Genomic DNA, 57,671 nt, shown 5'->3' with positions numbered 1-57,671 from the left:
ACCACTATTTCCTGGGTTTACAGCCGCATCGGTTTGAATAAAAGCTTCTATATTTTTATTTCCGTCTAAATCACGCCCTTTGGCGCTAATAATTCCTGCGGTAACTGTTGATGTTAAATTATACGGATTTCCAACGGCTAAAACCCACTCGCCCACTTTGGCATTGTCAGAATTTCCGAAAGCTAAATTAGGTAATGCTTCATCCGTTTCAACTTTTAATAAGGCGATGTCATTGCTTTTATCGGCACCAATTAAAACTGCTTTTAATTTTTTTCGATTATTTAGGGTAATTTCAATATCTGTAGCACCTGCTATTACATGATTATTGGTAATAATATAGCCATCTGGCGAAATAATAACCCCGCTACCCGTTCCTACTTGCTGATATTTTTGTGTTTCATTTCTTCCAAAAAGTTGCGCATACGGATTGCGTTGTGTTCTTACCGCCGTATTTTTAACATGCACCACAGCATGCACCGTTTTTGATGCTGCCTGAGTAAAATCGGTTGGAGCGGCTATTGAATTAACCACTGTTGGCATATAATTTACAGGCGTTGTTTGCAAAGTATCTCCCTGATTTTCAATTTTATTTTCGGCGGAATTTATTAGCTGCTGTTCAAGTACTATTTTATAGCCTGCAAGTGTTATTACACCGCCTATTACTGCTATCCCTAAGGTTTTAAGTGTTTTTATCATCTTTTTTATGCGTATAATGTTTATACCAAAGATAAGATTTAAACAACTGCAACAAATCTGTTTAACGTCATTTTAACGGAGTTTAACCTGTATTTAACACTTCTATTTAGTTGATAAAATATGTATATTTGCTTTCTATGAATTTACAATTTTACAAATACCAAGGAACAGGAAACGATTTTGTTATTATCGATAATCGAAACGAAAATTTCCCTAAAAACGATGCAAAATTAATTAGCAAACTATGTCATCGACATTTTGGTGTTGGTGCCGATGGTGTTATTCTTCTAGAAAATGATGCTGTCACCGATTTTAAAATGTTTTATTTTAATGCCGATGCAAGCCAAACCATGTGTGGAAATGGCGGACGCTGTGCAGTGGCTTTTGCCAAAGAATTAGGTATTATTGATACAGAAACAACTTTTACCGCTTTTGATGGCGAACATTATGCCCAAATAAATAACGGTATCGTTTCTTTACAGATGATAAATGTAAATGAAATTATTATCAAACAACATGCTGTTTTTGCCAATACGGGAACGCAACATCATGTTGAATTAGTCGATAATTTAGACAATTACCCTGTTTTTGAAAATGGTAAAAAAATCAGATATAACGACTACGGAGCTCAAGGAACTAACGTAAATTTTGTACAGCAAATAAACAAGAATACTTTTAGAGTTCGAACCTACGAAAAAGGTGTAGAAGATGAAACCTTAGCTTGCGGAACAGGTGTTACGGCTGTTGCCATTGCTATGCACGCTACCAAAAAAACTACAGATAATATAATTAGCTTACCTGTTCAAGGTGGTTTATTAGAGGTTCGTTTTAATGAAAAAGACGGAAATTATACCGATATTTTCTTAAAAGGAAAAGCCGAATTGGTTTTTAAAGGAGCAATTAAAATTTAATTTAAAATGACAACTTTAAAAGGCGATGTTCTAAATTTAAGAGCCATCGAACCCGAAGATTTAGCCTTTCTTTTTGCTATAGAAAACAACGAGTCTTTTTGGGAAGTTAGCCACACACAAGCGCCATTTTCACGATTTATTTTAAAACAATATCTCGAAAATGCACATTTAGATATTTATCAAGCAAAGCAATTGCGGTTGGTTATTGAAATAAGTACTAAAAGTGAAGACAAAAAAGAAGCGATCGGAATGATTGATCTTTTTGATTTTAATCCGCAGCATAAAAGAGCGGGTGTCGGTATTTTAATTCATCCGAAGTATCAACAAAAAGGACTTGCCTTTGAGGCGCTAAAATTACTAATAAACTATTGTTTTACGCATTTGCAATTGCATCAATTATATGCAAATATTACTGCGGATAACAAAAATAGTATTCGGCTATTTACAAAACATAATTTTAAACAAATCGGCATCAAAAAAGAGTGGATTTTTACTAACGGAACTTATAAAGACGAAATTTTATTTCAATTAATCCATACATAATTTTAGAAATAATTTTATCAAAAACAACTATGAAAAAGAAAATAATATACGGAATTATCGCCTCGATATTTTTAATCGGTGGATTTATTGGTTTTAATCTTTATCAGAAAATTTACGCAAAAGCAATTACTAAAAATGGGGCTATTTATATAAAAAATACCGATACTTTTGAAGATGTAAAAAAACAGCTTGCTACTTACATTGCCAAACCTCAACATTTTATTTGGGTTGCCAACATCAAAAAATTTACAAAACCTAAAGGTGGAAAATATCAGCTGAAAAAAGGCATGAATTTAAACAATCTTGTAAATTTACTTAGAAGCGGAAATCAAACACCGATAAAACTGTCTTTTAACAACCAAGATTCCTTAGAAAAATTAGCTGGAAGAATTGCCCAACAAATTGAAGCTGACTCGGTTTCTTTAGTAAACGCAATGACAGATGCTAGTTTTTTATCAGAAAATAATTTTAATCAAAAAAATGCCTTAGCAATGTACATTCCTAACAGCTATGAATTTTATTGGAATACATCGGCTGAAAAATTTCGCAATAAAATATTGCGTGAATACAAGCGTTTTTGGAACTCATCAAGATTAGAAAAAGCGAAAAAATTAAATTTATCAAAAAAAGAAGTGAGTACCTTGGCTTCAATAGTTCAAAAGGAAACTGCGCAAAAAAGTGAACGCCCAATTGTGGCTGGGTTGTATTTAAACAGGTTAAGAGATGGTTGGCCATTACAAGCCGATCCTACAGTAATTTATTGCATCAAACAGCTAAAAGGAGACGATTTTGTGGTAAAACGTGTTTTAACTAAAGATTTAGAAATTGAATCGGCTTATAATACGTACAAAAATACGGGCTTACCGCCTACTTTAATTGCGATGCCTGATGTTTCGGCGATTGATGCGGTTTTAAATTACAAAAAACATAACTACTATTATATGTGTGCGAGTGTTACAAAAATTGGTTTTCATGATTTTGCAAATTCATTAGCGCAGCACAACAGAAATGCGGTTAAATATCAACGTTGGATTAGTAAACGAGGAATAAATAGGTAGTTTATTTTTGATAAAAATGTTTATAAGGTTTACCTGTTATTATTTTTAAAATATCTTGTTCTAAAGTTTCTTGAGGAAGTTCAACAAATCTTCCTAGTTCTTTGTTATTTTTATAAAAGATAAAAGTTGGCACCCTAAAAATAGTAAAACCTTTTGCTAACCCTTTTGCTTTTTTCTTATGATTAACGGCTATGATTTCAATATTTTTTTCAGAGATATTACCTTCTTTTACTATTTTAAGTAAAGAAGGTATTTCTCGTTTACTATCGCTACACCAAAGACCTATAAATGCTTTAATTTTAACATCTTTAAAATATTTTTGCACACTAATTTTTAAGGAATCATCTAATTGATAAGCTTCATAACGCGATTTAAACCATTTTCGATAAGGCTCTTTTAATAATTTTGACATTGTTATAATACCTGTAAACTCCTCTTTACTATTTTCTTCAACGATTGTTTTTTTTACTGAACCACAAGCTATAAATAAGACCAAAATACTTATTACTATATAATATCTCATATATTATTTTAAATTTTATAAACCACTTTTGCCAAAATAGTTCTTGGAAAAAGTCTTGTTTTTGTTTCGTAAAATAAAATATCGGATAAGCTAGACGATATTCTATGTGTATTATTTCCAATATTGGTTGCCTTTAGTTCAAAACCCCACATACTATCTTCTTTTTGATAAAAAATAGAAGCATTTGTTTCATTAAAAGTATTCGTTGTTTTTGAAGTTTTATTCTTAAAATACGAATACCTAGTTTCTGCTTTAAACTGCCAATCATTTATATCATAATCTAATGCTAAATTAAATTTTGTTCTATCTGAAATACTGTTAAAAAATAAATTTTTATTGGTATTATAATTATGATTAAAAGAAACATCTATATTAGGACCTTTTATATACATCGATTTAAAGCCTCCAAAAACTGAAAAACTATTATTGGTTGCCAAAATTTCTTTATTTGCATTAAAACTTACATAATTTCTATTTACATAGCTTGTTCTTAAACTTGCCCTCCAATATTTATAACCATATACAACCCTTGTAGAAATATTTAATTCCTTTTCAGGAAGAATCGTATTAACAGGAGTATTTATATAATAAATACCTTTTGATAAATATTTATTTTGAAGCCTACTTTTTATAATTTTATAGTTTATTCTAGGATAAAAACTCCAACCATAACTTTGATATTTTCTAAAATAAACCCTAAACGTATGATAATTACTTTCTCTCAAATTGATATTTCCTAATCTTACCGAATTAAAATCATGTAAACTATTATTAATAAAAAAATCTTGATATCTAGGGAACTTATTCTTTAATAGATAACTAAATTTTAAACTTCGCTTATTATCAATTTCCCAATTTGCTTCAAACTGGGGTAGTAAAAAAAAATTATTATATATTTTATCTTCTAAAAACTGACTGGTGCTTCGTATATAATTTAAATACTCTAGTTGGGTTGTAAAAAAAACATCTCCTAACAAATATTTATATTTAATACAGACTGATGAAAACAATTGCTTATCTAAACTATTATTTTTAAAATTGTCAAAAATTTTATTTTCACCAATTAAAAGTTGTTCTATATTATTGTTATAATCTGTTGCAAACAAATTATTCTTTAGCGAAAAAAATAAATGATTAACTGGGTTTACAATCCAAAAATGTTTTAATAAGCTTTTAAATTCATATTTTTTATTTTCAATATTCTGAGTTACATTTAAATTAGCACTTGGTGTAATAGGTATTTGTGATGAAAATATATTGTTATTCGCTAACCACTTTTGGTTTTCTGATACTTTAGAAAATTTTACATGTAACTTAGCTTGAGAGGTATGATATTCATTAATTTTTCGCTCTATTTTAAGTCCTGATTGTAAACTCAAAGTATTTACATTATTGTTTTTTGAGAAGATTAGATTATTGTTATTTATTAAATTACTTTCATTTTCTAGGTTGTTTAATCCTGAAATTATTTCTAGCTTATTTTCAAGTTTTATTCTTAATTTTTTAGAAGGGGCAGATTTTAATTGTAGTTTACCCAATAAGACCGACTGATTAAGGTTTTCATGAGTAACACGTTGCTCTTGAATATCATCGATGATATAATCATTATTTTGTTGTTGTGCTACATCCGTTTTATCTTGTAAAGCAATAAAAAAAGCTGTCCAACGATTCTTAGGATTAGTTTCATATTGAAAATTCAAACCTCCAAAATAATGTTTATTGTCATAAAATTCTTTATTTCTTAACAATTTAGCTACTGAAGAACTAAAAATTTCACTTAAATTATCGGTATCTAAACCACCTTCATAATTTATATAGTCTTTTAATGTGAATGATTTATTACTAGTATTATTTGCGTCTCCTATAAAAGAGTAACTAGTTTTTTTACTATACTTAAATAATGTAGGATGAAAAATATACCTATCCTTTATACCTGTACCAATTTCCATATCACCAAAAGCAAACTGCTTTTTATCTTCTTTTAAATTAATATTTAAAGCAACTTCTTCTGATGTTTCAAAACCTTTTAACAAATCACTTTCGTGATAATCTTCTATTACCTGAATCTCTTTAACTACATCGGCTGGAATATTATTAACCGCTAATTTAGAATCTCCTGTAAAAAACTCTTTATTTTCAACCAAAACAGTAGTAACTTTTTTCCCTTTTACAGTTACATTACCATTTCTATCAACCTCTACTCCTGGTAATTTTTTAAGTACTTCTCGTAATTTATGCTCTTTACCATTGACGAACGATTTTACTCGGTATGTTGTGGTATCTTTTTTAACAACAATAGGCTCTTTATAATTTATAATTATCTCTTGTAATTCATTTGGATCTTCTTTTAAATTAAAATTTTTAGTTAATTTAGAAGTATTGAATAAAATATCTTCTTTTAAAGTTATACACCCTACAAAACTAATTGTAAACTTATACAATGCATTTTTAGTTAGTTTTAATGTATATTTTCCATTGACATTTGTAACAGCATAAGAAAATTTAGCTCCTTTTGTTAAAGGTTTTGCTAATATATTAGCTCCTACTAGTACTTCGGTTTTACTTTTTATAATACCCGAAACTATAGTTTGACTATAGTTTTTAATAAAATAAAAAAATAAAACTAAGACTAAAATGTATTTTCTCATAAAAAAAAATTAGAGTAATTTTTATTTTTTGTAGTATTTTAACTAATCAATAGTAACTTTTCTTGCTTGACGCTTCAATTTAATCAATGTTGCAACATCTATTTTCTTTGAATTTTCAGGAAGAGGAACTTTTATTTGTTTAGGATTCAGAATTATTTTATCTACTGTATATGTCCCTTTCCTGACTCTATACAATTGTAATATTAACCCTGGTAAACCACCATTACCCGCAGGGCCGTATGAAACAGGGATTTCTGGCGTGTACCAAGCTGTAATAATATTTGTTTTTTTATTTCCATATTCTAATTCTTTTCTTACAGCTTTATAGCAAGTATATCCTTCAATAATTTTCGTATCCCCTAATAACTCCCAATTAGAAAACTTTTCATCATGTATTACGGCATAAGTTTTATTCTTTATCTCTTCTTTATAAACAACCTCTTTGTTTTTATTATTCTGAAACCAAGGTCTGTGTCCTTTTATTAAAACTGATGCAATATTAGCATATAACTTATTTAGAGGAATGTGTTTATTCATATAAAAATAAGAATGTTCCTTTTCATATTTTAAGGTAAAAGACATTAATTTTATTTCCTTTCTATATATATCTAATTTCTCACTGTTTTTAAGGTCTGGTATTACCTTATATTTTATAATCCCTGATTGAGAAAAACAAAAAAAAGGAAGTATAATTAAAATAAATAGTATTCTCATAATTACTTTATTAAGTATTAAAACCCACTAGCTTTACACTAGTGAGTTAATAAATTATTTTTTAACAACTTTCATATGCCATATCATAAATAGCATCTGCATCCTCTAAAGATAATTCTCCTCCATTATTACTTTCGTAAGATTCAACCATACCACAAGCGTACGAATGACAATTTTCTCTTCCATCTAATTCTACAGCATTCGCTGATACAAAAGCACCTAAAAATAGTGCTGTTAACAATACTTTTTTCATAATTTAAAGCTTATGAATTATTTATAGTCAACCATAAGATTGCACACTACATTGCAATGTGCCACAAAGCTATTTAATTAGAATCATTATAACTAAATAATCTAACTCCTTTTCCGATTAAGGGTTAACCCTATTTAAAAATAGGGTTAACCCTTAATCGGAAAAGCTATTTTTATAATAATAATAATAATACCTTTACTTTGAATTAAAATAAAAAAACATGAAAAACTCAATAGAAACTAAAATGAGTTTAATTTTAAATAAATTAAAAAAAGAACGCTTAAAAACAGGCTTATCTCAATGGGATTTTGGAGAAAAAATTGGGCTGAGTCAAAATGCGTATTACAAGCTAGAAACAGGAAAAACTAAACTTGATTTATATCGCTTTTTAAATATTTGTAAAGTACTAGATCTTGAACCTTCATCTTTTTTCTAAAAAATTGCAAACGCAAATTATACGTTAGCAAAACATTAAATAAAAATTACATATACCCAAAACACCCTGAAATGACTTAAAGCATTTCAGGGTGTTTTATTTAAAAAAAATATTAAAATCTTAAAACTAAACACTATTTAATTAATAATCAATCAAAATAAGCTGTTTTTATTGCATTTTTACAACAAAAACACAATTTAATATTACATATAGCTAATATTGTACTAATGTTAATATTATATTAAAACTAAATTTACATCAAATTAAAATACATTTTATCAATACTCTTTAAAATACCTTTCAATTTATGATTTCTTCTAAAAAAAATCTTCAAAAAAAATTTTTAGCCCTACTAGTATTGTGCTATTCTTACGGGTTTAGCCAACAGGCAGCACCTGCACTTCCTACATCAAAAGTAAAAGAAACAGTCGCCTGTACTAAAGGATATAATCATAAAGATCATAGCAAACATACTAGTAGCTCAAATAAAATGTCTAGAGCAAATTCTCCTGATACATTTGCTGGTTGGGCATCTTATAGCGGCGCAAACTTAGTTGCTAAACTAAAAGAAACCACCGATTACGACACCAATTTAAGACCGCTTTTTGACTACGGACAATACGGTGGATCTTTATTTTCTAGTACCAATATAAAAGCAGTTGCCGATGCTGTATATAATATGTCAGCCTCTTATGATGGTAGCGAATCAAGTGGGATGCTTGGTTTAGTTACCTACTTACACTGTGCAAGTTATCATGAATTTTTTCAAACAGAAGTAACACTAAATACAGCGGCTAAAAACGCTTATAAACTTGCCGTTAAATACCTTTCTACAAACGCTCGTTTATGGGATACCACAGAATACGGTTTAGGTGTTTTAGATGAATTTTTAATAATGTGTGATTATGATGGTTTAAGAGATAAAGATTTTGTGTTAGATGTTATCAAAACAGCCATCCGTAATTTAACTGAAAAAGACAACTGGCGAGCTGTTGTTAGCGACCAACAAATGCTAACAAAATATATTACTGCATACAACAGAATATTCTTTTTAATGTTTAGAGGGATGCAACCTGTAGATGTTGCCTACGAAGCATCGCTTAATAATGATCCTGAATTTTTACAATTATTGTCAAATTTAGCTACGGATAAAGAATTAAGAACTGAAAATGAAGATTTAGCTTTAATGGTAAATAACGCCATTGGAGAAATGACCAGAACTGCTGATAGTTCAGATGTTTTAAAAGATCAAACAGAGCCTTTTATTGCTGAAATTGCACAAAGTTATGATCGATTAACGCCTAACTGGTACAAATCAATAAAATCTATCAATGAATCAGGAAATTGTGCGAAATACAACTTATGTGTAAATATGGACGACATAACAGCCGAAGTTGAAAACATGCTTTTTCCGAACACCTTTACCTTTGACGATGGACGCTTAAAAGTAAGAACTCCGTTAGATTATAAAACAGTTCAAGAATTATACTACGCTTCGAAACAAGTACAAACACAATTTTTTAGAGCTTTAGCCACAGATGAACCTGTTACTGGTGACCCTAACTTAAACTTAAATATGGTTGTTTATGGTACGATGAAAGATTATCATGACTGGCAAACAATTTTAAACGGTTTAGCGACCAATAACGGTGGAATGTACATTGAAAGAGGTGCTACTTTTTACACCTACCAAAGAACTTTTACAGAAAGTACTTTTAGCTTAGAAGAACTTTTTAGACATGAATACGTACATTATTTACAAGGGCGTTATATTGCAAACGGTTTTTGGGGTTCAACTGATTTTTATAAAGATGAACGTTTAGTTTGGTTTGAAGAAGGGATGGCTGAACATTTTGCAGGTAGTACCGATAATGACGGTGTTCGAATTAGAGAAAGCCAAGGTAGCAATGTAAAAAACGAAGGCGCTAGTGAATATATGACGGTAAATGAAGTTTTAAATGCTAGTTATGCTGGTGGTTTTAAATTTTACAGATACGGAAATATGTTATGGTCATATTGGTTTAAAAATGATATCAATACTGCTAGAAAACTTATCAACCTTGTTAGAGCTGATGATGTTGCTGGTTTTGATACTGAAATTAATCGATTAGAATCAGATTACACCTTACAAGCAAACTACTTAAACTACTTAAATAACGTAGTTATTGATGATAATAATTGGTGGGAAGTAGTTACGCCTTGGGAAGTTGATGACTTTTTTGTTGTAGGAAATATTGCTGATATTGAAACAGAATTTGAAGCAATTACAAGTAAAGATGTTAGTGTAACCTTAGATGCTTCTACTTCAATTAGAAGATTTAAAGTAACAGGGAGTTTAAATTCAGGGCAGTTTGAAACAGAATTAAACGATTTAATGACCCAATTAAAATCAAGCCCAACAGTTAATAACTTTGATTATATTGGCGGATATTACAAAGAAATTTCAGGTTCAAATGCCACCTTTGTTATTACAGGTTCTTTAAGAGATGCTACTGTAAGCGATGCTCCTATTGCTGATTTTACAAGCGATTTACCATCTACAATTGTTGGCGGAACTATTCAATTTACCAACGAATCTACAGGATATATCAATTCATATACCTGGTCTTTCCCTGGAGGAACACCGAGTACAAGTACTGAAAAAAACCCTACGGTAGTTTATGATACTGCTGGAACTCATCCGGTTACTTTAACTGTTACAAGTGCAAAAAGTGGTAATAATACCAGAACTAAAAATAATTTTATAAAAGTTCATGCTAAAAGTAGTACCACTTATTGTGATACAAGTCAAGGAAGTACTGGTACTGGTATTATAAGAGTTATTTTTAGTACATTAGACAATATAAGTGCTCCTCAAAACCCTGCTAATTATTCTGATTATACAAGTTACGCTGCCGAGGTTAAAAGAAACAAAACATACCCTATTACTATTGAAGCAGCAAACACTGCTTGGCCAGATAACGCTGTTAAAGTATGGATTGACTGGAATCAAAATGGTGATTTTACAGATGCAGGAGAAGCCGTATTTTCTTATGAAAAAATTTCTGAAACAGGAAATATAACCATTCCTTCGGATGCTGCTTTAGGTATCACAAGAATGCGAGTTCGTTACGGATATGGTGATGGTAAAATATTAGAACCTTGTGGATATGATGATTATTTTGGTGAAGTTGAAGATTATTCAATTAATGTAGGAATCGCTGCAGCAACTATTACTTGGGCAGGAACTACAAGTACCGATTTTTCAGAAGCTACAAATTGGGATACAAACACTATCCCAACAAGTTATGACGATGTAATTATTCCATCAGGATTAACAAAATACCCTGTAATTTCAACAGCGACCGAAGTAAAAACGCTTACAATTGCTTCAGGAGCAACTTTAATTGCCAATGCACCATTAACAGGAACGGTTACTTATACGAGAAATTTACCTACAGATAATTGGTATTTAGTAGCATCGCCTTTAAAATATGAAACTATTGAAAGATTAAATCAGAACAATACTTTTGCTTCAGGAACAGGAACTAATATTGGGCTTGCTCCTTATAAAAATAACGGAACAGCTTGGAATTATTTATCAAACACAAGCAAAGGGAATATTACTTCTGGACAGGGATATTCTGTTAAGTTAAAAAATGCTGCTAATTTAGTTTTTACAGGAAGTATCAATTCAACAGCTGTTAATTATGGTATTACAAAAGGTGCAAATGATTTTAATTTAATAGGAAACCCTTATACTTCGTATGTAAAACTTGGTGATTTCTTTAAAGACAACGCTACAGGAACTGTTTTATCAGAAGCGACTATATGGCTTTGGAATCAAAACACTAATAGCTATGATTTAAAATTAGGTGCTGCTGATGCAAATTATCAAATAGCACCAGGACAAGGATTTTTTGTAAGTGCTAATGCCAATACTCAAGTAACTTTTAGCAAGGAAAATCAAAGCCATCAATCAGCAACTTTTCAACGACAAGCAAAAACTCAAATCAATTTAAGTGTTCGTGAAAATCAAAATAATACGGTAAAATCTACTAAATTATACTACCTTAATGGTGTTACCACAGGTTTTGACAACGGTTATGACGGTTCTGTTTTTGGAGGAACTACTACTAATTACGCCCTTTACTCACAATTAGTAAGTAATACTAACGGTAAAAATTATGCGGTTCAATCATTGCCTATAAACGATTTAGAAAACACAATTGTTCCTATCGGATTAAAGGCAAAAGCAGGAAAAAAGATCGTTTTTTCAGCAGAATCAATGAATTTACCTGAAAATGTAAGTATTTATTTAGAAGATAAACAAAACAATACATTTACCAATTTAAGTAAAGAAAATTATACAGTAACCTTAACAACTGATGCGAGCCAAGTTGGGCAGTTTTACCTTCATACAAGCTCTAAAGAATTAGATGCTAGTATTCAAACACCTGCTAATTTTAGCGAGTTAACTGTTTACAAATCATCTAAATCAGCACTAACGGTTAGTGGTTTACAAGCTAAAAAAGCGAGTGTAATTATCTATTCGATACAAGGAAAACAAGTATTTTCAACAGATATTATTTCAAAAAATACAGCAACTGTTACTTTACCAAAAGTAGCGGCAGGGGTTTATTTAGTAAAAATAATTTCAGAATTAGGAACTATCAATAAAAAAATAGTTTTATAATAAGCTTAATACAAACATTATTTTTTATTACAAATACAAAACAGGTTGCTTTTAGCAACCTGTTTTTTTTATAAAAAACTGCTAGAATACCACTACAATATGTACCTAATATATTATTCAAAGAAGTAATTATTAAACTTATAGAGCACTTAAAAGACCTTTTTAAGCCTTTAATTATAGTTTACATACGATTACTCGTCTAAAAAAAGAGCTACAATTAACCTGGTTTATTTTATCAAAAAAGAGCTAAACCTCAACTAATCACCAACAAAATAACTAAAAAAAAGCAACCAAAACACCTTCTTAAAAATAAATTTTGGTATTATAACAATTAGTGTACCTTTGCACCGCAAAATAGAAAGATAACTAATTATCAAGTATTTAGGATTTACATTTATAGGATTTGCTCTACTAGCTAGTTTTACAAGCCCGAAATTTGAGAACGAAAAAACAACAAACATACCAAAAAAGACCGTGCCTTCTATTGAAGAAATTAACGTCCCTTTTTTACTAAAAAACTTTGTTGGTTTTAAAGAAGCAGTAGCTTTTAAAGAATCGCAAGGAAAATATAGAGTTGTAAATAAACTTGGCTACTTAGGTAAATACCAATTTGGAAAATCAACCTTAAAAAGGTTCCGAATTTACAATACTACGAATTTTCTTAAAACACCTGAATTACAAGAAAAAGCATTTATCGCTTACTGTAAAGTAAATAAATGGATTTTAAGAAAAGATATTAAACGATGTGTTGGAAAAACTATAAACGGTACTAAAATTACCGAATCTGGTATTTTAGCAGCAGCGCATTTAGGTGGGGCTGGTAACGTTAAAAAATATTTACGATCAAATGGTCATTTTCAATTTAAAGATGCCTTTGGAACCTCTATTAAATCTTATATCAAAAAATTTGCAGGCTATGATGTATCAACTATTAACGCCAATAAAAGAGCTACTGTTTAACATCATCTTACAAAAATATATACCAACTAAAAAAGACAGCTATAATAGCTGTCTTTTTTATATATAATTTTATACCTTAATTTACACCTTACTATTTATGAATAATAAAAATAGTTGGGCGTTTATGCAAATCTGTTTTTATATGCTTCCATTCTTTAACGGTAAAGGTTTTTATATATTCTGAAGGAAGTGTAATATCGCAGGCAACACAAACACGTGTATCTGCCGATAAAACATTTCTTAAATCATCTAACATTTTTTCATTTCGATACGGCGTTTCTATAAAAATTTGTGATTGATTTTTAACACTAGAAAGCTTTTCTAACTCTTTAATTGCACGTTTTCTGTCTGATTTATCAATAGGTAAATACCCATTAAAAGCAAAGCTCTGCCCATTCATTCCTGAACCCATCATTGCCATTAAAATAGAAGAAGGACCTACCAAAGGTACTACCTGAATGCCTTTTTCGTGCGCTAATTTTACAATCATTGCACCTGGATCGGCAACCGCAGGAACGCCCGCATCTGATAATAATCCAATAGAAATACCTTTTTCACAAACATCTAAATAATTTTGTGTTTCAATATCATTTGAATATTTGTCTAATAATAATAATTCTAAAGAAGGTTGTGATTTATTAGGCGTAATCTTTTTAATAAACCCTCTTGCTGATTTTTCATTTTCTACAATAAAAAAATCAAGATGCTCTATTACTTTTTTAACAGAAATCGGCATTACCTCTAAAGGCTCTGTATCTCCTAATGTTGTTGGTATTAAATATAATTTACCTTTCATTTTGTCTTTTTTAAATTGCCTATTTTGAAGAAATATTTTAACATGAATCGCTTTATTAAAAAGTTAATTTAGCGGTTAATTCCTCTACGTATTTTTTAAATTTCTTATCTGTTTCTGTTAAATTATCAACAGTTTTACAGGCATGTAATACCGTAGCGTGATCTCTTTTACCTATTTGACTTCCAATACTCGCTAATGATAACTTTGTTAAACGCTTTGCAAAAAACATGGCTAATTGACGCGCCTGAACAATGTGTCTTTTACGAGTTTTAGACTGTAACATAGCTACATCCATTTCAAAATATTTAGCAACAACTCTTTGAATATAATCAATTGATATTTCTCGCTGGGTTGTTTTTACAAATTTATCAACAATTTCTCTTGCTAAGCTAACAGTAAAATCTCTTTTATTAAATGATGCTTGGGCAATCATCGAAATAATAACTCCTTCTAATTCACGAACATTCGCCTTTACATTTTTGGCGATATATTCAATTACATCTTCAGGCATTTCAACACCATCTTGATACAATTTATTATGAAGTATCGAAACACGAGTTTCAAAAGAAGGTGCTTGTAATTCGGCTGATAATCCCCATTTAAAACGAGACAATAAACGCAATTCAATATCTTGCATATCTACAGGGGCTTTATCCGAAGTTAAAATTACCTGTTTTCCATTTTGATGTAAATGATTAAAAATATGAAAAAACACTTCTTGCGTACCTGTTTTACCAGATAAAAATTGAATATCATCAATAATTAACACATCGACCATTTCATAAAAATGAATAAAATCGTTTCTAGTGTTCGATTTTACCGAATCAATAAATTGCTGGGTAAATTTTTCCGAAGAAATATATAAAACGGTTTTATCAGGATATTTATCTTTTACCTCAACCCCAATTGCTTGTACTAAATGTGTTTTTCCTAGCCCAACAGGACCGTAAACCAATAACGGATTAAACGACGTTCCTCCAGGTTTATTTGCTACTGCCATACCCGCCGAACGAGCTAATCTGTTAGCATCACCTTCTATATAATTGATAAAATTATAGTTTGGGTTTAATTGCGACTCTATTTTAACTTTTTGTAAACCAGGAATCACAAAAGGATTTTTCAACTCTCTTTTAGACTCTGTCGGTACAGTAGTTTTCGGCGATTTTACCGCTTTCCGATTTGAACTCGGTATTTTAACTATTTGAGGACTGTTACTACTATAGGTATTTTCTAAACGTACATCATAAATTAACCTAGCATCGGCCCCTAATTCTTTAACCAAAGCAACTCTTAATAACTTAATATAATGCTCTTCTAGCCATTCGTAAAAAAATTTACTAGGCACTTGAACTGTAAGAGCTTCTTCAGCTAATTTAACAGGTTTAATTGGCTCAAACCAAGTTTTATATGCTTGGTGTTTAATGTTATCTTTTATAAAAGATAAGCATTCCTTCCAAACTGAATCAGCAGTTTTAGTCATTTATTTGGGTTAAAAACAATTTTAGTTGTTAATTTTTATTCTTTTGTAAGGGCTAAGAGGATTTCGCCTTGGTACGAGGGTGCAAAAATGTGAATAAAATTTAGGATAAAAAAATTCAGTACCTATTGCTTCTTAATTATTTTATACGTAACGTTCCTGTAAATTAAAAACAAAAGATACTTTGAAAAAAAATAAAACTACAGTTCGTGTTCGTTATGCCGAAACAGATCAGATGGGCGTTGTATATTATGGTAATTATGCACAGTATTTTGAAATAGGCCGCACCGAATTATTACGTTCTTCAGGAGTTACTTATAAATTTATGGAGGAAAACGGTGTTATGTTGCCTGTCATTTCATTATTGTGTAATTTTAAAAAATCGGCACTGTATGATGATGAATTAATTATTACAACAAGTATTAAAAAAACACCTGCTGTTAAAATTGAATTTGAGTATGAAATTACCAATCAAAACAAGCAATTAATCTGCACAGGAAGTACTGTTTTGGCTTTTATCAATATGAAAACAAAAAAACCGATGCGCTGCCCTGACTATATTTTAGAAGCATTAAGTTTACAAACCACATAAAAACCACTACTATTTATGAAAATATACACTAAAACTGGCGACAAAGGCAGCACAGCTTTATTTGGAGGAACACGTGTACCTAAACATCATTTGCGTATTGAAAGCTACGGAACGGTTGACGAATTAAATTCTTATATCGGTTTAATTGGCGATAAAACAACCGATCAAACTATTAAAAAAAGCTTGCTTAAAATTCAAGGTGATTTATTTACCCTAGGCGCAATGCTTGCCACACCCCCTGAAAAAGAAACCTTAAAAAATGGTAAAGAGCGCTTAAATATTTATAAGATAACAGATGCTTCTATTGTTTTTTTAGAAGATGAAATTGATGCCATGAATGCCCATTTACCACAAATGACTCATTTCATATTGCCTGGCGGGCACGAAACTGTGTCATTTTGTCACATAGCTCGCTGTGTTTGTCGTAGAGCAGAACGTTTTGTGGTAGCATTAAACGCTGAAGAAACGGTTGATGCTAGTATTTTACGTTATTTAAACCGACTTTCTGACTATTTATTTGTAGTGGCACGGAAATTGAATAAAAATTTAAACATCACGGAGGTTAAATGGACTCCTGAAAAACTATAAAAAAACACTTGGCTTATTACAAATAAAAATTTATGTTTGTGATAATCTTACTTAAACAGATAAAAAATGTATTGGACACTTGAACTAGCTTCTTATTTAGCAGATGCACCTTGGCCTGCAACGAAAGACGAATTAATTGATTATGCTATTCGTACCGGAGCGCCTTTAGAAGTGGTTGAAAACTTACAAGATATTGAAGACGAAGGTGATTCTTACGACTCAATAATTGAAATTTGGCCTGACTATCCGACCGAAGAAGATTATCTTTGGAACGAAGAGGAATACTAAGAATACCGACCCAAAAAAAGCCTCTATTAAGAGGTTTTTTTTTTACATACTAATACCTACTTTAAATATAAACATATAACTAGCTCTATTAACCAAACGTTAAACAGCTACCTAATAATATTTTAAAAATGAGCGTTTTAAATTCGATTCTTAAAATTTTTGTTGGTGATAAACAACAAAAAGACTTAAAACTTTTACAACCAATTGTTGAGAAAGTACAATACTTTGAAAAATCATTCAATAGTTTATCCAACGATGGGTTGCGAACAAAGACTATCGAATTTAAATCAAAAATTAAAGAAGCAACAAAATCTTTTACAGATACAATCGCTACTTTAGAAAAAGAAGCTTTAACTGCTGATATTGACCGTCAAGAAGAAATATATGCTCAAATTGACAAGCTAAAAGACCAAGCATACGAAAAATCGGAAGCTGTTTTACTAGAAATTATGCCGGAAGCTTTTGCTTTAGTTAAAGAAACGGCAAAACGTTTTACCGAAAATGATGCCGTAGAAGTTACCGCATCTGCTTTTGATAGAGAATTATCAGCAACCAGAGCACATGTTACCTTACAAGAAGATAAAGCTTTTTGGGCGAGTTCATGGGATGCCGCTGGTAAAGAAGTTGCCTGGGACATGGTACATTATGACGTACAATTAATTGGTGGTTCTGTTTTACATCAAGGTAAAATTGCCGAAATGATGACTGGTGAAGGGAAAACCTTAGTATCTACTCTACCTGTTTACTTAAACGCCTTAACTGGTAACGGAGTACACGTAGTAACTGTAAATGACTATTTAGCAAAACGTGATAGAGCTTGGATGGCTCCTATTTTTGAATTCCACGGATTATCTACAGATTGTGTTGATTTTCATCAGCCAAATTCAGAAGAACGTAGAAATGCTTATAATGCCGATATTACCTACGGAACAAATAACGAATTTGGTTTCGATTATTTACGTGATAACATGGCTTCATCAAAAGATGATTTAGTACAAAGAGCGCCTAACTACGCTATTATTGATGAAGTAGATTCTGTTTTAATTGATGATGCTCGTACGCCGTTAATTATTTCTGGACCTGTGGCTCAAGGAGATCGTCATGAGTTTAACGAATTAAAACCTTTGGTTGCCGATTTAGTTTCATTACAAAACAAATATTTAGTAGGAGTTTTAGCAGAAGCTAAAAAATTATTAAAAGCTGGTGATGAAAAAGAAGGTGGTTTCTTATTATTTAGAGTTTACAGAGGTCTTCCTAAAAACAAAGCATTAATTAAGTTTTTATCTACTGAAGGAATTAAACAAATTCTTCAAAAAACAGAAAACTTTTATATGCAAGACAATAATAAGTTAATGCCTGAGGTAGATAACGAATTATGGTTTACTGTTGAAGAAAAAAATAATCAAATTGATTTAACTGATAAAGGAATTAATCTTTTATCAGAAAAAACACAAAATAATACCTTTTTCGTTTTACCAGATATTAGTGTTATTGTTGGTCAAATTGACAAAAGTGAAGATTCTGTTGAAGATAAAGCAAACAAAAAAGAAGAATTATACCGTGATTTTAGCGTAAAAAGCGAACGTATTCATACGATGAATCAACTTTTAAAAGCATATACTGTTTTTGAAAAAGATGTGGAATATGTAGTGATGGAAAACAAGGTAATGATTGTTGATGAGCAAACGGGGCGTATTATGGACGGTCGTCGCTACTCTGACGGATTACACCAAGCACTAGAAGCTAAAGAAAACGTAAACATTGAAGATGCTACGCAAACCTTTGCAACGGTTACTTTACAGAATTACTTTAGAATGTATCGCAAATTATCTGGAATGACAGGTACGGCAATTACAGAATCGGGGGAATTTTGGGAAATTTATAAATTAGATGTTGTTGAAATCCCTACCAACAGACCTATTCAAAGAGATGATAAAGATGATTTAGTTTACAAAACTACTCGTGAAAAATACAATGCTGTTATTGAAGATGTTGTAAAATTATCGAACGCAGGTCGTCCGGTACTTATTGGAACAACATCCGTAGAAATATCAGAATTATTAGGAAGAATGTTACAAATGCGTAAAATTCCTCATAATATATTAAATGCAAAATTACACAAACGTGAAGCTGATGTTGTTGCTGAAGCTGGAAAACCTGGGATTGTAACAATTGCTACAAATATGGCAGGTCGTGGTACCGACATTAAATTATCGAAAGAAGTAAAAGATAATGGTGGTTTAGCTATTGTTGGTACAGAACGTCATGATTCTCGTCGTGTTGACCGTCAGTTACGTGGTCGTGCGGGTCGTCAGGGAGATGTTGGTTCGTCACAATTTTATGTTGCTTTAGATGACAATTTAATGCGTTTATTTGGTTCTGACAGAATTGCCAAAATGATGGACAGAATGGGATTAAAAGATGGGGAAGTAATTCAACATTCTATGATTTCAAAATCTATTGAAAGAGCACAGAAAAAAGTAGAAGAAAATAACTTTGGTATTCGTAAGCGTTTATTAGAGTATGATGATATTATGAACGCACAACGTGAGTTTATTTACAAACGTCGTCGTCATGCCTTAGATGGTCAGCGTTTACAAATTGACATTGCAAATATGATTTATGATACTTGTAGTTCAATTGTAAAGCAAAATAAAGCGAGTCATAATTACACGAATTTTGAGTTTGAATTAATTCGTTTCTCTGCAATGACTTCGCCTTTTACTGAAGAAGAATTTAAAAAATTCACAGAAGAAGAATTAACAGATAAGTTATACGTAATTGTTTCTGCTCATTATAAAAATGATACTGAAAGACATGCACATACTGCCTTTCCTGTTATTAAAAATGTTTTTGAAACCGAAGGAGATCGCTACGAACGTATTATCGTTCCTTTTACTGATGGCGCTAAAACAGTACAGGTGGTTACCGATTTAAAACAAGCTTATGAGTCGGAAGGAAAATCATTAGTAAACGACTTTGAAAAGAACATCACATTATCAATTATTGATGAAAACTGGAAGGATCATTTACGTAAAATGGATGAGTTAAAACAAACCGTTCAAAATGCTACCTACGAACAAAAAGATCCTTTATTAGTCTACAAATTTGAAGCTTTTGAATTATTTCAAGCTACTGTTGATGTCATTAATAAAGAAGTGTTATCGTTCTTATTTAAAGGACATTTACCTAGCCAAGATGTTGACCAAGTTTCAGAAGCTCCTGAACACCAAGAAATTCAGCAATTTGACACCCATAAAGACGAGGTTCAAAACTCTTCGCAACAAGCAATGAGTAATGCTCGTAATCAGCAAACTCAAGAACAGCAAGTTGTTGAAACTATTGTTCGTGAAGAGCCAAAGGTTGGGCGTAACGAAAAAGTTACCATCAAAAATGTGATGTCTGGCGAAGAAAAAGAATTAAAATACAAACAAGCAATCCCTTTATTAGAATCAGGGAAATGGGTGGTTTATCAAAAATAAACAACCTTTAATACACGCTTTAAAAGACGTAAATACTTGGCTAAAACCATGTTTTTACGTCTTTTTTACGTTCTAAATATTTACATTAATAATACACAGCGTTTACCTTTGTTTAAAGATTTGACTGCGAATACTTCACAATTTGCTTAAGATTAAAACACATTTGAAAAGTATGTTTGTATAAATACATTAGGATACTTTTTAAAATGATAAAAAACAAGAAACGAAAATTAGATATTGTTGTTATTTCTGATGTTCATTTAGGTACTTATGGATGTAAAGCCAATGAGCTTCATCGGTATTTAAAAACTGTAGAACCAAAGATTTTAATTTTAAATGGCGATATTATTGACATTTGGCAATTTAAGAAAAGTTACTTTCCTAAATCCCACATGAAAATTATAAAGCAACTCATGTCGTATATAACTTCAGATACCAAGGTGTACTATATTACAGGAAATCATGATGAAATGCTTCGTAAATTTAAAGGATTTCGACTTGGTAGTTTCGAAATAGTCAACAAAGTTGTTTTAGATATTGACGGCAAAAAAGGCTGGTTTTTTCATGGTGATGTATTTGATGTTACTATGCAACATTCAAAATGGTTGGCAAAACTAGGCAGTATTGGTTATGATACTTTAATACTGATAAATATTGCCGCAAATTGGTTTAGTAATAAACTAGGTTACGGAAAATTATCTTTTTCTAAAAAAATAAAAAACAGTGTTAAAGGCGCTGTGAAATTTATCAATAATTTTGAAACTACAGCTTCTGATATTGCTATTTCTAACGGCTATGATTATGTGGTATGTGGACATATACATCAGCCTGAAATAAAATTGATAAAAAACGAAAATGGTCAAACTACTTATTTAAATTCTGGCGATTGGATTGAAAACTTAACTGCCCTAGAATATGTTGATCAAAAATGGTCGTTATATGACTATGAAAAAGATGAAATTGCTAAAAACACACCGACCGATTTAGAGACAAATCATACTGATTTTAAAAGTGCTGAAAGCAGCAACAGTAAACTTTTTGATGAGCTTTTAGAAGAATTTAATATCCTAAAAAAATAATTTCTATGAAAATATTATACGCTTTTCAAGGCACAGGAAACGGACACGCAAGCAGAGCTATTGAAATAATCCCTTACTTAAAAGAAATAGCGGATGTTGATGTTTTAACAAGCGGATATCAATGTGAATTAGCACTTCCTTTTGAGGTTAAATACAAGTATTACGGATTGAGTTTTATCTTTGGAAAAAATGGTGGAATTAACATTTGGCAAACCATAAAACAGGCGAAAATCAGCAATTTATTTAAAGAAATTAATGCAGTTCCTTTGGCTCAATATGATTTAATCATCAATGATTTTGAACCTATTACTTCGTGGGCTGCAAAGCTAAAAAACAGCCCTATTATATCATTGAGTCATCAAAGTGCTGTTTTAGATAAAAACGCACCAAAATACGGGAAATTTCGTTTTGAGCGTTTAATTTTAAAATACTACGCGCCTATAAAAACAAAATTCGGATTTCATTTTAAAGCCTATTCTTCAGATATTTTCACCCCTATTATTCGTAAAAAAATAAGAAATACACCGATTGTTAATAAAGGACACTATACCGTTTACCTACCTGCTTATAGTGATAAAAAAATACTTAAAGTACTCTCTAAAATTGAAAATATTAAGTGGGAAGTATTTTCGAAACACACACAAAAAAATATCATTAAAAATAACATTATCATCAAACCAATAAACGGCGATAGTTTTATTAAAAGTATCAGTTCAAGCAAAGGGGTTATGTGTGGCGCAGGCTTTGAAACACCTGCCGAAGCCTTATTCTTACAAAAAAAGCTACTGGTAATCCCTATGAAAAATCAATATGAGCAACAATGCAATGCCATCGCTTTAAAAGAAATGGGCATACCTGTTTTAAAGACTTTTAACAAAAAACAGGTCGCTAAAATCACTCACTGGGTACACACCCAGCAAAATAGTAAAGTAAACTACCCCGATACCACTAAAAATATTTTAGAAACAATTATTTCACCCTACTATCGTCAGGTCGATTTCCCCATAGCAACTACCATTTTATAGGTGTTTGGTTTACACTTTTCAAAAATGTATTGGTTTTTGAAAAGTGTTTACTTCCAAACCAACCTCGCCAAGCTCCTAAAGGAGATGGATGTGGTGCTTTAAAAATAGTATGTTTTTCTGTATTTATAATACTGCCTTTCTTTTCGGCAAATTTCCCCCAAAGCAAAAACACAACATCTTGTTTTTCTTCGGATATTTTTTGAATAACAGCATCGGTAAATTGTTCCCAACCTTGTTTTTGATGGCTCCCTGCCTCGCCTTCTCTAACGGTTAATGTAGCGTTTAACAACAAAACTCCTTGAGTTGCCCAATGCGATAAATCGCCAGAAACAGGCGTTGATACTTGCAAATCTGTAGCGAGTTCTTTAAAAATATTTACCAATGATGGCGGATGCTTTATTCCTTGATTTACCGAAAAACACAAACCATTCCCCTGCCCTATTCCATGATATGGGTCTTGCCCAATAATTACCACTTTTAAAGCATCAAAAGAACAATCATTAAAAGCTTTAAATATATTTTCTTTTTTAGGATAACAAGTATTTTCAGTAAACTCTTTATCAACAAAATTAGATAAATCTTTAAAATATGTTTTTTCGAATTCTGGCTTTAAAATATTTTGCCAATCGATGGGTAGTATTGTATCATTCATAATTTTTTAAATTTCTTTCAAATATTATAAAAAAATGTTATTTTTACAAATATGTTAAAAATAAAAAAAACCAAGGCTACAATAGCCTTACTACTACTTTCCATAGGAATTAGTTTCGGACAAATGTCTCCAGATTACAAAGGAGGATTTAAAATTAAATTTGACCAAAAAGGCGATAAATATTTACGATTTATCAGCTTTTTACAAGTTCAAGCAAAATACAATAATGACGTACCTAGCGATGTTTCTAAAACCTCTTTTCAATTACGAAGGGCTCGATTAATTGCGTTTTCACAAATTAACAAAGATTTTCTAGTACTGTTTCACTTAGGACTTAATTCATTTAACAACAAAGGATTAAGCCCTGTTGGAAAAGGTGAATCATCTCAGTTATTTCTTCATGATGCCTACCTTCAGTACAAGGTATTTGGAGAACATTTATACTTAGGTGGTGGGCTTCATTATTACAACGGAATTTCAAGGTTAAATAATCAATCGTCAACCAATATGGTTACCTTATCGAACAATCGTTCATCGTGGGCTACCGTTGGTCTTTCCGATCAGTTTGCTAGGCAATTAGGTGTTTTTATCAAAGGATCTTTAGACAGAGTTAACTATCGTTTTAGTGTTAACGAAGCTAATATTTCTACCTTAGATAAAGCCGAATTAGTCGCAAATTCGATCAGATATCAAGGCAATAAAGTATTAGGTTCAAGAGATGCTGGTAAAACTTTTTCGGGGTATTTTGACTATAATTTTCTTGACCAAGAAAAATCATTACTTCCATATATGGCAGGAACGTATCTTGGGGCAAAAAAAGTATTTAATATCGGTGCAGGTTTTTTTGCGCACCCTAATGGAGTCGTTTCTAAAAATGCGGCGAATAGCAATATTGGGCATGATGTTAACATTTTTTCAGTAGATGCTTACTATGACGCACCACTTTATAATGGCGCAATATCGGCTTATGCGCAATATCAAAATAACGATTATGGTAGCAACTATAATTTTGGTCCTTACGCTTCTGGAAACATGGTTTATGGGCATGTTGGTTATTTAATCCCTAGTAAAAATAATAAATTTAGGGTACAGCCATTTGTAGCACATTCGTACAGAACTGCCGATGCCTTGCAAAATACCGAATATAATTCAACAAAAATAGGTGCAAACGTTTTTTTAAGCGGGCATAATTCGAAGCTTTCTATTGAGTATCAAAAAGATAATAACTTTGCCAATACTACTACTAATTTAGTAACACTTCAGGCGCAAATTTTATTTTAATTAAAAATATAATACAACATTAATATATGGGTGATTTTATCAAAGACAGCATTTTTATACAAGCATTATTAGCCTTTTCACCAATTTTAGTCTCCGCTATTTTATTAGTTGGTCTGCGTTGGTCTGCAAAAAAAACCATGCCTATTATTTATCTTTTAGTGGCATTAATCGCTTTATTTGCATGGCAAGTTCCTGTAGAAAGAGTTTTTGCATCAACCTTACAAGGTTTAATTTACACCGCCTCTATCCTTTGGATTGTTTTCGGTGCTATTTTACTTTTAAATACCCTTAAAAATTCAGGTGCCATAAAAGCTATTCGAGAAGGATTTATTAACGTAAGCCCCGACAGACGAATTCAAGTAATTATCATTGCTTGGTTATTTGGCTGTTTTATAGAAGGCGCTTCAGGTTTTGGAACTCCAGCGGCAATATGTGCACCGCTTTTAGTTGGTTTAGGGTTTCCTGCAATGGCAGCCATCACTATTGGAATGATGATTCAAAGTACGCCTGTTTCTTTTGGAGCAGTAGGAACACCAGTATTAATTGGTGTTAAAGGTGGTTTAGATCATCAAACAATAGGACAGCAATTAGCCGAAAACGGAAGTTCTTGGGATATTTTTTTACAAACTATTATTTCAGAAGTAGCCATTACACATGCCATTGTAGGAACATTTATTCCGTTATTTATGTGTGTTATGATGACCCGTTTTTTTGGAAAAAACAAATCATGGAAAGAAGGGCTTGAAATTTTACCTTTCGCTATTTTATCAGGATTGGCATTTACTATTCCTTACGCTCTAACAGGTGTTTATTTAGGAGCTGAATTCCCATCTATTATAGGTGCTTTAGTTGGTTTACCAATTGTAGTTTTAGCAGCTAAAAATAATTTTTTAACACCAAAAAAACAGTGGGATTTCCCTGAAAGTTCTTTATGGCCTGCTGAATGGTTAGGAAACTTACAAGAAAAAGTAGATACTTTAACTGATGATATTAAAGCATCTAAGATGTCTTTAACAAAAGCGTGGCTTCCTTATTTATTAGTTGCTATACTTTTAGTTTTAAGTAGAATCCCTGAATTAGGAATTGGTAGTGTTTTAAAATATATCAACATCAATTTTAAAAACATTTTAAATCAAGAAGGTATTAATGGAAGTTTTTCTCCTTTATATTTACCTGGAGGAATTATGGTCTTGGTGGTTATTTTAACCTATTTTATACACGGTATGAAACCAAAACAATTATCGAGTGCTATTGGAGAATCGACCAAAACTTTAATTAGCGCAGGGTTTGTTTTAGTATTTACCGTACCGATGGTTCGAATTTTAATTAACTCAGGAGTTAACGATTTAAATATTGCTAGTATGCCAATTGCCATGGCAGAATTTGTTGCCGATAATGTAGGAAAAGTATATCCTATATTTGCCCCTACTATTGGAGCGATGGGTGCTTTTATTGCAGGAAGTAATACGGTAAGTAACATGATGCTTTCTCAATTTCAATTTTCAACAGCCATGTCATTAGGGGTTTCAGGTGCTATTTTAGTAGCCTTACAAGCTGTAGGTGCTGCCGCAGGAAACATGATTGCAATACACAATATTGTAGCTGCTTCGGCAACTGTTGGGCTTTTAGGTAAAGAAGGTGATATTTTAAGAAAAACAATAATCCCTACATTATATTACGTAATTTTTGCAGGAGTTATAGGTGTTATCATGATATACCTTTTAGGAATTACAGATCCTTTAGTTGTTGTGCCTGCTGTAAAATAATATTTTAAAAAAAACAAACAAAACAATGTCTTTTAATATAAATACCAATTATCCGTCAATAGAACATCTTCGTGTAAAATCGAAAAAAAGAATGCCTAAGTTTTCTTATGAATACTTAACTGAAGGTTGTAATGATGATTTAAACGTCTATAAAAATACCAAAGAAATTAGAGACATCGAATTGTTGCCTCAATATTTAAATAAACACGTAGGTTCAAGCACTAAAAAAGTGTTGTTTGGGCACGAATATGATGCGCCTATTGGTATTTGCCCTGTTGGTTTACAGTCATTAATGTGGCCTAAAACCGCTGAAATTTTAGCAAAAACATCGGTAGACCACAACATTCCTTTTATGCTAAGTACGGTAACCACTTTAAGTATCGAAAAAGCCGCTAAAATAACCAATGGTAATTTCTGGTATCAATTATACCATCCTGCGGATAATACTATTACTGATGATATTTTAAAAAGAGCCAAAGATAATGGTTGTAATGTGTTAGTTTTACTAGCAGATGTACCTACCTTCGGATACCGTCCTAAAGATATTTATAACGGATTAGGAATGCCTCCTAAAATGATGTTAAGAAATATTATAGAAGTAATGAGAAAACCTCAATGGGCTTTTGAAACATTAATGAACGGGATTCCTTCTTTTGATACCATGGAAAAATACATGCCTAAAGGAATGGACTTACAGCAGTTAGGTTCTTTTATGGATGCTACTTTTTCAGGAAGATTGAATGTTGATAAAATTAAAAGAATTCAAGACAAATGGGACGGAAAAATAATCATCAAAGGAATTGCTAGTTGTCAAGATGCTCAAAAAGCAGTTGATTTAGGTATTGATGGTATTATCGTTTCCAACCACGGAGGACGACAATTAGATGCCGGACCTTCTAGTATAAAAACACTACATCCTATTGTTAAAAAATTCAAAGGACAAATACAAATAATGATGGATGGCGGTATGCGTACTGGTCCTGATGTTGCTAGAGTTATGGCTTCAGGAGCTGATTTCACATTTCTTGGGCGTCCTTTTATGTACGGAACAGGAGCTTTAGGAAAAAAAGGAGGCGATCAAGTAGCTGCTATTCTTAAAAGAGAATTTCAACAAGTAATGGAACAAATTTGTTGTGAAAAAGTGGAAGATTTACCTAATTTTTTAATAAAAAAATAAAAAAACACTACTTTTTTGATTCACAATATTTCAGATAAAACGCTTCAAGATTTAGAATTCACAACTGTTTTAGAACAAGTTGCAGCACATTGTATTACCAATTTAGGGAAAGAAAAAACGCTTGAAATACAGCCTATTGCTAATAAAAGAAAGTTATTTTTCGAATTAAATTTAGTAAACGAATACCTCGCTTCTTTTGAAAACGAAAACAGGCTTCCTAATCATTTTTTTGAAGATATCACCCAAGAAACAAGTCGTTTAGCTATTGAAAATAGTTTTTTAGAAACCGAAGCATTTTTAAGAGTTGCTACGGTTACCGAAACAGTCAATGAACAAAAAAAGTTCTTGAAAAAATTTCAAACCTACTATCCTACGCTATTTTCTTTAAGTGATAAAATACAATTTACCACTTTTGTTTCAGACAGCATTAAAGAAATAATTACCGCTCACGGTACTGTTTCAGACAACGCCTCGCCTGTTTTAAAACAAATCAGAAAAGAAGTCAATAACATTCGTGGGAAAATATCAGAAAGCTTTTCGCATGCTTTAATAAGAAATATTTCGAGCGGTTATTTAGATGATATTAAAGAAACCGTTATTGATGATCAGCGTGTTTTAGCCGTTAGTGCTATGCATCGCCGTAAGGTAAAAGGGAGTTTATTAGGGTCTTCAAAAACAGGAGCAATTGTGTATATTGCTCCTGAAGCAACCTTAGCGTATAGCCGTGAATTGCAAAATTTAATTTACGAAGAAAAGCAAGAAGTTGTTAAAATATTAAGAGCTTTAGCTAGTAAAATTCATCCTTATACTTCTTTATTAGAGGAGTATTTGGTGTTTTTAACGCATTTAGATTCGGTAGGTGCAAAAGCAAAATATGCCAAAAGCATTAATGGATTATTACCTAAAATAACTAAGGAAAAAAAGATATTTTTCAAAGATGCTTTTCATCCTGTTTTATGGAAAAAAAATAAGGATCAAAATAAAGAAACCTTTGCGCAAACCATTCGGTTAGATGAAAAACAGCAAATTATTGTTATTTCAGGACCAAATGCCGGTGGAAAAAGTATCACTTTAAAAACCATTGGTTTATTACAGTTAATGCTACAAAGTGGTTTATTAATTCCTGTTCATGAGCGTAGTGAAACAACATTATTCAACACTATTTTAACTGATATTGGCGATAATCAATCCATAGAAAACCAATTGAGTACTTATAGTTATCGCTTAAAAAATATGCGTTCGTTTTTAAAGAAATGTAACGACAACACCTTGTTTTTAATTGATGAATTTGGTACTGGTTCTGACCCTGAATTAGGAGGTGCTTTGGCAGAGATTTTTTTAGAAGAATTTTACGAACGAAAAGCCTTCGGAATTATTACTACGCATTATGCTAATTTAAAGGTTTTAGCCAACGAATTAGACAATGTTACCAACGCAAATATGCAGTTTGACGAGCGTACTTTAGAGCCTTTGTATAAATTATTTATCGGGCAAGCAGGGAGTTCATTTACCTTTGAAGTTGCACAAAAAAATGGGATTCCGTATAGTTTAATTAACAGAGCAAAAAAGAGAGTTGAAACAGAAAAAATTAGACTAGATAAAACAATTTCTAATCTTCAGAAAGAACGAAATCGTTTGCAAAAAACTTCTGATAGCTTAGTCAAACAAAAATCGAAAGGACAAGAACATATTGATAGTTTACAGGAAAAGGAAGAAAAAATGCAAAGTAAGCTTTCTGGTTTTCAAGAATTATATGATAATAATCAGCGAATGCTTTCTTTAGGAAGAAAAACCAACGAACTGTTAAACAAGTATTTTCAAACCAATAACAAAAAGGAGTTATCAACTGAGTTTTTTAAATGGGTTGCTTTAGAAAAAACAAAACGCATCAAAAAAGCACCGCTAAAAAAATTATCTAAAATAGAAAGAAGACAAGATTTAATCACAAATAAAAAACAAAAAGAAGCCATCAAAAAAACAGAAAAAGAGGTGCTTCAAAAAGTAATTAAAATTAGAGAGCAGAAAAAAGAAGAAGCTAAAAAAATAGCCCTTGAAAAAGCAGCCTACGTTTATAAAATAAATGACCGTGTGCGTTTAATTGATGGGAATTCTGTAGGAACCATTGATAAAATTGAAAAGAAAACCGTTTTTATAAATTATGGAATTTTTACAACCAAAGCAAAATTAGAACAATTAGAATTGGTTGAGCGTGCTAAAAAATAATTTAACGTTATATATTAGCTATCTATTTTTAAATATAGTGATAGGAAATATATCAATATTAATTTATTTAGGTGAAATTCCATTTATTTATCATATAATAATTACCCTTTTTGCTATACTCATTCATTCGTATGGCTATATTCAAGTATTTCAAAAAACTACATTACAAACTAAACTAAAAATAAGTTTAGTTTGTATCTGTATGTATTTAATCAACTTATTATTTAGCTGTATATTTATAGCTATTTCATTAAAATTATTAACAGATACTATAATTTCAGCAATATTAAAAGGAGCTACATTTATTTTTATAGCTGCTATTATATTTTCGTTACCAGTAGCTGTACTATTATTTTTATGGAATTACATTTGCTTAAAACGCTTAGTGAAATCAAAAAAAGTGACTAAAAAATGAAAAAAATACTTACCGATACATTTTACAAAAACATTACAGAAAATGTTATAAAAGGTCTTGAAAAAGAAAGTAATAAATTGATTTTAAATAAAGTTAATTGGGAAAAAGAAGCCAATAAATGCTTTAAAAGTCTTACTGATTTCTTCAGAAAAACAACTTTAGATAAGCTCCAAAGAAATAATATTGATACAATTGGCGTGATTGATATTTGCTGGAATGAATACGATAATGATATTGAAGTCGATTTTATGCCTGACAATAATTTTGCAACAGCTTTTAAGGATGGTTGTATTATGAATAATTCAGCCATAGATAATGATGATTTTTTTAAAACTTATTTTGATGAAGATATTGATAAAAGTTTAGAAGAAATTGGCGATGATTATCAGCAGATAATTTTAGCTTTTTATTACATCATTAAAGATATTATTAAGCTAGTTGTTCAGCAAGAAGAATTTAAAAAAATCCCAAAAAAATCACCATGTCATTTTGGTTTTGCGTCATTTCATGATCAAGAACGAACCAAAATTTTAACAATTGAATAAAAAAAGAAGCGCTACAATAGCGCTTCTTTTTTTATTATAAAACAGTAAAAAACTACTCTAATCCTTCCATTTCTTTATCATAAAACTCTCCTGCTTTATCCATTAAATCGGCAAGTTCTGTTGTTATATCTTCTTCCATTTCTCCTGATAAATCTTCAAACCACTCTACTTCATCATCTTTTAAATTGATTAAAAAACGTGGATATTCGGTATGTAAAACGAAAACGTCTTCTGGGTGATTGCTGTTATCTGCTAATAAAAACTTAGGTAATTCCATAAAAAATGTAGTATTAATATTTTATTTATCCCCAACAATTTCGGGATTTTCTTTAATTAATTTTAATGTTAATCTATTAAATCGAATAAATAGTAAGATAGATGCCGTGGTTAAACCTGCTAATAATCCTAACCAAATTCCAAAACTTCCGTAGGTTTCTTTTGTTCCTAAAAAATAACTAATCGGAAAACCAACCATCCAATACGATATAAAGGTAATTATTGTAGGTATTTTAACGTCTTGCAAACCTCGTAAAGCGCCTAAAACAACTACTTGAATACTGTCTGATATTTGAAAAATTGCAGCAGCTATTAGTAAATTTGCAGCAGTTTTCATTACTTCCATATTGTCAGCATAGTTTTCGGCATCGCTTAAATCTATATATAAATTTGGTAACGACTTATGAAATATGTAAAATAATGTTGCAAAAACAATCGCCAAAAGAATCCCTAGTAAAAAAATTGAAAAGGCAATTCTTCGTAAATCTACAAATTTTTGCAAGCCTTTTTGATTTCCTACCCGAATCATCGAAGCAACGCTTAATCCCATTGCCACCATAAAGGTCATCGATGATAAATTTAAAGCAATCTGATTTGCTGCCTGTGCATTTCGCCCTAATAAACCACTCAACCAAATAGCTGCGGTGAAAATACCTACTTCAAAAAACATTTGCATGGCGCTTGGCGCACCTAAATTAATTATTTTTCGAAGCATTAATTTATCTAGCACAAAAAATTTAATATTTGTTACAAATTTCTTAGAGCGTTCTTTTTGAGTTAGCATCCACCAAAGGTGTAAAACCATTACAAACCTAGAGAATAATGTTCCGTAAGCTGCACCTACAATTCCCATTTCTGGAAAACCAAACTTCCCGAAAATTAATAAATAATTTAAAATTACGTTTAAAACATTTCCTAAAATAGTAGCATACATTGGATAACGTGTCATGGACAAACCGTCACTAAATTGCTTAAATGCCTGAAAAACAATCATTGGAATTAATGAAAAAGCAACCAAATCTAAATAGGGAATGGCTAATTTTACAACCTCAACTGGCTGTTTCATTAAATACATTAATGGCTTTGAAAAAAACACTAATAAAAACATCAAAATTCCAATTACGGTACATAAAAATAAACCGTGTTTAAATACTGATTTTGCTTCTTTAAAATTATTAGAAGAATCTGCCGAAGCAATTAATGGGGTTATTGCGGTTGAAAAACCAATCCCTAATGACATGGCAATAAACATAAAACTGTTTCCTAAAGAAACTGCCGCTAATTCAGCCGTTCCTAATTGCCCTACCATTATATTATCAACAAAACTCACAAAAGTATGCCCTAACATTCCGAGCATTACAGGAGCAGCAAGTTGCCAATTATATTTAAATTCTGATGTATATTGTTGTAAATTCAAATCTTATATTATTTCAAAGCGCGAAGATAACTTTTTTAATACGCTAGGTCTTTATCTTCTTCATTTTTTAATTAATTTAATTATCTTTGGTTTTCTAAAAACACACAAGAAATGGCTTCAATAACACTACAAGGAAACCCAATAAATACCACAGGAAATTTACCAGAAATTGGTAGTAAAGCAACTGATTTCGCTTTAGTGGCAAACGATTTATCTATTAAAAAATTAGCAGATTTTTCAGGTAGCAGATTAATTTTAAACATCTTCCCTAGTGTCGATACAGGAACTTGTGCTACTTCTGTAAGAGAATTTAATAAAAAATTAGCCGATTTAGAAAACACCAAAGTTTTATGTATTTCTAGAGATTTACCTTTTGCTCAAGGTCGTTTTTGCGGAGCTGAAGGCATTGAAAACGTACTTATGTTATCTGATTTTTCAACAGGAAGTTTTGGTAAAAATTACGGATTAGAAATAGAAAATGGTCCTTTAACAGGTTTACATTCTCGCGCTATCGTTATTATTGACCAAAATGGAACTGTTACTTACACAGAGCAAGTAAGCGAAATTGCTGATCAGCCAAATTATCAAGCAGCTTTAAATAGTTTATAATATTTATGAAAAATCCTAACGATGGTTTTATAAAAGGAAGGTTACGTAGCGTAACCTTCGCTTTTAAAGGAATGTGGCTTTTAATTACAACAGAAGACAGTATTAAAGCGCAAGTTTTTTTGGGTATTTTAGCTACTTGTTTGGGCTGGTATTTTAACCTGTCAGAAACACAATGGCTGTTTCAATTTTTAATAATCGGTATGGTTTTAGTTGCAGAGGCTTTAAATACTGCTGTTGAAAAAATTGCTGATTTTATACACCCCGATTATCATGAAAGAATAGGTTTTATAAAAGATATTGCCGCGGGTGCGCCTGCTTTTGCAGCACTAACAGCACTGATTATTGCTGGCATAATTTACCTTCCTAAAATAATAGCTATATTGTAGCGTTCAATTTATTTCTAACATCAATACATGGCAAAAAGAAAAACACCAAATTTAAAGAAACAACCTAGAGATAATTCGTTTATAAAGCTCGCTTCTTTTTTTTTAATAAAACACAACCTAACTATTTTAGGTGCATTTTTAGTCCTTTTTTCAATATTCTTAACCGTTGCTTTTATCTCTTTTTTCTTTTGTTGGCAAGAAGATCAAAGCACCTTGTCTGAATTTTCAAATAGGGCTATTGTTACTCAAAATTTACTAGGTAAAATTGGTGCTAAACTAAGTAACTTTTTTGTTTATAAAGGATTTGGTTTGGGTAGTTTTGTAATACCTGTAGCCCTTTTTTTAACAGGTGCTCGAATTTTATTACAAACTAATTTAAGAAAAATAATAACTTCTTGGAATTGGGGATTATTATCAATGATATGGATTGCAGTTGCCTTGGGTTTTTCATCTGCTCAAAATGCTGTTTTACCAGGGATTATCGGCTTTGAATTGAATGCTTATTTTCAAGCCTTTTTAGGAAAAGCAGGGGTCGTTATTTTATTACTTTTCTTCTTAGTGGCATACCTTATTATTAGATTTAAAATTACGCCAGAAAAAATTAATGAAAGAATAAAAATAGCCAAAGAAAACCAACTTAAAGAAGCACAAATAAAAGAAGCGCAAATAAATGAGGCGGCAATAGCTGCCGAAAAAGAACGCATTTTAAATACCCAAAAACGCCCTGAAACTCCTGTAAATAATAAAACACCTAGAGTTGTTGAAGATCTACAAGAAACTCCTAACCCTGTTTTTGAGTTACCTATTGAAAACCTACACCCTAATACAACATTTTCTAACGAAATTATTTATCAGGAAGAAGACCATATTTCTTTAGATACCCTTCCTGTTAATGAAAGCCTTATAAGCGACGAATTAGCTGATAAAGCAGCGATAAAAGAAGCTTTAATAAACGAACATTTAATAGACCGATCATCTATAAATAAAACATTAAAAAATGAACCTTTAATAGAGAAACAACCCATTGTTGATCAAGCTATTATTGAAGAAGAAAAAGCGCCAATACAGCAAGATATTCCTATAAAAAAACCTGTTGTTGAAAAACCTGAAACAGCAGCAACTATTACTAAAGAACCTGTAAAAGAAGAAGAGGCGCCAATACAAGAAGATATTCTTATAAAAGAACCTGTTATTGAAAAACCTGAAATAGCAGCAATTATTACTAAAGAACCTGTAAAAGAAGAAGCGCCAATACAGGAAGATACAGCGATTATAAAACCTATTGTTGAAAAACCTATAATCAAAGAATTTATACTTGAAAAGCCTTCCGAAGAAAAAATAGAAGAACCTATCGCAGAAGAAATTGAGGTTTCTGTTGAAAAACATGTAGAAGAGAAAAGTGTTACCGAAAATTTATCAGACGCTTTATTAAAAGATTTTGGTGAATTTGACCCCACCCTTGATTTAGGGCATTTTAAATTCCCTACTCTCGATTTACTTAAACAATACAATGAGGTTATCTCTATCGATGCCGATGAACTTGAAGCAAATAAAAACAGAATTGTAACCACGCTTCAAAACTATAAAATTGGTATTTCAGACATTAAAGCAACCGTTGGTCCTACCATTACCTTATATGAAATTGTACCAAATGCTGGAGTTAGAATTTCAAAAATTAAAAATTTAGAAGATGATATCGCTTTATCGCTTTCTGCTTTAGGAATTCGTATTATTGCGCCAATTCCTGGAAAAGGAACAATTGGTATTGAGGTTCCTAATCAAAAATCGACCATTGTTTCTATGCATTCTGCTATTGCTTCTCAGAAGTTTCAAGATAGCGAAATGGAACTTCCAATTGCTTTAGGAAAAACGATTGCAAACGAAACTTTAGTTGTTGATTTAGCTAAAATGCCTCACTTATTAATGGCAGGTGCAACTGGGCAAGGAAAATCAGTAGGATTAAATGCTGTTTTAACATCGCTTTTATACAAAAAACATCCTGCGGAAGTAAAATTTGTTTTGGTTGATCCGAAGAAAGTCGAATTAACTTTATTTAATAAAATTGAACGTCATTATTTAGCGAAATTACCTGATTCCGAAGAAGCTATTATTACCGATACCACCAAAGTTGTACATACTTTAAATTCACTTTGTATGGAAATGGACGCTCGTTACGACCTGCTTAAAAACGCCATGGTTCGTAACATTAAAGAGTATAATGTAAAGTTTAAAGCTCGAAAATTAAACCCTGAAAATGGGCATAAATTTTTACCATATATCGTGTTAGTAATTGATGAATTTGCCGATTTAATTATGACAGCAGGTAAAGAGGTCGAAACACCAATTGCTCGTTTAGCACAATTAGCACGTGCTATTGGTATTCATTTAATTGTAGCCACACAACGACCATCGGTAAACGTAATTACCGGTATTATTAAAGCGAATTTCCCGGCTCGAATTGCTTTTAGAGTAACTTCAAAAATTGATTCTAGAACTATTTTAGACGCACCAGGAGCCGATCAATTAATTGGTCGTGGAGACATGCTTTATTCAGGAGGAAATGAATTAATTCGTGTTCAATGTGCTTTTGTTGATACACCAGAGGTAGAAAAAATAACTGATTTTATAGGCTCGCAACGGGCATACCCAAGTGCTTATTTATTACCAGAATATGTTGGTGAAGAAAGTGGCACAAATGTTGATGTTGACATTGCAGACAGAGATAAATTGTTTAAAAACGCTGCCGAAGTAATTATTACTGCGCAACAGGGTTCAGCATCGTTATTGCAACGTAAATTAAAATTAGGCTACAACAGAGCCGGTAGAATTATTGATCAATTAGAAGCCGCTGGTATTGTAGGTCCTTTTGAAGGAAGCAAGGCTAGAATGGTTTTAGTTCCTGATTTTATAGCACTTGAACAATTATTGGAAAACGAAAAAAAATAAGTGTAACGATTCTGGAAAACAGAGGAAAAAACAAAACATGAGAAAAATAATATTATTAGCTATCGGATTATGTATTAGTTTACATACCATAGGTCAAAATACTGCTAACCAAGCAAAAACCTTATTAAACGACGTTTCTACAAAAATGGGCGCTTACCACAATATGGTTATTGGTTTTAATTCTTCTTTAATAAATAAAGAAGCTGGTATTACGAATGACCCTCCTATACGAGGAGAAATTACACTTTCTGGTGAAAAATACAACTTAAATTATTTAGGAAACACCTTTCTTTTTGATAATGAAAAACTTGTTGTTATTAACCAAGATGAAAAAGAAATAACAATTTCTGATAATGATTTAGAAGAAGAAGATGGTTTTATTTATCCTTCTAAATTATTAACTTTTTACAAAGAAGGTTATACTTTTTCAATGGGAAAATTAAAAAACAATAACGGACGTAAAGTGCAATACGTAAATTTAACACCTATTGATAGTAATTCTGATATAGTAAAGGTTCAACTAGGAATTGATGCCAAAACAAAACATATTTACAAGTTAGTTCAAATAGGCTCAAACGGAGCTGAAACAACCTTTACGATTACCAAATTTAAAAGTAATCAGCCAATTTCAAAAAATTTATTTTCTTTTAATAAAGATAAATACTTAAAACAAGGATACTTCATCGATTAACCTAATAAAATAAAGTTTTGTTAATGCCTTTAAAAATCATTAACAAAACTTATTATTTTATACACCTAACCTATTATCTTTGCTTTTGTGAAAACATTAGACAAATACATTTTAAAAAGCTTCTTAAAGCCTTTCTTCGCTACATTTTTAATCATACTTTTTGTATTGGTAATGCAAGTTTTATGGCTTGCTTTTGAAAATTTTGCAGGTAAAGGAATTAGTATTGGGATTATTTTAAAATTCCTTTGGTACACCACCCTACTTGTTACCCCGCAGGCATTGCCTATTGGGGTCTTACTTTCTTCGATAATGACCTTAGGTACTTTGTCTGAAAATTATGAGTTTGCCGCTGCAAAATCAGCAGGTATTTCTTTGCCCAGAATGGTGCGTTCTTTAGTATTTTTAACCTTGTTTTTAAGTGCTTTAAACTTTGTTTTTTTAAACAATGTATATCCGTATGCTATGTTAAAGCAATTAAATATGCGCGTTAACATTAAAAAGAAACAACCTTCAATTGCTTTAGTTGCTGGTAGTTTTAATACTGAATTGCCAAATTTTCAAATTAAATTCAAAAAAAAATACGGAGAAAAAGACAACCTTTTAGAAGAAGTGATGATTTATGATTTATCTGCTAAAAAAGGGAATAACAAAATTATAACGGCTAAAAAAGGGAAAATAATTTCTGAAGATGGAAGTAGATACATGACCTTAATTTTAGAAAACGGTTATTATTTTGAACATCATATAAGAAATGGGTCTCCGCTTAAAGAGCGTCAAAAAATGCCTGCTTCATACGCCAATTTTGACCAATACACCATTAACATTGATATTTCATCTTTAAGTGGCGATAACCTAGAGGAAGAGCGCTATAAAACGCAGTACAACATGCTAAGTCTTTCGCAACTAAAGGACACTATTCCTACTCTTAAAAAAAATTATGATGCTTTTATTAATAGTAGGGCTAAAAATTTATTTTCAGGAATAAAAGTAGAAGATTTACATACCTACCCTGATTCATTAATTAATAAAAAACTATCAAAAAATACCTTAGACAACTTTAATCTTATTGAAAAAGAAAACATATTAAATACTGCTAGTTCTAAAATTGATCGCAGTATAAACAACAACAATTCAAACAAAGAAACCTTAAAGCGAAAAAGAAAATACTTAAACTTGTATGATATTGAATTTTACAACAGAGTTGCCTTTTCACTTTCTTGTTTATTGTTATTTTTTATCGGTGCTCCGCTAGGCTCTATTATTCGAAAAGGAGGAATGGGCTTACCCATGATTTTAGCTATTGCCATATACGTCCTTTATTTTTTCACGAATACCTTTGGGCGAAACCTTGCTGAAGAAAGTTCTATAACAGCCCTAACAGGCTCTTGGTTAAGTATATTATTAATGCTACCTTTGGCTATCATATTAACAATTAGAGCCACTAAAGATAAAGGCTTATTTGATTTTAAAAGTTTTATTTCACCAGTTAGTAACTTATTTAAAAACCTATTCTCGAAAAAAGAGAAAACCACATAAAAATGACAACACAAACCTCCGCTAAAGTTCAGTTAAATACTATTGAAGAAGCTATAAACGACATCAAAGACGGAAAAGTTATCATTGTAGTAGATGATGAAGACCGTGAAAATGAAGGTGATTTTTTAGCTGCTGCCGATAAAGTAACTCCCGAAATGATTAATTTTATGGCAACTCACGGAAGAGGCTTAATTTGTACGCCACTTACCGAAGATCGTTGTAAAGAATTAGAGTTAAACATGATGGTTAACAACAATACCGACCCTATGGAAACAGGCTTTACTGTTTCGGTAGATTTACGAGGTAAAGGAGTTACCACTGGTATTTCTGCTTCCGATAGAGCTATTACTATAAAAGCTTTAATTGATGCTGATACAAAACCTGCCGACCTTGCACGTCCTGGGCATATTTTTCCTTTAAGAGCAAAAAATGGTGGTGTATTAAGAAGAACTGGGCATACCGAAGCAGCTATTGATTTTGCGCGTTTAGCAGGCTTACAACCCGCAGGAGTTATTGTTGAAATAATGAATGACGATGGTACAATGGCACGTTTACCTCAACTCTTAAAAGTAGCTAAAAAGTTTGATTTAAAAATTGTTTCTATTGAAGATTTAGTTGCCTACCGAATGGAGCACGATTCTTTAATTGAAAAGAAAGAAGATTTTAATATTCAAACCCGTTTTGGTGAATTTCGCTTAAGGGCTTATCAACAAACAACCAATAATCAACTTCATATTGCCTTAACAAAAGGAACTTGGGCTAAAAAAGACCCTGTTTTAACAAGAATAAATTCGACCTTAATTAATAATGATATTCTTGGAACATTAACTAGTAATGCGGATAAAAAACTAGATAAAATGTTTAAGGTAATCAATGATCAAGGTAAAGGAGCTATTCTTTTTATCAATCAACAAAACCAGGCATTAAATTTATTAAACCGTTTACGTGGTTTAAAAGAAAACCAAGCCAATGGAGAAATGAAAGCCCCAAAGGTTAGCATGGATAACAAGGATTTTGGTATTGGAGCACAAATATTACACGACTTACATATTAGTAAATTACGTTTAGTTTCTAACAGCCAACAAACCAAACGTGTTGGTATGATTGGTTATGGTTTAGAAATTGTAGATTATGTAAATTATTAGATATATAGTTTTATAAACTTATTATTCTATAAGATAAAAAAGGAAGCTTTAAATAGCTTCCTTTTTTGTTTACTGATATTTTTTATTTTTAAACTTAATTAAAATAATTTACAAAAAAGTTAAAATAAAACTCAAATACCTAGCCCCGATTGAAGCATTTGTTTGAGCTCTTTTTTGTTTTTTTTTCTTCTAAAAAAATAAAAAAAGCGAGTGCGGAAAGCGGGAAATTGCTTCAAAAAAAATTATAAAAACTTTAAACTATCTTTAATCTGTTCAAATTCTGTAACAATTTCTTCTAAAACTTCTTTTGCTGATTTTATCTGATGAATTAATCCTGCAACTTGACCAATTTCAAGTTCTCCTTCGTTTAAATCGCCTTCAAACATTCCTTTCTTTGCTCTTGCTCGTCCTAATAATTCTTTGATTTCTTCAATAGTTGGGTTTTGCTGATACAAATCTTGGACATCATTATAAAACTTATTTTTAACCAAACGAACAGGCGCTAATTCTTTTAATGTTAAATGTGTATCGCCATCTTTAACATCAATAATTGTTTGCTTAAAATTAGCATGCGCTGACGATTCTAAAGTTGCCGCAAAACGACTTCCTATTTGAACGCCATCTGCTCCTAAAATCATGGTTGCTAACATGGCTTTTCCTGATGAAATTCCCCCTGCCGAAATTACAGGAATTTGCACTTTTTCTTTAACCATCGGAATTAAAGTAAGCGTTGTAGTTTCCTCTCGTCCGTTATGTCCGCCCGCTTCAAAACCTTCACAAACAACAGCATCTACGCCTGCCGCTTCGGATTTTAAGGCAAATTTCACAGAACTTACTACATGAACAACCGTAATTCCTTTTTCTTTTAAAAAGGTTGTCCAAGTTTTTGGATTTCCTGCGGATGTAAAAACAATTTTAACACCTTCTTCAATGATAATATCCATGATTTTTTCAACATCAGGATACAACATCGGCACATTTACACCGAAAGGTTTATCTGTTGATTTTTTGCATTTTTGAATATGCTCACGCAAAACCTCAGGATACATAGAGCCTGCTCCAATTAAGCCCAATCCGCCAGCATTAGAAACTGCGGATGCCAACTTCCAACCAGAAACCCAAACCATTCCACCTTGAATAATCGGATATTTTATATTAAAAAGTGATGTTATTTTATTTTTCAAAGTTGTTTTTTAAGTTTTAAGAAATTACTCCCGAACCTACTAATTCTTCGTTAATATACCAAGCTACAAACTGCCCTTCTTGAATTGCCGATTGTTTGTTTTCAAACTCAACATATAAACCGCTATCAACTTTATGTAATATTGCTTTTTCTAATTTCTGACGGTAGCGTATTCTTGCTTCTACTTCCATAGTTTCACCTGTTTTTAAAGCTAAATCTTCACGAACAGCATGTAATTCTTCATTAGAAACAAATAAAACATTTCTGTATAAACCTTGATGCGTTTTTCCTTCACCTGTATAAATTATGTTTTCATTTACATCAGTTTCAATAACATACAACGCTTCTTTAGTTCCACCAACATTTAAACCTTTACGTTGTCCTTTGGTGAAATAATGCGCTCCTTGATGCTTTCCTACAATTTTCCCACTTTCTTTTTTGTAAGAGAATTTTGTAGAAAAATGTGCTAATTCAGCTTCTTTATTTTCAAACTTTGGAATTTCACGATTATACTGCTCAAAACTTGTTGGAATTTGCACAATTACCCCTTCTTTTGGCTGTAATTTTTGCTGTAAAAAATCAGGCAAACGTACTTTTCCGATAAAACACAATCCTTGAGAATCTTTTTTATCCGCAGTAATTAAATCGGCTTTTTTTGCAATTTCTCGTACCTCTGGCTTTGTTAATTCGCCTATTGGAAACATGGCTTTTGCTAATTGTTTCTGCGATAATTGACATAAAAAATAAGATTGGTCTTTATTGGCATCTTTTCCTGCTAATAATTTATATACCGCTTCGCCAGCAATTACTTCTTCTGCTTTTCGGCAATAATGCCCTGTTGCTACGTAATCGGCTCCTAAACTTAAAGCGATGTCCATAAAAACATCAAATTTAATTTCTCGATTACATAATATATCAGGGTTTGGCGTGCGTCCTTTTTCGTATTCATTAAACATATAATCAACAATACGTTCTTTGTATTGGTCGCTTAAATCGACGGTTTGAAAAGGAATTCCTAATTTCTCGGCAACCAACATTGCGTCGTTACTGTCTTCTAACCACGGGCAATCGTCTGAAATGGTAACCGAATCATCATGCCAATTTTTCATAAACAAGCCGATAACTTCATATCCTTGTTCTTTTAACAAATAAGCGGTTACACTACTATCTACACCTCCCGAAAGTCCTACTACTACTCTTTTCATTTTTTACTTTTGTAAGCTACAAATTTACGAATAAGTTTCTGTTTTTATAATGGATATTTTTAATAGCAACATCAATTAAATTGATACCTAATTTCAGACTATTATTTTTTAAAATCAGACACTTTCATTTTCTTTTTCTTATTCACTTTTTCGCCATCCATATAAAATTCCCACTTCCCTACTCTTTTGCCATTTTTATACATTCCTTCTTCTTTAATACCGCCTTTTAAATCGTAATAAGTGGCTTTTCCTTCTAATTTACCGTTTACATAAAGAGTTTCTTCAATTAAAATAGCCGAATCGGTAAAGGTTTTAGACACACCGTTTTTCTTTCCTTTTAAATAGTGTAATTCTTGTGTCAGATTTCCGTTCGGATAATAATTCTTAAAAATTCCGTCTAGTTTTCCGTCTTTATAATTTTCTTGAGAAACAGGTTTTCCATTTGAAAAATAATACACCCATTTTCCAACACGCTTTTTACCAATCATTTTACCTTGGCTTTTTAACTTGCCAAATTCAGTGTAAAATTTTACAGTAGCCGTACCGTTTACATAGGTTTTTGTACTTATTGGTGATCCTGAAGATGTAATTGAATAAAACTTAAAAACACCTACTTCTTTGCCATTTTCAAACTGCCCTGTGTACCTTACTTTTCCGTTGGAGTATAGTTTTTTCCAAGCGCCAATTCTGTTTCCGTTCGCGTCTATTTTATTTAATTCCTGAGCTTCTATAGAAGTCATAAAAAAAACGGATAATAAAACTGTTATTGAAAATATCCTTTTTATATTTAACATTGATACTTCTTTTTTTATTGATTAAATAATTTATTGAATTCAAAAATACACAAACCGTACCAATATGAATCTTGATTTTTTAATTTCTATTTTAGATGATATGAAAACCCCTACTAAAATAAACAGAAATAACGCTGCTAATAGTGTGTTGGCACATCCAAAATTAATAAAACAACTTGTGTATTTAACTTTTGATGTAAATAATAAGCAATCTATTAAAGCCTCTTGGGTTTTAGAATGGATTTGTACACAGCACAGCATTGATTATATATTGCCTTATATAGGTGTTTTTACAGAAAAAATTTCAAGCCTACATTTTGATAGCGCTATTAGACCTTGTGCTAAAATATGTGAAAATTTAGCGATAGAATATACCTCAACAACTCAAAATAAAACGAAAAACACAGTTACAGCAAAACATATTGATAGCATTATTGAAACGGGTTTTGATTGGTTGCTTACCGATCAAAAAATAGCGGTATATGCTTATAGTATGACTTTTTTATTTTTCTTCGGATTAGAAAAAAACTGGGTACATTTCGAATTAAAACACTTAATTACGACAAAAATAATTCACAAAAGCAAAGCCTGTAAAGCGCGAGCAAAGCATATTTTAAAATTGATGGAACAAAAAAAAACGAGGCTATAAAACCTCGTTTTTTCACTATATTTTTCTTGATTTAGAAAGATAGGTTTTATAATTTTTATCGGTCTTTAATTTTTCATACCAAATTTTGGCATTTTCTTTATCCTTTAACTTATTATAAGCTGCAAAACCTATAAAATCAAACAATACTTTATTTTCAGGTAAAATTTCAACTTCTTTAAAGTTTTTATCTAAGTATTTTAACGCTTTTTCATTTTTACCTTTAATTAGTAACTTGTATGCGCCTGCTAATAAATTAACTTTTTGCGAATATTTTTGTTTATATTCTTTTTTAGAAGTCAATTTCTTTATTTTTTTAAAATAAATCCCTCCTAATTTTAAAAAATCATATTTAATTTTTCCCTTTAAATAAATAGAAGCATCTAAATACTTTTCACCTAAAGATAGGGCAATCTCTGGAGTTTGTTTTTTATAAAAAGAGGCAAAATCATTTTGAAATACCTTAGTATTAATAGTGTATTTTTTTAAAACTTTTAACATCTGTTCTTTGGTTTTATAGCCTGTTTCATTGAAAACAACCTCACCATAAGCATCAACAATTAAAACATAAGGAATTCTATTTGCCGAATATTTATTTGAAATTTTTCTAAAAACATCAATATCTATTTTTAAAGGAATGTAAGCACTTAGTAAGCTTTCAACCTCTGGAGTACGCCAAGTATCAGCTTCCATTTTTTGACAAGGATAACACCAAGTAGCCCAAAAATCAATCAATATTAACTTATTTGTTGCTATTGATAATTTTTTAGCATCTTCAAAAGAAGTCATCCAAGTTGTTGCCTTGGCATGTTGTGATATTGAAATTAATAATACAAATGTTAAAATGATTTTTTTCATAAAGTCTTTTATTTAAGCTATTTTTAAACTCAAAAATACATAAATATCATTTAAAAATAGGCTTCATTTTTAAAATACTGTTTTAAAGCTCCTAAAAAATTAGTGTAAAAATATTGTAAAAAAGAAATTCCGCCTAACTATTAAATAATAGTACAGCGGAATTTTTTAAAGGAATATTATATTAAAATATTACCCTAATCTTTTAATTTTTTCGTTAGAACGCACTGGCAAACGTTTTTTTAACTCTTCAACAATTCTATACGTTGCAGGGCAAATAGCGGTGTTTGCAATGGTTAAATCTGAAATTTGAATAAATTTCTTGCGGTTTGTATGTGGGTATTCTGAACACGCTTTTGGGCGAACATCATAAATAAAACAAGAATTATCACGCTCATCTAAAAATGAACATGGCGCTGTTTTTAGTACCATAAAATCATCTTGATCACGCTCTAAATATTGCGCTTCAAAATTACGCACTTTCATTTTTAAATACTTAGCAATACGCTCAGTATCTTTATCTGTAAAAATAGGGCTGGTCGTTTTACAACAGTTACCACAGTCTAAACAATCCGTTTTTGCAAACTCTTTGTCGTGTAAATCTTGCGCTACAACATCAAAGTTTTTAGGTACTCGTTTTTTTATGGTTAAAAAATATTTTTTATTTTCCTTCTCTACGTCTTTTGCTAACTTCTCTAAGTTCTCTAAATCTCTATCCATGCTGCAAAAATAGTCATATAAACTATTAGAATGAGTTTAAATATTACGCAAATAAACAAACCACTGCAATTCTTGGAGCTCTTTATTTAAACTTCACTAAATTCGAGAAACAAAGCAGCGTAATTTACTTAATTATTACCCCGCTAAAACATCCTGAAAATTGTTAGAATCACTTTAAATATCATCCAAATAAATTATGTAATTTTGTTGTTCAATTTTCAACAACTAATGAGCATACAAACCTTAATTGAAGCAAAAGTAAAAGAAGGATTTTCAACCTTATATAATGTCGAAATTCCGAGTGTCGAATTTCAAGCAACCCGTAAAGATTTTGAAGGAGATATCACTGTGGTGGTTTTTCCTCTTTTAAGATACAAAAAAGGAAATCCTGTTCAAATTGGCGAGGATTTAGGGAAATATCTTGTTGAAAACGTTACCGAAATTACCAATTATAATGTGGTAAAGGGATTTTTAAACCTGGTAATTGACGATACTTTTTATACTAATTTTTTTAATCAAATAGCTACAGATACTTCTTACGGATTTATTTCGCCTTCGGCAGATGATTCTTCTCGTATGGTAGAATATTCATCTCCTAACACAAATAAACCGTTACACTTAGGACACGTTCGTAATGTTTTATTAGGATATTCGGTGGCTGAAATTTTAAAAGCATCGGGTAAAAAAGTATATAAAACGCAAATTATTAACGACCGTGGAATTCATATTTGTAAGTCAATGTTGGCTTGGGAAAAATTCGGAAACGGAGAAACTCCAGAAAATACCGGTTTAAAAGGCGATAAATTAGTAGGAAACTACTACGTAAAATTCGACCAAGAATATAAAAAAGAAATAGCAACTTTAATGGCTTCGGGAGTTTCTGAAGATGATGCTAAAAAACAAGCACCTTTATTTTTAGAAGCGCAAGCAATGCTTCGTAAATGGGAAGCTGGTGATGAGCAAGTTGTAACACTTTGGAAAGAAATGAATTCTTGGGTTTACAAAGGATTTGATGTTACTTATAAAACTATCGGTGTTGATTTTGATACATTATATTACGAAAGCAATACCTATTTATTAGGAAAAGACACTGTTGACGAAGGTTTAGAAAGTGGTGTTTTCTTCAAAAAAGAAGATGGCTCTGTTTGGTGTGATTTATCTGAAGATGGTTTAGATGAAAAACTGGTTTTACGTTCAGACGGAACATCAGTTTATATGACTCAAGATATTGGAACTGCTATTCAGCGTGCAAAAGATATGCCTGATGTTGGCGGAATGGTTTACACCGTTGGTAACGAACAAGATTATCACTTTAAAGTTTTATTCTTAATTTTAAAGAAATTAGGATATTCTTGGGCAGAACAATTACATCATTTAAGTTACGGAATGGTCGATTTACCTTCTGGAAAAATGAAATCACGTGAAGGAACTGTTGTTGATGCCGATGATTTAATGGACGAAATGACCGATACAGCTCGTACTATTTCACAAGAATTAGGAAAATTAGAAGGGTATTCTGACCAAGAAAAAGAAGAATTATATAGAGTTATTGGTTTAGGAGCTTTAAAATATTTCATCTTAAAAGTTGATCCTAAAAAGAGAATTTTATTCGATCCGAAAGCTTCTGTAGATTTTCAAGGAAATACAGGTCCTTTTATTCAATATACCTATGCTAGAATTCAATCTATTTTAAGAAAAGCAACTTTTGATTATTCAAATGCTGTTTCAATTGAATTGCACGCAAAAGAAAAAGAATTAATTAAACAATTAGAATTATATCCTGAAGTAATTCAGCAAGCGGCTAATAATTATTCGCCTGCCGTAATTGCTAATTATACCTACGAATTGGTAAAAGAATTCAATTCTTTTTATCAGAATGTACATATTTTAGGAGAAGAAAATCAAGATAAAAAAATATTCAGAGTTCAGTTATCTAAAAAAGTTGCCGATACTATTAAATCGGCATTTGCTTTGTTAGGTATTCAAGTTCCTGAAAAAATGTAATAAAATGGTGCTTCTGCCCTATTTATTTTTTGATGAAAGAACTAAAATTCAAAAAATGAAAAATAAATAGGGTTGAAAAAACGAAAATTTGCGTTAGGGATTGAACGGCATGTTTGAGCTCTTTTTTAGTTGTCAGTTCGAGTGAATTTGCTTTTTTAGCAAATTTATATCGAGAACAAAACTAAAAAAAGCGAGTAGTGAAAGCCCGCCCGAACGCCCAACTTATCGATACGATTTTGAAAATAAAATCACTCGAAGTGACAAAAAAATATAAAATAAACAAACAATAAGTAAAAAATTAACAACATGAAATACGACGTATTAATAATCGGAAGTGGTCCTGGAGGATATGTAACTGCTATTAGAGCATCGCAATTAGGGTTTAAAACGGCTATAATTGAAAAGGAAAATTTAGGTGGAATTTGCTTAAACTGGGGATGTATTCCTACAAAAGCATTGTTAAAATCTGCTCAGGTTTATGATTATTTAAAACATGTTGACCAATATGGTTTAAAAGCGGAAGCAATCGATAAAGATTTCCAAGCAGTTATTAAACGTAGTCGTGGCGTAGCAGAAGGAATGAGCAAAGGTGTTCAGTTTTTAATGAAGAAAAACAACATTGACATTATTGACGGTTTTGGTAAAATTAAAACGGGTAAAAAAGTTGATGTTACTGCTAAAGATGGTTCTGTAACTGAATATGCTGCTGACAATATTATTATCGCAACTGGTGCACGTTCTAGAGTTTTACCAAATTTACCACAAGATGGTGAAAAAGTAATTGGGTATCGTCAGGCAATGAGCTTACCTAGTCAGCCAAAATCTATGATTGTTGTAGGTTCGGGTGCTATTGGTGTTGAGTTTGCACATTTTTACAATTCAATGGGAACGGATGTTACTGTTGTTGAATTTATGCCAAATATTGTACCTGTTGAAGATATTGATGTTTCGAAACAAATGGAGCGTTCTTTCAAAAAATCGGGTATTAAAGTAATGACAAGTTCATCTGTTGAAACTGTTGATACTTCTGGAGATGGCGTAAAAGCGACCGTTAAAACGAAAAAAGGGGAAGTTGTTTTAGAAGCAGATATTTTATTATCGGCTGTTGGAATTAAAACAAATATCGAAAACATCGGTTTAGAAGATGTTGGAATTATTACTGACAGAGATAAAATTTTAGTAAACGATTTTTATCAAACAAATATCCCTGGTTATTTTGCTATTGGTGATGTAACTCCTGGACCAGCTTTAGCACACGTTGCTTCTGCTGAAGGAATTACTTTAGTTGAAAAATTAGCTGGTTTACATACTGAAGCTATCGACTATGGAAATATTCCTGGTTGTACCTATGCAACTCCTGAAATTGCATCTGTTGGAATGACAGAAAAACAAGCAAAAGAAGCTGGTTACGATTTAAAAGTTGGTAAATTTCCTTTCTCTGCCTCAGGAAAAGCAACTGCGGCAGGAACTACTGATGGTTTTGTAAAAGTAATTTTTGATGCAAAATACGGTGAATGGCTAGGTTGTCATATGATTGGTGCAGGTGTTACCGATATGATTGCGGAAGCTGTTTTAGGTAGAAAATTAGAAACTACTGGACATGAAGTTTTAAAAACAATTCACCCTCACCCTACAATGAGTGAAGCGGTTATGGAAGCTGTTGCTGATGCGTATGATGAAGTGATTCATTTATAGAATTTTCAATATTAATTTAAGGAGTTCTTTTTTCGGAAATTCAACTTAAAATTATTTTATATACAATAAAACCTCGTCAAATTTGACGAGGTTTTTTTTATGTATTTTACAAGGCAATTACCTCTTTTATATATATTTAAAATAAAAATAGCCTAAAAAAAATCATATCACACAATAAACATGTATTAGTTTCGTAATACTCTAAAATGAAAAGTAAATCTGTTTTAAAATTTTTGATTATAGATTCTATATTCGAAAGTAAAACACACCTAAATATCCTCAATAAAAGGAATAAATATTCATAAACATATACAATATTATCAATAATTAAGCTAAAACAGTGCTAATCAAACAATAAAACTTATATTACCCGCAAATTAACATTAAATTAACTTAAAACTACTTTTAAAGTAGTTCTAAAACATCAAAATGAAGAATAAAATTACACTGCTGTTGCTAATTTTGGTTACTTTTTTACAGTCCAAAATTTTTGCACAAAAATCGGAACACAATAAGCATGCTTGTAAAGCAAGTATTCAAAATGAATTGATATTCAAAAAACATCCTAAAGCAAGAAAGGAATACCTTGAATTTAACAAAACCACCAAACAATTAGCGAGAAATCAAAAATCTCAACGTGCTAGAACATACACCATTCCTGTAGTTTTTCATGTATATGGCGAAAATCAGAATGGAGCTACAGTTACTCTCGATAAAATTAAAGTAGCTTTAGAAAAACTTAATCTTGATTTTCAAGGTTTAAATGATGATTTTGCAGGTGTTGACCCGTTTTTTGAAGCTAGAAAAAGTAGCTTAGATATCGAATTTAAATTAGCAAAATTAGACCCAAACGGAAACTGTACTAGTGGTGTTGTTTTTTACGATGAAAAAGCTGGTTACGGTAACGGTGGCGGATATGACGCTCAAATTGCTGCCGATGCTTGGGACAATTATAAATATATGAACATCTATCTTCAGGCAGAATTATATGCCGATGGTGATACGAATCAATCTGGTGTTGCTTGGTATCCTAACAGCTCAATGTCGGATGCAAATACTGCAAGAGTTGTATATAACGGAGCCTATTTACACGGAAATACAGGAAAAGAATTTGCTTCTGTATTTACTCATGAATTTGGTCACTTCTTTAACCTTATACATACATTTCAAGGAGGTTGTACTGCTACTAATGATGAAGTAGATGACACGCCTGCCGAAGATAAAGATGTAGTTGGTGCTAATTGTTCTCCTACTAAAAACTGTAATGGAGAATTTATCAACTATGAAAATTACATGGGATATAATGGTGCTGCCGATGGTTGTTACAGAATGTTTACCAAAGGACAAACAGATCGTATGTTAGCGGCTTTACAACATCCTGCTCGTAAAACTTTATGGCAAGATCAAAATTTAATTGATACTGGTGTTAATAATACTGGCGGTGCCATTGCTTTAAATAATAATACAGTTAAAGAATTAGTAGCAAACGATGGTAGATTTAACCAAGAAATAACGGTAACTCTTGATAATGCTACTTTTAGCGCTTCAACGGGTAACTTAACTCAAGGTAATCAATATAGTATTGCTTTACCTCAAGGATTATCTTCTACAGTAGCAATTACCTCTACAACAACAGCGACTCTAACAGTATCAGGAACTGCAACAAGTCACCTAGAAACCAATAATGAAACAGTAAACTTATCTTTTGATACTAGTGCGTTTAGTCCAGGTCAAACCTTAAGCTGTACATCTATCGGTTTAGACTTTAAATTTTATAGTCCTTATGAAATTATTTATCATGATATTACAGATATTTCTGCAACTACAGGTGCGATTTGGGATAATTTAAATTTAACCAAAATAAATGGTGATAATGCTTATGGTACTTGGGCATATAAAACAGGACAGTTAAAATTAGAAACTTACGGAAAAAGGTTAGTTACCAATACAGGAACAAGAGATATTACACTTTTACCTAAAAATACAGTAATTTCTACAGTAAGTAATTTTACCGCTCCTGAAGCTTATCCTGGTCAATTAGATATGAGTTATGATACTTATACTGATTGGGATGGAAAAACTGGATATATCGGATTTGAAGCAGATCATAACGGAGAAACTATCCACGGATGGATGAAAGCTAGTGTTTCTGCTGATGGTGAAACATTAACCGTTTACGAATACGCTTTTTCTACCGAACCTAGTGGTGATATTTTAGCAGGGCAAACTTTATATGATACTTCAGCATCTGAATTACTTTTTGTATCTAAAGAAATTAAAGAAGCAACTGATAATACAGGAGCGTTTAATTATTCAACCAAAGTTACGCTTTCTGGAGCGGCAGAGTTTTCAAATAAAATATTTGTAAAAGGAACTGATTTTACAACTAATTTCCCAAGTGATTTTACCGTTGCCTTTAATTATATCAGTAAAGATGAACTTGAAGTAACAATTTCAGGAACTACTACAAACCATGCTATAGCTGATAATTCTAATTACAATATTAGTTTAAATAGTAGTGCATTTACAAATGGATTTGACAGTGTTATAAATAAAACCAATACTTTTGATGTTGTCTTTAGAGATCCTTATGAAATTATTTATGATGACATTGCAGACATTACAGCGACCACAGGAGCTGGTTGGGATAATTTAAATTTAACAAAAATAAATGGATCTAATGATTATGGTGTTTGGCTTTTTGAAGCAGGTAAATTAAAATTAGAAACCTACGGAAAAAGATTAGTTACCAATACAGGAACAAGAGATATTTCATTTTTACCTAAAAATACAGTAATTTCTAAAACAGATAACTTTACTGCTCCTGCCGCATATCCTGGTCAATTAGATATGAGTTATGATACTTATACCGATTGGGATGGTAAAACTGGATATCTTGGATTTGAAGCTGAACATAACGGTGAAATTATTCACGGATGGATGAAAGCTAGTGTTTCTGCCGATGGGGAAACTTTAACGGTATATGAATATGCTTTTTCTACTGAACCTAAAGGAGATATTAAAGCAGGGCAGAAATTATTTGATTTAGATGCCTCTGAACTAATTTTAGCTTCCACAGAAGCTATAGAGACTACTGATAACGCAGGAGAGTTTAATTTCTCAACTACTATTACTATTGATGGCGTTGCAAATTTCGCTAATAAAACGTTTGTAAAAGGAACTGATTTTACAAGTACTTTTCCAAGTGATTTTACCGTAGCAGTTAGTTATGTAAATGCTAAAGAAGCACAAGTAACAATTACAGGAACTACTATTAGTCACGCTAAAATTGATAGCAACAACTACAATATTGCTTTCAACAGTAGTGCTTTTACTACTGGATTTGATAAAGTTCAAAACAAAGAAAATAGCATTGCTCTTAAATACAGAGATCCTTACGAAATTATTTTTGTAGATAATGCTGACTTATCAGCAAACAAGGCTAATAATTGGTTTAATTACAATTTAACAGAAATAGATGGTCCTCATTTTTATGGTATTTGGGCACATACTGATAAAGATACTCAAAAAGAATATTTAAAATTTGAAACCTACGGAAAGAGATTAGTTACCAATAATGGAACAAGAAATATTACATTTTTACCAGAAAACACATTAATTTCTACTGCAAGTAATTTTACAGCTCCTGAGGCATATCCTGGTCAATTAGATATGAGACATGAAACTTATACTGATTGGGACGGTAAAACTGGTTATATTGGTTTTGAAGCAGTTCATAATGGAGAAATCGTTCACGGATGGGTAAAAGCTAATATTTCTGCCGATGGTAAAACATTTACTGTTTATGAATACGCTTTTTCTACACAGCCTAATGGCGATATCGAAGCAGGACAATTAGTCTTTAGAGGTGATAATTCTGATTTAGAATTTAGTTCTAAAACTGTTGCTGAAAATGAAGAAAACACAGGAATTATTAATTTCACTTCAACAATTCGCATTGGAGGTGTAGCTAATTTCACAGATAAACAATTTGTAAAAGGAACCGATTTTACAACAACAATAGCTAATGATTACGATGTTGAAGTTATCTATTTAAACGAAAAAGAAGTTCGTTTAACAATTACAGGAACGTTAAGTAGTCATGGAAATGATGCTTCTACTAATTATGATATTACTTTTAACAGTACTGCTTTTAATAATGGTTATGCTGATATCAACAATAAAGTAAACACCCTTGACTTTAATTTCTCTGACCCTTATCAAATTATTACAGGAACTTTAAATGCTAGCACTCCTTGGGGTCCTTTTATGCTTTATGATTTAGATGCTGATAATAATAATCAATCATTTGGTGCTTGGAAATCTGGAAGTGATTTAAAAATTGAAAACAGCGGTAAAAATTTAATACTAAATAATAGTACTGATAATATTACACTTATCAACGAGGGGCAGTTAATTTCAGAAAAAGATAATTTCACTTATAAATACGGACCTAATATCCATACACCTTCTTATACTGAATGGGCAGGAAAAACTGGGTATGTTGGTTTTGAAGCATTATACCAAGGTGCTACCGTATATGGTTGGTTTAAAGTTACTGTTCTAGCAGATGGTAGTCAATACACTATTACAGAGTATGCTTTTTACACCAAACCAAAAGGTGCTATTTTAGCTGGTGCAACTACCTTACCAACAACAATTACATGGTCAGGAGCAACAGATACTGATTGGAATAATGCAAATAACTGGATAGGAAATACCGTTCCAACAAGTGCTGATGATGTTATTATCCCTACAAATGCAAGTAATTTCCCTACATTAACACAAGAAGTTACTGTAAATAAAATTACAATTGAATCAGGAGCTACATTAATTACAAATAGCAAATTAACCGCTAATGTTACTTACAACAGAAACTTAACAACTGATAACTGGTATTTAGTAAGTTCACCATTAAGTAATGAAACTTTAACAAACATTATTGTAAATAATAATTTTGCTTCAGGAACAGCTAAAAATATCGGTTTAGCTCCTTACAAAAATGACGGAACAGCTTGGGATTATCAAACAACGGCTGCAACAGGAAGTATTGTTTCAGGAAAAGGATATTCTGTTAAATTAAAAACTGTTGATGCTATTAAATTTACAGGTAATGCAAATTATCAAACTGTAACAACTGCTGTAACAACAGGAGTAAATAACTATAACTTAGTTGGAAATCCGTATGCTGCTTACATTAATTTAGGCGAATTTTTCAATGCTAATCCTTTAAATACCGTTGTAAAAGAAGCTACAATTTGGTTATGGAATCAAGCAACTAATAATTATGATTTAAAACTAGCAGGTATTGATAATACTTTTCAAATAGCACCAACACAAGGTTTCTTTGTAAGTGCTAATGCAAATACCAATGTAACTTTTGATAAAAATAATCAATCACATACTGCGGGGGTTTTTCAAAGACAAGCGAATACTAAAACACAAATAAACATTACAGCAACTTCAAGTAAAGGAACTGCTAAAACAGCAAAAATCTATTACTTAAACGGCGCAACCACTGGTTTTGACAATGGTTTTGATGGAAGTGTTTTTAAAGGATCAAAAAGTAATTTTAGTGTATTTACAAAATTGGTAAACAAGCAAAACACTACAGATTATGCAGTTCAATCGTTACCAATTAATGATTTAGCTACAACAATTGTTCCTGTAGGAATTAAAGCAAACGCAAACCAAACTATTGTTTTTTCTGCCGAATCTTTTAATCTACCAGCAAATACTAGTGTATTTTTAGAAGATAAAGAAAACAATAAATTCATTAACTTATCAAAAGAAGATTATAGTGTAACCTTAAAGAAAACGACTAATTCAGGGCAGTTCTTTATACATACAACTTCGAAAAAAGCAAGTAATGAAGCGCAAATATTAAGCGATATTTCAATTTCTCAATCAGCTACAAACCAGTTAACTATTACAGGATTACAATCAGAAAACAATACGATTGTTATATATTCAGCAATAGGAAAACAAATTTTAAGCAAAACTTTTAAATCAAACGGAACAAGCCTAATAAACTTACCTAAAGTATCAGCAGGTGTTTATATTGTTACTGTAACAAGCGATTTAAAAAGAGTAAACAAAAAAATAATTTTAAACTAAAAATTTAAAAAACAAAACATCATGAAAAAACAAGATATATCAAAAGACACCAATATTAGCCGTAAAGAAGCTTTACAGAAAATCGGAAAACACGGTAAGTACGCAGCCTTAACAGCGCTTGGAACCTATATGATTTTAAGCCCTCAAAAAGCACAAGCTCAAAGCCCTATAGCTCCTGAATCTCCAGGTACTGGTGGTTTTTAATTAATCAATTAAAAATACTTTAAATTAAAAATCTCTAAGAACAATTGTTCTTAGAGATTTTTTTTAAATCAAAAAATTATAAATTAAACTTAAAACATGAAGTCGTTTTAATAAATTTTATACGATTCAATCCCTAGCGTTAATATTGATGAATTATGATATAACTCCTCTGTTTTTAACGGACTTTTATCTAAATCATATAAATGCCCATTACTTGTTAGCAATCCTTTTTTAATTAAATCAAGCATTGCAGGCAAAGCAAAAACATGCGTATCTTTATTGCTATAATCTCTAAAAACAATATAAACCTTATCCTTTTTAGTTAATAACTCAAGCCTACTTTTCACTTTATATTCCGAACCAAAAAACAATTCTTTTTCATTCGATTTCCCTGTTACAACATCTACCCTTCTAATAAACACTCTTTCAGGTTTCAACACCGATCCAGCTTTAGTTTTTAAACCATACCAATCTAAATTAATATCAAAATCAATACTTTTATTAGAAATCTGATCAACCCTTACTCTTTTGGTATATTTAGAATACAACACATTGGTAAAAACCTCATTATTACCTAACTCCCTTAACCTATAGGAAATAGGCAATCCAGGGTTTTCTTTACTATACGAAGCACCGCTAGCTATAAACTCTTTTACCGCACTAAGATCTCCAATTTCCTGTCCTGCAATCGTAGCACTACCCCCTACAATTGTAGCCTTTATTGTTGATGTTTTTACTATTTTACCAAACTCAGTTTCAGCATTTACCCCAACTGAACCACCTAAAAACGAAGCCTGTAAAGCCGCCTCTAATTCCACCTTACTCATAGTAGACTCTATACTCATTAAAAATACTCGACCATAAGTTACAGACGACACATATAAAGGCTTATGATTCACTATTTTTTCTTTAAAATCAAAACTTTCGTTAAAAAAAGCAGCTGATTGATCAGGCACATCAACATCTATAGTATAAAATTTTTGGATCATTTTAACCACAACCTTTGTTGTTTCTTTCTCATAGTTAAACGCTAAACTCCCCGATACATTTGTACCAAACCCTTCATAATTACCACCTAGCGCTATTTTCAGGTGATTATTACTAAAAACTTCATCAGTAGTATAACGTAAATTAGCAGGAGGAATATCAAAATTTCGATCCTTTAAAAGTGTACTAATAGCATCTCTTGTAGTCGATAATTTTGGAGAATCAACAGTAATTGATGTTTTATCACCAGTTAATGAAGTAGACAAAACAATCGCAGCCCTTGGTGCCGATATTGGTTTATAAGACCCTTCCACAACCGAACTTGCCACAACCAATGACCCGGGATAAAAAATCTCACTACTCGGATTAAATAAAAACTGTTCATCAAATCCCACTGCAACCTCATACTCCTCTAGAGTATACTGATCTCTACGCGCATTTTTTTGAATTATTTTTCGCTCCTCAAAAGGCGCTATCTGTAAAACAGAAGGTAAATTATTTAAATACTCATTTAATTCAACCTTATCAAATACAGGCATTGTTTCATTTTCGCTACAAGCCAAAAACAGAAAAGCCATTACAAAAGGTAATACTATTTTAGTCATTTTATACATAATTATGTTTTTCACCAAATATACATTTTATAAGTAATTGCAAGGTTTAAATCATATAAATATTAAACACAGCCCATAAACACAAATACTATATTACCTAAAAGCTAATATACAGGCAGTTACATTAAAAAAGATCGTCTATAAATCTTATTAAGACTACTTAAAAAGTACTTACTCATATTAAAAAACAACTTTTTCATTAAAATAATTTGCTTTTAACCAGCAAAACACCATTAATACCTATTAAAAAACATTGTTTAATTTAGAATTCACAGTACTATTTTTTTGAAGCAATTTCCCGCTTTCCGCACTCGCTTTTTTTGTTTGAAAAAAACAAAAAAGAGCTCAAACAAATGCTTCAATCGGGGCTAGGCATTTGTGTTAATTTTCATAAATCGATACATCAACTATAATTCCACCAATCTCTACCCTATCAATTCGAGTGATTTTTTAAAATAAACAAACGTCATACTAAAATTAGTTCAGCATCCCATCAAAAAGAGAACTAATGGTAAGACAAAAAACACCTCAAAAAATTACAGCTGTCAGTTCGAGTGATTTTTTTCCTTCAAAAAATTGTATCGAGAACTTTTTTCAACCGAAGAATCTGTTTTTAAAATAAACAAACATCATACTCAATTTAGCTCAGCATCCCCATCAAAAAGAGAACTATGATAAAATAAAAAACACCTTAAAAAATTACGGCTGTCAGTTCGAGTGATTTTTTTCCTTCAAAAAATTATATCGAGAACTTTTTAGTCATTAAAATCACTAAAATTGACAAGAATCATCAAAAAAAAGCTAGAAACTGATCCAAAAAATGTTTTCCTAAAACAGA

Annotated in this window: 44 protein-coding genes (1 of these 44 running past the window's edge); 28 read left to right on the top strand and 16 right to left on the bottom strand. The window is 31.3% G+C overall.

Annotated elements, in window-relative coordinates; translation table 11 throughout:
* Positions 1-696 carry the 5' portion of a trypsin-like peptidase domain-containing protein gene (locus DPIF8902391_RS05000; RefSeq protein WP_172505201.1) on the bottom strand. It extends 693 nt beyond the left edge of the window, so only the first 696 of its 1,389 coding nucleotides appear in the window; it begins with the start codon at positions 694-696; its stop codon lies off the left edge, out of view.
* Between the two features lie 137 nt (positions 697-833).
* On the opposite strand from DPIF8902391_RS05000, the gene dapF reads away from it, so the two are divergent.
* The 3 genes from dapF to mltG are packed head-to-tail and all read left to right on the top strand — an operon-like array spanning position 834 to position 3,208.
* The gene (dapF, locus tag DPIF8902391_RS04995; protein WP_172505200.1) at positions 834-1,607 is read left to right on the top strand and encodes a diaminopimelate epimerase; all 774 of its coding nucleotides are present in this window, start codon (positions 834-836) and stop codon (positions 1,605-1,607) included.
* A gap of 6 nt (positions 1,608-1,613) precedes the next feature.
* Positions 1,614-2,150 carry a GNAT family N-acetyltransferase gene (locus DPIF8902391_RS04990; protein ID WP_058885333.1) on the top strand — a complete coding sequence of 179 codons (537 nt, stop codon included), beginning with the start codon at positions 1,614-1,616 and terminating at the stop codon, positions 2,148-2,150.
* 29 nt (positions 2,151-2,179) lie between these two features.
* Positions 2,180-3,208, top strand: a complete 1,029-nt coding sequence (mltG, locus tag DPIF8902391_RS04985; protein ID WP_058885334.1) for an endolytic transglycosylase MltG — start codon at positions 2,180-2,182, stop codon at positions 3,206-3,208.
* A gap of 1 nt (position 3,209) precedes the next feature.
* Here the strand turns inward: mltG and DPIF8902391_RS04980 are convergent, their stop codons facing one another.
* From DPIF8902391_RS04980 to DPIF8902391_RS04965, 4 genes are all read right to left on the bottom strand, one after another.
* Entirely contained in the window at positions 3,210-3,731 is a 522-nt protein-coding gene (locus DPIF8902391_RS04980) for a thioredoxin family protein (protein ID WP_172505199.1), read from the bottom strand.
* 8 nt (positions 3,732-3,739) lie between these two features.
* Positions 3,740-6,379, bottom strand: a complete 2,640-nt coding sequence (locus tag DPIF8902391_RS04975) for a carboxypeptidase-like regulatory domain-containing protein (RefSeq protein WP_172505198.1) — start codon at positions 6,377-6,379, stop codon at positions 3,740-3,742.
* Between the two features lie 42 nt (positions 6,380-6,421).
* Positions 6,422-7,093 carry a GLPGLI family protein gene (locus DPIF8902391_RS04970; protein WP_172505197.1) on the bottom strand — a complete coding sequence of 224 codons (672 nt, stop codon included), beginning with the start codon at positions 7,091-7,093 and terminating at the stop codon, positions 6,422-6,424.
* A gap of 61 nt (positions 7,094-7,154) precedes the next feature.
* Positions 7,155-7,346 carry a hypothetical protein gene (locus DPIF8902391_RS04965; protein ID WP_101956071.1) on the bottom strand — a complete coding sequence of 64 codons (192 nt, stop codon included), beginning with the start codon at positions 7,344-7,346 and terminating at the stop codon, positions 7,155-7,157.
* 220 nt (positions 7,347-7,566) lie between these two features.
* On the opposite strand from DPIF8902391_RS04965, the gene DPIF8902391_RS04960 reads away from it, so the two are divergent.
* The 3 genes from DPIF8902391_RS04960 (at position 7,567) to DPIF8902391_RS04950 (ending at position 13,417) form a co-directional block, all read left to right on the top strand.
* A complete protein-coding gene (locus DPIF8902391_RS04960) occupies positions 7,567-7,782 on the top strand; it encodes a helix-turn-helix transcriptional regulator (RefSeq protein ID WP_058885338.1) in 216 nt (71 codons plus the stop codon).
* Positions 7,783-8,089: 307 nt separating this feature from the next.
* Positions 8,090-12,457, top strand: a complete 4,368-nt coding sequence (locus DPIF8902391_RS04955; protein ID WP_172505196.1) for a collagenase — start codon at positions 8,090-8,092, stop codon at positions 12,455-12,457.
* Positions 12,458-12,931: 474 nt separating this feature from the next.
* Positions 12,932-13,417: a lysozyme family protein gene (locus DPIF8902391_RS04950; protein ID WP_369801091.1), complete on the top strand. Its 486-nt coding sequence runs from the start codon at positions 12,932-12,934 to the stop codon at positions 13,415-13,417.
* Positions 13,418-13,508: 91 nt separating this feature from the next.
* Here the strand turns inward: DPIF8902391_RS04950 and DPIF8902391_RS04945 are convergent, their stop codons facing one another.
* The gene (locus DPIF8902391_RS04945; RefSeq protein WP_101914493.1) at positions 13,509-14,213 is read right to left on the bottom strand and encodes an SAM-dependent methyltransferase; all 705 of its coding nucleotides are present in this window, start codon (positions 14,211-14,213) and stop codon (positions 13,509-13,511) included.
* A gap of 55 nt (positions 14,214-14,268) precedes the next feature.
* Complete coding sequence (dnaA, locus tag DPIF8902391_RS04940) at positions 14,269-15,693, bottom strand: chromosomal replication initiator protein DnaA (RefSeq protein WP_058885343.1); 1,425 nt, start codon at positions 15,691-15,693, stop codon at positions 14,269-14,271.
* Between the two features lie 181 nt (positions 15,694-15,874).
* Between dnaA and DPIF8902391_RS04935 the strand changes: the two genes are divergently transcribed.
* The 6 genes from DPIF8902391_RS04935 (at position 15,875) to DPIF8902391_RS04910 (ending at position 22,744) form a co-directional block, all read left to right on the top strand.
* Positions 15,875-16,282: an acyl-CoA thioesterase gene (locus tag DPIF8902391_RS04935; RefSeq protein ID WP_058885344.1), complete on the top strand. Its 408-nt coding sequence runs from the start codon at positions 15,875-15,877 to the stop codon at positions 16,280-16,282.
* Positions 16,283-16,297: 15 nt separating this feature from the next.
* A complete protein-coding gene (locus tag DPIF8902391_RS04930; RefSeq protein ID WP_058885345.1) occupies positions 16,298-16,870 on the top strand; it encodes a cob(I)yrinic acid a,c-diamide adenosyltransferase in 573 nt (190 codons plus the stop codon).
* A 66-nt stretch (positions 16,871-16,936) separates the two neighbouring features.
* Positions 16,937-17,158 (top strand): DUF2795 domain-containing protein, encoded by a 222-nt coding sequence (locus DPIF8902391_RS04925; RefSeq protein ID WP_058885346.1) that lies wholly within the window; start codon positions 16,937-16,939, stop codon positions 17,156-17,158.
* A gap of 128 nt (positions 17,159-17,286) precedes the next feature.
* Positions 17,287-20,640 carry a preprotein translocase subunit SecA gene (gene secA, locus DPIF8902391_RS04920; RefSeq protein WP_172505195.1) on the top strand — a complete coding sequence of 1,118 codons (3,354 nt, stop codon included), beginning with the start codon at positions 17,287-17,289 and terminating at the stop codon, positions 20,638-20,640.
* 206 nt (positions 20,641-20,846) lie between these two features.
* On the top strand, positions 20,847-21,719 hold the full coding sequence (locus tag DPIF8902391_RS04915; RefSeq protein ID WP_058885348.1) for a UDP-2,3-diacylglucosamine diphosphatase: 873 nt from the start codon (positions 20,847-20,849) through the stop codon (positions 21,717-21,719).
* A 5-nt stretch (positions 21,720-21,724) separates the two neighbouring features.
* On the top strand, positions 21,725-22,744 hold the full coding sequence (locus tag DPIF8902391_RS04910; protein WP_058885349.1) for a glycosyltransferase family protein: 1,020 nt from the start codon (positions 21,725-21,727) through the stop codon (positions 22,742-22,744).
* On the opposite strand, the gene ung is transcribed toward DPIF8902391_RS04910, so the two are convergent.
* On the bottom strand, positions 22,731-23,396 hold the full coding sequence (gene ung / locus DPIF8902391_RS04905; RefSeq protein ID WP_058885350.1) for a uracil-DNA glycosylase: 666 nt from the start codon (positions 23,394-23,396) through the stop codon (positions 22,731-22,733). The genes DPIF8902391_RS04910 and ung overlap by 14 nt on opposite strands.
* Positions 23,397-23,447: 51 nt before the next feature.
* Between ung and DPIF8902391_RS04900 the strand changes: the two genes are divergently transcribed.
* The 5 genes from DPIF8902391_RS04900 to DPIF8902391_RS04880 all read left to right on the top strand — a co-directional run bounded on the left by DPIF8902391_RS04900 (position 23,448) and on the right by DPIF8902391_RS04880 (position 30,803).
* Positions 23,448-24,677, top strand: a complete 1,230-nt coding sequence (locus DPIF8902391_RS04900; RefSeq protein WP_172505194.1) for a hypothetical protein — start codon at positions 23,448-23,450, stop codon at positions 24,675-24,677.
* A gap of 26 nt (positions 24,678-24,703) precedes the next feature.
* Positions 24,704-26,443, top strand: a complete 1,740-nt coding sequence (locus DPIF8902391_RS04895; protein ID WP_172505193.1) for an L-lactate permease — start codon at positions 24,704-24,706, stop codon at positions 26,441-26,443.
* Positions 26,444-26,468: 25 nt separating this feature from the next.
* Positions 26,469-27,620, top strand: a complete 1,152-nt coding sequence (locus tag DPIF8902391_RS04890; RefSeq protein WP_058885353.1) for an alpha-hydroxy acid oxidase — start codon at positions 26,469-26,471, stop codon at positions 27,618-27,620.
* 15 nt (positions 27,621-27,635) lie between these two features.
* Positions 27,636-29,843, top strand: coding sequence for an endonuclease MutS2 (locus DPIF8902391_RS04885; protein WP_198912946.1), 2,208 nt, complete (start codon positions 27,636-27,638; stop codon positions 29,841-29,843).
* 411 nt (positions 29,844-30,254) lie between these two features.
* Positions 30,255-30,803: a hypothetical protein gene (locus tag DPIF8902391_RS04880; protein ID WP_172505192.1), complete on the top strand. Its 549-nt coding sequence runs from the start codon at positions 30,255-30,257 to the stop codon at positions 30,801-30,803.
* 52 nt (positions 30,804-30,855) lie between these two features.
* On the opposite strand, the gene DPIF8902391_RS04875 is transcribed toward DPIF8902391_RS04880, so the two are convergent.
* Together DPIF8902391_RS04875 and DPIF8902391_RS04870 are read right to left on the bottom strand one after the other, a co-directional pair.
* On the bottom strand, positions 30,856-31,080 hold the full coding sequence (locus DPIF8902391_RS04875; protein WP_058885356.1) for a hypothetical protein: 225 nt from the start codon (positions 31,078-31,080) through the stop codon (positions 30,856-30,858).
* A 21-nt stretch (positions 31,081-31,101) separates the two neighbouring features.
* On the bottom strand, positions 31,102-32,496 hold the full coding sequence (locus tag DPIF8902391_RS04870; protein WP_058885357.1) for an MATE family efflux transporter: 1,395 nt from the start codon (positions 32,494-32,496) through the stop codon (positions 31,102-31,104).
* 111 nt (positions 32,497-32,607) lie between these two features.
* Here DPIF8902391_RS04870 and tpx point away from each other — a divergent pair, with 111 nt between their 5' ends.
* The 6 genes from tpx (at position 32,608) to ribB (ending at position 39,809) form a co-directional block, all read left to right on the top strand.
* Positions 32,608-33,105 (top strand): thiol peroxidase, encoded by a 498-nt coding sequence (tpx, locus tag DPIF8902391_RS04865; protein WP_172505191.1) that lies wholly within the window; start codon positions 32,608-32,610, stop codon positions 33,103-33,105.
* Between the two features lie 5 nt (positions 33,106-33,110).
* Entirely contained in the window at positions 33,111-33,491 is a 381-nt protein-coding gene (locus DPIF8902391_RS04860) for a diacylglycerol kinase family protein (protein WP_101914480.1), read from the top strand.
* Between the two features lie 27 nt (positions 33,492-33,518).
* Positions 33,519-36,437, top strand: a complete 2,919-nt coding sequence (locus tag DPIF8902391_RS04855; RefSeq protein ID WP_172505190.1) for a DNA translocase FtsK — start codon at positions 33,519-33,521, stop codon at positions 36,435-36,437.
* Positions 36,438-36,474: 37 nt separating this feature from the next.
* On the top strand, positions 36,475-37,128 hold the full coding sequence (locus tag DPIF8902391_RS04850) for a LolA family protein (RefSeq protein WP_058886281.1): 654 nt from the start codon (positions 36,475-36,477) through the stop codon (positions 37,126-37,128).
* A gap of 87 nt (positions 37,129-37,215) precedes the next feature.
* Positions 37,216-38,664, top strand: coding sequence for an LptF/LptG family permease (locus tag DPIF8902391_RS04845; RefSeq protein WP_172505189.1), 1,449 nt, complete (start codon positions 37,216-37,218; stop codon positions 38,662-38,664).
* Positions 38,665-38,666: 2 nt separating this feature from the next.
* Positions 38,667-39,809 (top strand): 3,4-dihydroxy-2-butanone-4-phosphate synthase, encoded by a 1,143-nt coding sequence (gene ribB / locus DPIF8902391_RS04840; RefSeq protein WP_172505188.1) that lies wholly within the window; start codon positions 38,667-38,669, stop codon positions 39,807-39,809.
* A gap of 242 nt (positions 39,810-40,051) precedes the next feature.
* Here the strand turns inward: ribB and DPIF8902391_RS04835 are convergent, their stop codons facing one another.
* The 3 genes from DPIF8902391_RS04835 to DPIF8902391_RS04825 all read right to left on the bottom strand — a co-directional run bounded on the left by DPIF8902391_RS04835 (position 40,052) and on the right by DPIF8902391_RS04825 (position 42,937).
* Positions 40,052-40,993, bottom strand: a complete 942-nt coding sequence (locus DPIF8902391_RS04835; protein WP_172505187.1) for an NAD(P)H-dependent flavin oxidoreductase — start codon at positions 40,991-40,993, stop codon at positions 40,052-40,054.
* Positions 40,994-41,009: 16 nt separating this feature from the next.
* Positions 41,010-42,197, bottom strand: coding sequence for a tRNA 2-thiouridine(34) synthase MnmA (mnmA, locus tag DPIF8902391_RS04830; protein ID WP_172505186.1), 1,188 nt, complete (start codon positions 42,195-42,197; stop codon positions 41,010-41,012).
* Positions 42,198-42,298: 101 nt separating this feature from the next.
* The gene (locus DPIF8902391_RS04825) at positions 42,299-42,937 is read right to left on the bottom strand and encodes a toxin-antitoxin system YwqK family antitoxin (RefSeq protein ID WP_172505185.1); all 639 of its coding nucleotides are present in this window, start codon (positions 42,935-42,937) and stop codon (positions 42,299-42,301) included.
* 118 nt (positions 42,938-43,055) lie between these two features.
* On the opposite strand from DPIF8902391_RS04825, the gene DPIF8902391_RS04820 reads away from it, so the two are divergent.
* Positions 43,056-43,640, top strand: a complete 585-nt coding sequence (locus tag DPIF8902391_RS04820) for an adenylosuccinate lyase (protein WP_172505184.1) — start codon at positions 43,056-43,058, stop codon at positions 43,638-43,640.
* Between the two features lie 15 nt (positions 43,641-43,655).
* On the opposite strand, the gene DPIF8902391_RS04815 is transcribed toward DPIF8902391_RS04820, so the two are convergent.
* Positions 43,656-44,495: a thioredoxin family protein gene (locus tag DPIF8902391_RS04815; protein ID WP_058885365.1), complete on the bottom strand. Its 840-nt coding sequence runs from the start codon at positions 44,493-44,495 to the stop codon at positions 43,656-43,658.
* A 189-nt stretch (positions 44,496-44,684) separates the two neighbouring features.
* Positions 44,685-45,212 carry a YkgJ family cysteine cluster protein gene (locus DPIF8902391_RS04810; RefSeq protein WP_058885366.1) on the bottom strand — a complete coding sequence of 176 codons (528 nt, stop codon included), beginning with the start codon at positions 45,210-45,212 and terminating at the stop codon, positions 44,685-44,687.
* A 228-nt stretch (positions 45,213-45,440) separates the two neighbouring features.
* On the opposite strand from DPIF8902391_RS04810, the gene argS reads away from it, so the two are divergent.
* From argS to DPIF8902391_RS04790, 4 genes are all read left to right on the top strand, one after another.
* Positions 45,441-47,216, top strand: coding sequence for an arginine--tRNA ligase (gene argS / locus DPIF8902391_RS04805; RefSeq protein WP_172505183.1), 1,776 nt, complete (start codon positions 45,441-45,443; stop codon positions 47,214-47,216).
* Between the two features lie 306 nt (positions 47,217-47,522).
* The gene (lpdA, locus tag DPIF8902391_RS04800) at positions 47,523-48,911 is read left to right on the top strand and encodes a dihydrolipoyl dehydrogenase (RefSeq protein ID WP_172505182.1); all 1,389 of its coding nucleotides are present in this window, start codon (positions 47,523-47,525) and stop codon (positions 48,909-48,911) included.
* Positions 48,912-49,340: 429 nt separating this feature from the next.
* The gene (locus tag DPIF8902391_RS04795; protein WP_172505181.1) at positions 49,341-55,028 is read left to right on the top strand and encodes a M43 family zinc metalloprotease; all 5,688 of its coding nucleotides are present in this window, start codon (positions 49,341-49,343) and stop codon (positions 55,026-55,028) included.
* A gap of 21 nt (positions 55,029-55,049) precedes the next feature.
* On the top strand, positions 55,050-55,232 hold the full coding sequence (locus tag DPIF8902391_RS04790; protein ID WP_058885370.1) for a hypothetical protein: 183 nt from the start codon (positions 55,050-55,052) through the stop codon (positions 55,230-55,232).
* A 107-nt stretch (positions 55,233-55,339) separates the two neighbouring features.
* Here DPIF8902391_RS04790 and DPIF8902391_RS04785 read toward each other — a convergent pair whose 3' ends face one another.
* Entirely contained in the window at positions 55,340-56,824 is a 1,485-nt protein-coding gene (locus DPIF8902391_RS04785) for a thiol-activated cytolysin family protein (protein ID WP_172505180.1), read from the bottom strand.
* Positions 56,825-57,671: the final 847 nt, after the last annotated feature.

It is taken from the genome of Tenacibaculum finnmarkense genomovar ulcerans (assembly GCF_900239495.1).
GTDB classification, from domain to species: Bacteria; Bacteroidota; Bacteroidia; order Flavobacteriales; family Flavobacteriaceae; genus Polaribacter; species Polaribacter ulcerans.
This window is presented reverse-complemented; position numbering and strand designations above follow the sequence as displayed.

Excerpts from the sequence above, each read along its gene's own strand:
- dapF (WP_172505200.1), top strand. The coding sequence starts at position 834 with ATGAATTTACAATTTTACAAATACCAAGGAACAGGAAACGATTTTGTT.
- DPIF8902391_RS04990 (WP_058885333.1), top strand. The coding sequence starts at position 1,614 with ATGACAACTTTAAAAGGCGATGTTCTAAATTTAAGAGCCATCGAACCC.
- mltG (WP_058885334.1), top strand. The coding sequence starts at position 2,180 with ATGAAAAAGAAAATAATATACGGAATTATCGCCTCGATATTTTTAATC.
- DPIF8902391_RS04980 (WP_172505199.1), bottom strand. The coding sequence starts at position 3,731 with ATGAGATATTATATAGTAATAAGTATTTTGGTCTTATTTATAGCTTGT.
- DPIF8902391_RS04975 (WP_172505198.1), bottom strand. The coding sequence starts at position 6,379 with ATGAGAAAATACATTTTAGTCTTAGTTTTATTTTTTTATTTTATTAAA.
- DPIF8902391_RS04970 (WP_172505197.1), bottom strand. The coding sequence starts at position 7,093 with ATGAGAATACTATTTATTTTAATTATACTTCCTTTTTTTTGTTTTTCT.
- DPIF8902391_RS04965 (WP_101956071.1), bottom strand. The coding sequence starts at position 7,346 with ATGAAAAAAGTATTGTTAACAGCACTATTTTTAGGTGCTTTTGTATCA.
- DPIF8902391_RS04960 (WP_058885338.1), top strand. The coding sequence starts at position 7,567 with ATGAAAAACTCAATAGAAACTAAAATGAGTTTAATTTTAAATAAATTA.
- DPIF8902391_RS04955 (WP_172505196.1), top strand. The coding sequence starts at position 8,090 with ATGATTTCTTCTAAAAAAAATCTTCAAAAAAAATTTTTAGCCCTACTA.
- DPIF8902391_RS04945 (WP_101914493.1), bottom strand. The coding sequence starts at position 14,213 with ATGAAAGGTAAATTATATTTAATACCAACAACATTAGGAGATACAGAG.
- dnaA (WP_058885343.1), bottom strand. The coding sequence starts at position 15,693 with ATGACTAAAACTGCTGATTCAGTTTGGAAGGAATGCTTATCTTTTATA.
- DPIF8902391_RS04930 (WP_058885345.1), top strand. The coding sequence starts at position 16,298 with ATGAAAATATACACTAAAACTGGCGACAAAGGCAGCACAGCTTTATTT.
- DPIF8902391_RS04925 (WP_058885346.1), top strand. The coding sequence starts at position 16,937 with ATGTATTGGACACTTGAACTAGCTTCTTATTTAGCAGATGCACCTTGG.
- secA (WP_172505195.1), top strand. The coding sequence starts at position 17,287 with ATGAGCGTTTTAAATTCGATTCTTAAAATTTTTGTTGGTGATAAACAA.
- DPIF8902391_RS04915 (WP_058885348.1), top strand. The coding sequence starts at position 20,847 with ATGATAAAAAACAAGAAACGAAAATTAGATATTGTTGTTATTTCTGAT.
- DPIF8902391_RS04910 (WP_058885349.1), top strand. The coding sequence starts at position 21,725 with ATGAAAATATTATACGCTTTTCAAGGCACAGGAAACGGACACGCAAGC.
- ung (WP_058885350.1), bottom strand. The coding sequence starts at position 23,396 with ATGAATGATACAATACTACCCATCGATTGGCAAAATATTTTAAAGCCA.
- DPIF8902391_RS04900 (WP_172505194.1), top strand. The coding sequence starts at position 23,448 with ATGTTAAAAATAAAAAAAACCAAGGCTACAATAGCCTTACTACTACTT.
- DPIF8902391_RS04895 (WP_172505193.1), top strand. The coding sequence starts at position 24,704 with ATGGGTGATTTTATCAAAGACAGCATTTTTATACAAGCATTATTAGCC.
- DPIF8902391_RS04890 (WP_058885353.1), top strand. The coding sequence starts at position 26,469 with ATGTCTTTTAATATAAATACCAATTATCCGTCAATAGAACATCTTCGT.
- DPIF8902391_RS04880 (WP_172505192.1), top strand. The coding sequence starts at position 30,255 with ATGAAAAAAATACTTACCGATACATTTTACAAAAACATTACAGAAAAT.
- DPIF8902391_RS04875 (WP_058885356.1), bottom strand. The coding sequence starts at position 31,080 with ATGGAATTACCTAAGTTTTTATTAGCAGATAACAGCAATCACCCAGAA.
- tpx (WP_172505191.1), top strand. The coding sequence starts at position 32,608 with ATGGCTTCAATAACACTACAAGGAAACCCAATAAATACCACAGGAAAT.
- DPIF8902391_RS04860 (WP_101914480.1), top strand. The coding sequence starts at position 33,111 with ATGAAAAATCCTAACGATGGTTTTATAAAAGGAAGGTTACGTAGCGTA.
- DPIF8902391_RS04855 (WP_172505190.1), top strand. The coding sequence starts at position 33,519 with ATGGCAAAAAGAAAAACACCAAATTTAAAGAAACAACCTAGAGATAAT.
- DPIF8902391_RS04850 (WP_058886281.1), top strand. The coding sequence starts at position 36,475 with ATGAGAAAAATAATATTATTAGCTATCGGATTATGTATTAGTTTACAT.
- ribB (WP_172505188.1), top strand. The coding sequence starts at position 38,667 with ATGACAACACAAACCTCCGCTAAAGTTCAGTTAAATACTATTGAAGAA.
- mnmA (WP_172505186.1), bottom strand. The coding sequence starts at position 42,197 with ATGAAAAGAGTAGTAGTAGGACTTTCGGGAGGTGTAGATAGTAGTGTA.
- DPIF8902391_RS04825 (WP_172505185.1), bottom strand. The coding sequence starts at position 42,937 with ATGACTTCTATAGAAGCTCAGGAATTAAATAAAATAGACGCGAACGGA.
- DPIF8902391_RS04820 (WP_172505184.1), top strand. The coding sequence starts at position 43,056 with ATGAATCTTGATTTTTTAATTTCTATTTTAGATGATATGAAAACCCCT.
- DPIF8902391_RS04815 (WP_058885365.1), bottom strand. The coding sequence starts at position 44,495 with ATGAAAAAAATCATTTTAACATTTGTATTATTAATTTCAATATCACAA.
- DPIF8902391_RS04810 (WP_058885366.1), bottom strand. The coding sequence starts at position 45,212 with ATGGATAGAGATTTAGAGAACTTAGAGAAGTTAGCAAAAGACGTAGAG.
- argS (WP_172505183.1), top strand. The coding sequence starts at position 45,441 with ATGAGCATACAAACCTTAATTGAAGCAAAAGTAAAAGAAGGATTTTCA.
- lpdA (WP_172505182.1), top strand. The coding sequence starts at position 47,523 with ATGAAATACGACGTATTAATAATCGGAAGTGGTCCTGGAGGATATGTA.
- DPIF8902391_RS04795 (WP_172505181.1), top strand. The coding sequence starts at position 49,341 with ATGAAGAATAAAATTACACTGCTGTTGCTAATTTTGGTTACTTTTTTA.
- DPIF8902391_RS04790 (WP_058885370.1), top strand. The coding sequence starts at position 55,050 with ATGAAAAAACAAGATATATCAAAAGACACCAATATTAGCCGTAAAGAA.
- DPIF8902391_RS04785 (WP_172505180.1), bottom strand. The coding sequence starts at position 56,824 with ATGACTAAAATAGTATTACCTTTTGTAATGGCTTTTCTGTTTTTGGCT.